Source organism: Pseudoalteromonas sp. GutCa3, assembly GCF_002836155.1.
Classification (GTDB): domain Bacteria; phylum Pseudomonadota; class Gammaproteobacteria; order Enterobacterales; family Alteromonadaceae; genus Pseudoalteromonas; species Pseudoalteromonas arctica.
Map to the genome: position 1 here is coordinate 1 of NZ_PJBK01000021.1, position 55,045 is coordinate 55,045.

Consider the following 55,045-nt stretch of genomic DNA (forward strand, 5'->3'; position numbering starts at 1 on the left):
ACTCAAGGGATGCGAATAATACACCCTTTATTTTTTGAGTCAACACTTAGTTTTAAACTTTCTTTTGGAAGATTTAAAACCGAAGTTTTATTTAACTCTCTGAGTAGTTCGTGCCTCGCTATGCGTTGTCCGCTGCGCGTCGCCATATCCTGTCTCAGTGGGGTCGCATTATAGGGAGATTCGAGCGGGGGTCAATGTTTTATTTCAGCTTTTTGACAATTAAATGAATTTAGTATGAAAGCTATACAAATAAAGGGCTGCAGAGCTTTTTTTGCCTATTAAACAACCAACATATGAGCAGTTAAACTACGTGCATAGATAAAACTACAATATTAGGTGCGTTAGGCTAAGCCAACTACATTTTTTAGTTGGCGTTTAATAAAGTATTACGTATGCCGTTAATTAAAAACTATAATTAAAGCCTGCGTAATAGCGTCGTCCTGAATAGCTTGAATTAAGTAATCGTGCATCTGTATCATCACCTAAACGCGTTACCGATTCCGACTTAGTTAAATTAATAACAGCAGCTGTTAAGCTTAGCCCTTCATACAAATTAACCGATGCATTAACATCAACCTGTTCGTATGGATCTTGATATACATTTAACCCACTATTAATGCCTAATACTGTCTCCCCTCGTTTGTTATATGAAGCGCGCACATTAAAAGCGTCACCTTCATAATAAACAGAGGTGTTGTACTGATACTTTGCACTGCCTATTAATGCCGATTGACCAAACTCTTTACCATTTACGGTTACATCTGCTTTGTTAGTTTTGTTATAAGTGTAGTTTGCGTAAAAACCAAAACCATTATCAAACGCATGCTGAATAAATACTTCCGCGCCTTTAGATATTGCATCGGTACCATTACCTACAGTGCTATACGGAGCTATATTGATAATACCGGCATCTACTATATTATTTTTACCGGCAAAGTTTTGCTCTACATCAATTACCAGTGGCACAACAAAGTTATCTACTTTCTTATGAAAAAGTGCCAATCCAACCGCAGAACCCTTTGCATAATAATACTCAATAGATAAGTCAGCCTGCACCGATTCAAATGGCTTCAAGTTTTTATTACCACCACTGCCGCTAAAACCTGGCTGTTCATTAAATGCAGCTCTATCATTTGCCCATTCATCCGATACAAACGTAATACGCTGCTGCGCACCTAAATCGCTGTAATCAGGACGAGACATTACTTTTGCTATTGCCCCACGAATAACTAAATCGTCAGTTGCATCCCACGCTATATTAAAGCTTGGTAGTATTTGAGTGTCTTCGTTTCGTTGAGTGACTAATTGATAGTCTTCTACAAAGCGTGCGTCACCAGTTACTGGCTCGCCTGTTTCGTCATTTGTGTGATCTAATTGGTAGGTATATAAGTCAGTAGATGAAGTAAGTGTTTTTGTTTGCACAACACGCACGCCCAAATTACCTCTTACTTCACTAAACTCAAAATCGCCTTGAATATAAAAAGCAGATATTTTTTCTTCAATGTCGTAAACAAAGTTATCTTCAATACGTGTATAAGGTACATAGCTAGTAGTAACCATATCGCGATATTTATCCCAGTCGATACTTGGCATTTGGTTTATATCAAAACCCCCTACTATATTACTCTCACTAGTAAATACATTTTGAGCTAATGGCATTCCACCATTCCATTGGTGGCTGTCAAAACGCGTAATACCTTGCTCGCTTGCTTCGCCCGCAGCAATATCAAAATTAGGATCTAAAAAGAAGGTATTGCCAGTTTCACGATGAAGCGTGGAGTTACGATATTTGACACCGGTTCTAATTGTTTTTAAAAAGCCCCAATCAACATAAAGATCCACATCAGCTTGGTAATAATCTTCTTCTAACTCACTGCGTACAAAACTTGAGTTTGAAGAGCCCGCATCACGACCGCCTCCAATTCCACTTTGCAAGTTAGCTAGTGTATTAGGGTCAATATTAAGTGATACATTATTTTGGTTGAGTGACCAGCCTGCCATTTGAGCAGCATTTTGAATAGCAGTGGCGTTTTCGCCCGCGTTTGAACTTTTATATGCAGCTTCCCAGCTTTCTTCCGGCCCCCCTTCTGATTTTGTATTACCCACGACAAAACGCGCTTTAAAATTATCGCCTTCATAAGTTAAATTAAAATCAAAGGTATCAGAGGTGGATTCTTCACGTACATAACTGCCGCGCATCCACGGAAACTGCATATCACTTTCAATACCGCTTGCCATCGCATCGTATTGCATACCAGTAATAATAGTTCTCGACTCATCAAGATTTACATCAGTTAAAAAATCAGAATTTAAAGACCACTCAGGTATATCAATCACAGATTCAGTTCTGTCTTGGCCGAGTGTAAAGCCAAAGTAATTAAATCCTAGCTCTAAACGATTTGTTGGCCGCCATTGCGTACTAAATTGAATTCCTTCGCGCTCACGTTTTTCGTTAAGAACTGAACCTCGCACAACTTGTGGAAACCAAACACCATCGTAACTATTACCACCTGCATCATTAATAGTATCCCACCCATTATTGTTATCAACTGCGTTACCTTTTATATCTATAGGTTGTCCACCGCCAGTGTAGCGCCATACATTTGCATCAGTTCCGCCCGAAAGTGTCCTGTTTGTTCGTTCCTGATGGGTATAGCCAACTAATACACCAAAGTTTTCGTTGTCGTTTTTCCATGAATATAAACCCGTAAACTGCGGTTCGTACTCTTTTGTAACATCAGCGTAAGTACTCTCTACATTAAATACACCAGAGTTTGCATCCATACTCAAAGGCTTTCGGCTGTGCATTAATACAGTACCACCAACCCCTCCTTCATCTAAGCGTGCCTCTGGCGATTTATAAACCTCTACACTTTCAATCATCGAAGACGGTAACAAAGCATAATCAAACGAACGCGAAGGCTCCCCTGGAGAAGACGCAATAAAATTACCATTAAGCTGTGTAAAAGTTAGCGCCGACGACAAACCACGAATACTGACTGATGAACCTTCTCCACCGTCACGCTCAATTACCACACCAGGTACACGCTGAAGAGAGTCCGCAACGTTTTTATCAGGGAACTTCCCAATGTCTTCCGCTGTAATTGCATCAACCACAGAGCCAGACATACGTTTTACATCTAAGTTTTCGGCCATACTTGAACGGATACCACGTACTTCTATTACTTCCATATCTTTTGTGTGCTGCGAGTTTTTGTTTTCTTGCGCTGCAAAAGCATACGTAGAACCCAAAGCAGAAAAAATTGATACATAAAGTGACGACTTACAAAACGTTGGGAAAGGGTATATGCTTGCTAATATCATGTGAGAGGCTGTTCCATTTAAATCTGCTCATAAAACCTAAAGCGAGAAGTTAGTCCTTTTACGTAAATTATTCACGTAATGGCAAAAATTGTTCCCAATTCTACACAGCCAAACTTAACCGTTTGTTAACCAAGAATATTAAATTAAATAAACGTCTCTTTTAACTGTATTTATACCTATTAAATGAAAGTTAAAACCCAGCCCACACATCAAATCCGCTCTCAATTAACAAACTAAGAGCGGCTTTGTGGTATTTAATAGCTTAATGAAATAATTACAGTGCAAAAATCATCATAAAGTGTATACAAAAAAACGAAGGGGATAATTAGATGTGGTAGTCAGCAGTTTATACTTTAAAAAGCAAAACTGCCGGATGATATTTGAAAGAAGTAACAATTGCTAAATAGCGCTTGGTTAATCAAGCGTAGCAATAACCTCTGAAAGCTCGAGTAATGTCGGCTTTCCACCATAATAATTGGTATCTATATGATAGCTATTACCCACCCAGAAAGGTGCTTTAGTTGAGTTATGTCCATGTATTGAAAAGTCGACTCCATGACTTTTAACTACCTTATTTTGTTTAACTACTTCGCGATCCCACAATAAAGATTGCACAATCAACGATTTATCATCAGGATAATTTTCCCAATCCCACGATTGTGCAAATGTATGAGACAACCCAACTTTATAACCGCGATATTCAAGTACTATTGAAAGCGGTTTAGTTAGTAACTCATCGCACATAACATTGAGCTTTTCACTCGATACCGACTTGTGCCAATTGCCACCATTGTCAGTCCATAATTTAAAAGCCGCTTCATCATTACTTAATAATGATTCCAACATTAAATGCTCATGATTACCTAATATCATACATGCCCTAATGGCTTGTAAGTATGTAAATAAGTCATATGTTTTATCCCCGCGATCAACAAAGTCGCCTAGGCAAAACAAAGTATCTCTTTCAGGGTTAAAATTTACGTTATTAAGTGCGCTTTTTAAGGCAGGTAAATCACCATCAAGATCGCCAATTACAAATACTCGGCACTCATCATTAATAAATATTGCTTGTTTTGAAGATACAGCCTGAATAGCGTTAATACCTATATGCAAAATAGACTCCTATAGAATGCAATCTAAAACTTAGATTAATACTTGAGTTTATAAAGCCTTAAGATAACACAATATAATTGATAATTAATGAAGGTAATAAAATTTGATTGAAACTAAAAATGTATGACAGCGGACTTTAACTACAAGCTAAATAAGTAATGTAGATAGTTTTTAGCCAATAGTAAAAAGCGGCTTAGCAAAATACCTGAACAAGTTATAAGTTCGTTAGCAGCACAAACTTATCAGCCAGCTCATCTAAACTTTCACGCTTATTAGGATCGGGCTTTATACAGTCAATTGGACATACACTTACACAAGTAGGTTTATCATAATGCCCTACACACTCAGTACATTTACTAGCATCTATTTGGTATATCTTCGCGCCCATATAAATAGCCTCATTAGGGCACTCTGGGTCACACATATCGCAGTTAATGCATTTTTTATTTATGAGTAGAGCCACTTTTTAGCCTTTCTAATTAAAGTCCTATAAAACAAAAAATGAAAAAATAGAACATTTACTGCTTTATTTTAAATTATATGATTAACAGCGTTAAATTATGCATTTTATTGACTTTTTCTTTGTTGATCTTTATCAATAAAAACTTCTGGCTTCTCTAATGAAATTTTAAAGCGTCGCTGTTAATATTGCCTATATCCTAAACAATAAAGTAGTTCTGATGGCAGCTAATTATTCTCTCGATGATTTACGTTACTTTTGCACCATAGTAAAATTAGGTAGCTTTAAAAAAGCATCAATAAGCCTTGATATGTCACTATCAACTTTAAGCCGTAGAATACGTTTATTAGAGCAAGCTCTGCAATTAACGTTACTAAATCGAGATGCCCATCGAGTTACACTTACGCATACTGGCGAATTATATTACGATCGCTATCGTAAACTGTTTGATGAAGTAGAGTGTATAGAGCAAGCACTTTGTGATGAGAAAGACCAACCTAAAGGGAAAATTAGGATCTGCGCACCCATTTACATGGGTAAACATTTTTTAAGTGCTATTTTTTGTAATTTTTTACTGCAGTATCCAGATATTCAACTAGATTTACGCTTTTCAAATAACCTTATTGATATTGAAAAAGAAGGGATTGATATAGCGTTTAGAGTAAGAAATCCTGCCATTGATAATTGGGTTATTAGGGAGCTTAAGCTTACTCACAATATATTATGTACTCATTTAGACTATGATTATCAATCCATCACTCATCCTGAGCAATTAGAAGAGCAACCAAAAGTTACGTGCGTTGGGTTGGTACCGTGGCAATTAAAAAATCAGCAAACGAGTGAAGAGTACAGTTTTAATCCAAACAAACATGTTCGATTAGAAGTTGATGAAATTCAAATGATGAAACAAGCCGTTGAATCTGGTGTGGGTATTAGCTATATCCCTGATTATATAGCATTACCACTTATTGAAGCCGGAAAGCTTAAACGCATTCTTTCTGACTGGCAAAGTAAAGGGCAGCCATTTTCTATGCTTTATCGCGACAGAAAACAAATCCCTTATCGAGTGCGATTACTTATAGAGTATACACTGCAACACTTTACTAATGTGTAGCAGTGTAGGCTTTTCACAGCAAAGTAATTAAGCTAATTCATCTTTTAAAAACTAAGCCTTAGTACGATTACACCTAAAAATGCCGTTGTTAATCCTATAACTTCTTGGCGTGTAAAAGACTCTTTTAGAATGATGCGTGAGTACAGCAAAATAATTAAAATATTCATACCTGAAATCGCTGAAACTAGCCCTGTATTACCAATAGCAAAAGCCGATATTATAGCAACCATGCCAGCCACATTAGTTAAACCAATAAGTAACCCGCACGAAAATGTTTTACCGGCAGACCAATACGCTTGAGAAGAGCCTTGCTCTGCTAGCATTTTTTTACGCTTTACTAACCAACTAACGGCAAAAAGAAAGCTACCAAAACCAAACATAGACGTTAAAGTTGCAAACGTATCCGCCTCAAGAAGCGTTGATTGCTTCCCCATTAAATCATTAAATGCAAAGGACAGTGCCGCGAGTAATCCCCATTGCGCACCTTGTAAATTACTTAATGAGATATCGCTGGAATAGCGAATAATATAAAGACCGCCAAAAATAATAAAAAAGCCGATTAATTGAATAACAGTTAAGGTTTCTTGCCATAATAAAAAGGCAAATAAAAGCACAAATAAAGGCGTTAACCCCGACAGAATACTAATTAAAGACGCTTTCCCAACCGAAAACCCTTTGTGCAAAAACCCATTAGCCGCAAAAGATCCAAAACCTAAAGCGAGCCCAACCGTAATGTCAGCCCAGCCGTACCATGTGTGTTCAAATATTACAGTACCTAGCGCGCTAATTATGAACCCTACAAAAAAAACACCGAATAATAATAGATTACGATTAATCTTTTTTTGTGACGTCCATTGGTACATTATTCCTCGCGCACCAAAAAAAACAGTGGCAAGTAATGCAAAAATTATCCACATATAAATGAGACCCTTTATAATTTACTTTGATAAACCCGAATAAGAAGTGGTTATTTAACATTGTTGAATGCAATGACTATTACATAAAGGTTCAGCTGTAAAACACGTAGCCACTACAAAAGCGTTACCCGATACCTAGCTTCTACTCTATAAAATAAGTAGCTTAAGCTTCAAAAAATAAAATACTAGCCACACAATTACACATTAATAAACAACATCAGTATATTCAATCTATAAATATTATAAATAGGCATAAGTGGTACTATAGATCCCATAAATAGCACTTAACTATTTAGTCGCTTAGCTTCAATCACATAGTGAGCAACTAACACACAGAAATAACAACAATTTAGTGAAAAAAAACGAATTTATAAAAACATAAAAAACAGTTTTAAACTGTCATTTTATCGCCAATATATTTTTAACCTAAAACTCAATTGACTTTATTTTTAAACTCAATATGATTGATTTAAACAAAGAGGATAATATGTTTACTTTAATCACATACCTGCTAAAAACAAATACCACCTTCGGAATTTAAGCCGAGTGTAACCCTTACACTCGGCAGTTACACTGTACCTTTATATATTTAAATTCGATTTAGTTTTTGTGGGGATTAGTCCGTGCTTTCTTTTCTGTTCGAGCGTAAAAAACCTTTCCTGTCTAAAAATGACTTCACAGACGCAGCGGTACTATTACAACCGCTGAAGCTTGCGTATTTACTACAAGAAGTCGAGTATTCACAGCGGCCTTGGTCAAAATTCAATCCGCATGTACAAATTAATAGCACGGTGGTTATTAAAAATATAACCACCGGTTTTAAGCGCCGTATAACTTTAGTGCCTCCAAACCAACGAAGGCACTTTATTAATGACGTATCATTTCACTCTCCTCTTGGGGTCGCTCTTTTAGGGCATAAAATAAATCATATTATTGAATATAAAGAAGCTGGGGAATCCCACCTTTGGGAAATAATAGCCATTAATATTAAGGAGGAAATATAGAGTAAATTATTTCAATTTTTATTTATTAATTTTATATATTTAATTGGAGTTATTTGTAATGAGTAAAGAAAAACCTAAAAAACATGCAAGCAAAACATTAAAACAAAAACGTAAAGAGCGAAGAGATAAGCTAAAGCAACTTGAAAAATAATTAATATTATTTAAATAAAGTCGTAAACTCGGGGTTTTATAACCCCGAGTTTTTTGAAAAAACTATATTCAGCTGTAGCTAAACAGCTTGTTTAAATGGATTACGAGTATCTTGATGCTCATCAAGATTACGCATTAAAATAGCGTGCGCTAAGTTAATTGCTTCATTTAGCAGTATTTTTACAATGTGACCGGAGCCTTTAGCATCGCTAATACTTTCGCCCTTTTTGTTTTCCATATATTCAAGCTTAAAAGTAAAGTTACCTTGTGGTGTCATAAGCTCTAAAGAGTGGCCTGTACAAAATTTATTTTTAACGTCTATTTCAACTAATCCATTTTCGCAGCGCCCAAGTACTTCACCCACAAATTGCTGTTTAGTTGATACAGAATGACCGTACTCATAGTTTTGATAATCTTGATGAGCGTGGCGTTTTAAAAAGCCTTCGGTATAACCACGATGCGCTAAATTCTCAAGCGTTTTAAATAAGTTAGTATCAAATGGTTTACACGCAGCTGCGTCGTCTATTGCTTTGCGATAAACTTGTGCTGTGCGCGCTACATAATAAAATGACTTAGTACGCCCTTCTATTTTTAAACTATGTACCCCCATTTTTGTTAACTGCTCTACGTATTGCACTGCGCGTAAATCTTTTGAGTTCATAATATACGTGCCGTGTTCATCCTCAAACGCAGGCATATACTCACCAGGGCGACCTTGTTCCTCTAGCATAAATACATCGTTACTTGGCGCGCCTTCACCCAGAGTAGGAATCACCTGTTTGGGGTCAATTTTATGCACCATTTCGCCAGTTTCGTTCTCAACACCAGGCTTTACATCGTAATCCCAGCGACATGCATTAGTACATGTGCCTTGATTTGGATCGCGCTTGTTTATATAACCAGAGAGTAAACAACGCCCCGAATACGCCATACACAGTGCGCCATGTACAAACACTTCAAGTTGGGTGTCTGGGCAGAGTGTGCGTATTTCAGTTATTTCTTCGAGCGACAGCTCCCGCGATAAAATAACGCGTTCAATTCCCTGCTTTGCCCAAAATTGTACACTCGCGTAATTTACCGCATTTGCTTGTACCGATAAGTGAATTGGCATGGCAGGCCACTTTTCACGAACAAGCATAATCAAACCAGGGTCTGACATAATCAGCGCATCGGGCTGCATCGCAATAACAGGTTCTATATCACGTAAATACGATTTAACTTTGGCATTATGCGGCGCAATATTAGACACCACATAAAACTTTTTATTTTGCGCATGGGCTTCACTAATGCCGACTTGCAGAGTGTCTAGGTCAAACTCATTATTACGCACACGCAAACTATAACGAGGCTGCCCCGCATAAACCGCATCTGCGCCATAAGCAAACGCGTAGCGCATGTTTTTTAAACTGCCTGCGGGGCATAACAGTTCAGGTATAAAAGAAGTTAAAGAAGAAACAGTTGGCATGTGCGCTCCATACATCGAACCGAGTATAAGTCGGTTGCATGATTAATTAATTTACAAGCGCGGCATTATAAGAGGCTTTTTATTAACTATTTTGATCAAAGTCAATATTGTCCATTTTTTCAAGATAGAAAAAAGGATAGGTTGCCTACTGAACTAATCGTTAGACCTTCTTAAAAATACCTGCCGGTCTTTTCTAGTAATGGTTGATTTCAACTAATTTATTAGCCATACTTGCGCTTATTACCAACTGTAGACAACAGTATTCGGTAACTATAGGAGAGTTAAAATGTTAATTTCAAAACATAACCCTGAAGAAGAGAAGTGGACTTAAATCCCACATAGCGATTAAAAATAAGAGGCTTAGCCTCTTATTTTGCCTTAAACGGAGCAACTGTAGCTGATGGTCAGGCCTTTTTATATATTTTCATTTGCCCTAGCTTCCTTAATTCTACTAACATATATATTCACAATACCCGCTCCGATTATAGCTTCTATAATCGCCTCAATAGTTGCTATATTAGGCTTCACGCTTCAAAAACATATCTCAAGAGAGAAGAACTCTTTGGATTTTGAGGCATCTTATAAGCACAATAAAAAAATAGTCAAAGCTTTCCGTGCCACCAAGGAGCTGAGAACAGCAAAAAAGCTACCTATAAGCAAATACATTCAACTTTCAGACAATCTAGACTTATTACTAAACGAGTGGGAAAGTGTAGCAAATGGTATTTTAGCCAAAACTTTTGATGAAAAACTCTTATACCGAGCATACGGTTCAACCATCATAAACATGTATGACTCATTTCAACCTTACATAATATATTCGCAACAAGAAAATCCAAAATACTTTATTATGTTTACTAGATTGGCCATAAAATGGAAAGTTAGGAGGTTAAAAGAAAAGGCAATTCAATCAAACTTATTGCACTCAAGTTTAAAAGAACTACACACTGCAGCTACAAACTTGAACCTGACATTAAATAAAAACTATCCTTACAACCCCTGTAAGAAACAAGCCATAAAAGAGCTACAAAAAAGAGAACAAGAACTAATTAAAACAATTAAGACTTTGAATTAAAGTTCTAAATGCCCGCTTTAGGATTCTTAATTGGTGTCTTACAAAGCTTTATTTAAAACCGGCATATACCTACATCACAAAACGGCAACCAAACTGGTTTTTAATAAAATTAGGATTTTTCACTTAAAACGCGTATAATCCGCGCCCGTTAATATTCACACTTTTACTTAAAATTATTGGAGCATAAAGATGGCTTTAGAACGTACTTTTTCAATCGTAAAACCTGATGCAGTTGCTAAAAACCACATTGGCGCTATCTACAACCGTTTCGAATCTGCTGGCCTTAAAATCGTTGCAGCTAAAATGGTTCACCTTTCACAAGAGAAAGCTGAAGGTTTCTACGCTGAACATAGCGAACGTCCTTTCTTCGGTGCTTTAGTATCTTTCATGACATCTGGTCCAGTAATGGTTACAGTTCTTGAAGGCGAAAACGCTGTTCTTAAAAACCGTGAAATCATGGGTGCTACTAACCCTGCTGAAGCACTAGCTGGTACTTTACGTGCAGACTACGCTGATAGCATCGACGAAAATGCTGTTCACGGTTCTGACGCTGTTGAATCTGCTGCTCGCGAAATCGCGTACTTCTTCGCTGACGAAGAGCTTTGTTCACGTACTCGTTAATTCGAATTCGTTAACATATTGAAAAGGGCTTTCGGGCCCTTTTTTAGTCATTACGTAAAGTATTAATCAGAAACTCATGATGTTTTACTTAATGAATAAAGTGAGTGAATTGTGTACAATTCGTCCTCGTAAATTTTATCTCCACCGTCACCGATTGAGGTTGTTTCATGACCGAGCAAAAAAAGATTAACTTATTAGATTTAAACCGAGAAGCAATGCGCGAGCTATTTGCATCGTTCGGTGAAAAGCCGTTTCGTAGTGACCAGGTGATGAAATGGATTTATCATTTTGGCGTAGATAACTTCGACGATATGAGCAACGTAAACAAAAAGCTTAAAGAAAAACTTAAAGCTGAGTGCGAAATTGTAGCGCCAGAAATTACCGTTCGCCAACAAGCAAGCGACGGTACTATTAAGTACGCACTTATTCTGGAAGGCGGCCAAGAAGTAGAAGCCGTTTGGATCCCTGAAAAAGAGCGCGCTACGTTATGTGTATCATCACAAGTGGGTTGTGCTCTTGAGTGTACTTTTTGTTCTACTGCTCAACAAGGCTTTAACCGTAACTTAAAAGTATCTGAAATTATTGGTCAAGTTTGGCGTGTAGCTAAAGATATAGGCCTTGATGGCCATAGCGAAAAGCGCCCAGTAACTAACGTTGTAATGATGGGTATGGGCGAGCCTTTACTTAATCTTAAAAACGTAGTGCCAGCAATGGAACTAATGATGGATGATTGGGGCTTTGGTTTATCTAAGCGCCGCGTAACATTAAGTACTTCAGGCGTTGTACCTGCACTTGATTTACTAAAAGAGAAAATTGACGTAGCACTGGCTATTTCACTTCACGCACCCGATAACGCGCTGCGTGACATTTTAGTGCCAGTTAATAAAAAGTACCCTATTGAAGAGTTTTTAGCCTCATGTCGTCGTTATATCGATGGCTCAAAAGCAAATAAAGATGTAACGGTTGAATACGTTATGCTTAACGGTATTAACGACAGCACCGATCAGGCGCATGCATTAGTGCAAACGTTAAAAGGCACACCTTGTAAGGTAAACCTTATTCCGTTTAACCCATTCCCGGGTAATGAATACACGCGCTCAAGCAATAGCCGTATTGACCGTTTTTCAAAAGTATTACAAGCAGCAGGCGTTACCTGTATTGTTCGTCGTACTCGCGGTGACGATATTGACGCTGCTTGCGGACAGTTAGTAGGTGACGTAGTTGACCGTACTAAACGTTTAGCTAAAAAGAAAATGCGTGACGATAACGCAATTAGCGTTAATATCCACCAAGCATAATCTGTAGCCACCCTATGTGAATTAGTCATGTAGGGTGGTTAAGTTGTTTATTTTTAAATAAATGATGCAAGACTAAAGGTTTTAGGTAAGATAGGCGCCATGGACTAAAAATAAAGAGATAAGGTAATGCGATCTATACTTGCTATAACACTATCAACACTTGCCTTAAGTGGCTGTGTTAGCGAAAGTAGTTATAACGGCAGTAATAAGCCCGTCGTCGAAAATAAAATTAATAATACTGGCGCAGCACGAACACGAATTGCTTTAGCCTTACAGTATTTAAAAACGGGTAATAACTCTCAAGCCAAATACAATTTAGAACGTGCAGCTGCATTCGCTCCTGACCTACCTGAAGTACATTACTCTCTTGCTTATTACTATCAACAAGTAGGCGAAAACCCGCTAGCTGATAAAGCCTACCAAAAAGCACTCGAAATAAAGCCTGACGACCCTAATACCCTTAATAACTACGGTGTGTTTTTATGTGGCATTGATGAATACGATCGTGCAACTGATCAATTTTTAAAAGCCATTGAAGTACCAAGCTATATTCGCGTTGCCGAAAGTTACGAAAATTTAGCCTTGTGTGCTATTGAATTTGATGATTTTGAAAATGCAGAAAGTTACTTTCAACAGGCACTTAATCACAGCTCTCAGCGTACATCTACGTTAATTAGTTTAGCAGCGCTGTATTACGCAAAAAGTGACTTATACAAAGCCAGTGAACTTTTAAAACGCTACGAAAGCACAGGTCGAGTATCTTCTCGCGCATTAATGCTTAGCTACCTTGTAAAAAACAGAATGGGCAGAATAGAAGAGGCTGAAAAAATTTCCAGCACTATTTTACAAACTTACTCTAGCAGTAACGAAGCCTATGCATTAAAAGAGAAAAGAACACGTTTTAATGAGTTTGAAATACTGCGAGAAAAATACCGTAAAGCGCAGTTAAAAGAACTAAAAAATGACGAAAGCGGCGCGCACGTTAGTTCAAAACCAAAAATAAAAGTAATCAGAAAGAAACGTTCACCACAAGACGGTTCAACAAGCTTGGTAACAAACGACGAGCAAAAAACAGATAAAAAGATCGCAATAGCAAATAACCAAGATGTAAATCCAGTTATAGTAAGAGAAAAGCAAGCTAAGGCGGTACAAAACACGGTCAGTAAGCAAGCCGATGAAACAGCCGTAATAGCAAAACAAATAACAACTCAAAAAGAAGAAGTTCCTAAAGTCGTAGCGCCAAGCAACCCTACCGATACATCGGCTGTTATGCTTGCACTTACTACTGAGCACGACTCTGCAGATTCCGTAGTAGCTGCACCTAAAAAAGCTAAGCCCGTTTACGAACCTCAAAAAGAAGCTATAGCAGCAAAGCAACCAACTAAAGCTGATGACGAAGTTACAATAATTTCGTTTGGCGCACCTAAAACAGGCCAGTTTAATTCGCAGCAAACTAGTAACTATAGTAATTCAGTTCCTGCAGTTACCGCTCAAAAAAATAGTAGTGACGTGGTATTCTACGAAGCGACTAAAAATACAACTGTATTTGAAAATAGCAGCTATCAAAATGATGCAGATATTGAATTTAAAAGTTACGAAGCAGTACAAAAAACAGAGCTCCCAATGCTTAACCCTAAAGTATCGCCTTTACGCGTGCCATTTCACGTAATTGCTGTTGGCGAAAACCTATTTAGCATTTCGGTGCGATACAATGTTAAACTACAAAAGCTCCTGCAATGGAATGGTCTAAAAGAGTCGGATCGGGTAATGAATGGAAGTAAAATATACCTAAACGATCCAAATATTTATTACGAAATTAAAGCTGGTGATTCCCTTTACGATATAGCTACCCAGCGGCATGTATTAATTGATGAATTAATGCGATGGAATAAATTAAGTCCTGATATAGCACTAAAACCAGGGCACAAACTTTTACTAGTGGATCCAGACTCATACACATTATGAATGAAGAAAATACGCAAACACAGAGCGAACAGCCAACTGTAGGCCAGATATTAAAAAATCACAGAGAACAAGCGAACGTTAGCATAGCGACTATTGCTGCACCGTTAAAGCTGTCTGAACTTCAAATTAAACGCCTTGAAAATGATGAATTTACATTACTCGGCCCTATTACTTTTGTTAAAGGCTATATAAAAAACTATTGCCGTGAATTAAAAGTAGATAGCGCACCTATTTTAGCAATGATGCCAGCCCCACCAGAGCCGGCTAAACCCGCTAATATGCAGAGTTTTTCACGCCGTACAGAAAAAGAAGCAAACGACAGTCGTTTAATGTTTTTTAGCTATTTAATTTTAGCGATTGTTATTGGCTCATCTGCTTTATGGTTTTGGCAAAACGCGACACCTATTGAAGAGCAAACGAGTAACATAAACGTTGCCAACTCAAAAATGAGCGAGCGCCAAGCCGCTCAACCCAGTATTTCAGAGCAACAGCAACAAGCCGAAATTGACGATGAATCATTATTAGAATCACAAAGCACGTCTAGTGAAACATCAACAAGCCCAGAAATAGTTAAAGAAACGGCTCCTATTGCTTCTAACAGCGCAAGTCAAGAAGATGCTAGCAGTACAATTGTCATGAACTTTAATGGCGAAAGTTGGGTTGAAATTTACGACGGCGAAGGCGAAAAAATAGCATTCGGCGTTAAAAAAGCAGGCTACATTATGACCGTAAGCGGTACGCCTCCTTTTTCAGTTGTGCTTGGTAAGCATGACGCTGTAGACATTACTTTAAACGGTGAACCTGTAGATGTTTCTGCATTTCCTCAAAACCGTTTAGCCAAATTTACATTACCACTAGCAGAGTAGTCGCTATGTTTTCAGAATCTCCAATTAAACGCAGAAAATCCACCCGAATCAATGTAGGTAACGTCCCTATTGGTGATGGTGCCCCTATTGCAGTGCAATCAATGACCAACACCGACACCATGGATGTTGATGCAACTGTTGCACAAATACAGGCAATACAAGATGCAGGTGCCGACATAGTCCGTGTATCAGTACCAACAATGGATGCAGCCGAAGCGTTTAAAAGTATAAAAGAGCAAGTAACGATTCCGCTAGTTGCAGATATTCATTTTGATTATCGTATTGCCTTAAAAGTAGCAAAATACGGTGTAGATTGCCTGCGTATAAACCCGGGTAATATAGGTAGTGAAGAGCGTATTAGAGCCGTAGTAGACTCAGCACGCGAGCACAACATTCCTATTCGTATTGGTGTAAATGGCGGTTCACTAGAGCGCGACTTACAAGAAAAATACGGCGAACCAACACCAGAAGCCTTATTAGAATCAGCAATGCGCCATGTAGATATATTGCGCCGCCTTGATTTTGACCAATTTAAAATATCAGTAAAAGCGTCTGACGTATTTTTAGCTGTAGGTGCATATCGCTTACTCGCTAAAGAAATAGACCAACCACTGCATTTAGGTATTACCGAAGCGGGCGGCATGCGCTCAGGCTCTGTTAAATCTGCAGTAGGTTTAGGTATGCTTCTTGCCGAAGGTATTGGCGATACCCTGCGTGTATCACTTGCTGCCGACCCGGTACAAGAAATTAAAGTAGGCTTTGATATCTTAAATTCATTGCGCATTCGTTCGCGTGGAATTAACTTTATTGCCTGCCCTAGCTGCTCACGCCAAGAGTTTGATGTAGTAAGCACCATGAACCAACTTGAAGAGCGCTTAGAGGATATTATCGAACCTATGTCAGTTTCGGTAATTGGTTGCGTTGTAAATGGACCAGGTGAAGCGCTTGTGAGTGATATAGGGCTTGCCGGTGCAAATCGTCGTTCTGGTTTGTATATAAATGGCGAACGCCAAAAAGCGCGCATTGATAACAACAACATTGTTGACCAGCTTGAAGGTTATGTACGCGACTTTATAGAGAAAAAGCAGAACCAAACACCGATTGACATAAAAATAGTCGAATAAATACCGTTTAAGGTGGCAAACCCCGTGGTTTGCCGTTTACCTTTATAGCTAGTGGATACCCAAACGACCCCAAGATACAGAATTCAGCGTTTCACAGGCTCTTAATATCAAGGCGTTACTTTGCAAGAATGGCAATCCCTTTTAAAAAGTAACAACGATGAGAGTAAGTGTCTGTGAACCGCCCAACGGGTTGGTTTAAAAGCGATTTATACTGCGTTATTGATTTTAACAATAGAACCACTATTACTTTCAATCAATGCCTTGCCTAAATCGCTTTTAATTCCAACTGAAACTCGCATCATGGGGTCATTTGGGTATATAATGACGGGTCAATTTTTAGCATTCTTGTTGTGTAAGCATTTTTCATTACACAAAAAAACAGCATTTAGGATTTATCAGTGGCAAAACAAATTCAGGCAGTTCGCGGTATGAACGATTGTCTGCCGGGCGATACACAAGTTTGGCAGAAAGTAGAAAACATTTTACGCGAGACAGTAGCATCGTTCGGTTATCAAGAAATTCGTTTTCCTATTGTAGAATCAACCGACTTATTTAAACGCTCTATTGGTGAAGTTACCGATATAGTAGAAAAAGAAATGTACACCTTTGCCGATCGCAATGGCGACTTATTAACACTTCGCCCAGAAGGCACCGCAGTATGCGTACGTGCTGGCAACCAAAATGGCTTACTATATAATCAAGAACAACGCCTTTGGTACATGGGTCCAATGTTTCGTCACGAGCGTCCGCAAAAAGGTCGTTACCGTCAGTTTCACCAATTTGGTTTAGAAACATTTGGTATTGCTACAGCAGATATAGACGCAGAAGTTATTTTATTAACAGCGCAACTATGGGAAGCTTTTGGTATTACTGAGCACGTTCGTTTGGAGCTAAATTCTTTAGGGTCTAACGAAGCGCGTGCAGATTACCGTGATGCGTTAGTAGCCTACCTTGAGCAACACATTGATGTGCTTGATGAAGACTCAAAACGTCGTATGTATTCAAACCCATTACGCGTACTTGATAGCAAAAACCCAGACGTACAAGCAATTTTAACTGATGCGCCTAAATTGTCTGAAAATTTAGATGCTGAATCAAAAGAACATTTTGCAAATTTATGTGAACGTTTAGACGCTGCTGGCGTCTCATATACGGTTAATGAAAAGTTAGTACGTGGTTTAGACTACTACAACCGCACTGTATTTGAATGGGTAACCGACAGTTTAGGTGCACAAGGCACTGTATGTGCTGGCGGACGTTACGATGGCTTAGTTGAACAACTTGGCGGCAAAGCAACGCCAGCAGTTGGTTTTGCAATGGGTCTAGAGCGCTTAGTATTATTACTACAAGCACTTGAGTGTGTAGGTGACATTCGTCGTAATGCTGATGTATATTTAGCAGCAATGGGCGACAAAGCAAGCATTCAAGCTCCTGCAATTGCAGCGCAACTACGTAAAGACGTACCGGGTTTACGCGTTATGGTACATGCGGGCGGCGGCAACTTTAAAAAACAATTAAAACGTGCTGATAAAAGCGATGCACTTGTTGCAGTGATTATTGGTGAAGATGAATTAGAAAAAGGCGTTGTGACCATCAAGTATTTACGCGAGCGTAAAGAACAAGTCACATTAGAATTAGAACAAGCTAAAGCGCTATTAGCTGAGCTTATTAACGGCTAAGCGAACATTAGAGGTAAGAATGGATATTTATTCAACAGAAGAACAACAAGCAGAAGCCATTAAACGCTTTTTCCGTGAAAACGGCATTTCACTTGCGCTAGGTATACTTGTTGGCCTAGGTGGCTTATATGGCTGGAAAGCATATAACCAAAACCAAATTACTACCGCTGAAAAAGCATCAGATTCATATACAGCGCTTGTTGAAAGCGACGATGTATTATCTTCAGCTGATGCGTTTATTAGCGAAAATAAAGACACAAACTACGCAACACTTGCTGCATTCGTTGCTGCAAAAGACGCAGTAGAAGCGAAAAAACTAGACGTAGCAAGCGAAAAGCTAAGCTGGGTTGTGTCTAATACGCCAAATACAGAATTAAAAGCAATTGCGATTACACGTTTAGCACGTGTTCAAATTGCGCAAACTAAATATGACGATGCATTAACAACATTAAATGCACCATTACCTGAAGCGTTCAATGCAAACGTGGCCGAGCTTAAAGGCGACATTTACACTGAGCAAGGTAATAAAGATCAAGCACGTACTGCATACCAAGCAGCAATAGATGCGGGTGGATTAACAAGTAACCCACTATTACAAATTAAGTTAGATGACCTAGCAGTAACTAGCCCAGCGGCATAAGGTTTTAGGCATGAAAAAATTTACAACAGCAGCCCTTGCCCTATGTATGGCAACATTGATGGGTTGTTCATCAAGTGATGATGAAGATGAACTAGTACTTCCTGAAATTGTAAACCAATTTGAAACTGACGTTGTTTGGCAAGAATCTGTAGGTGATGGCGTAGAGCATTATTTTTCTCGTTTAACACCCGCAGTTTACAAAGATACTGTGTATGTTGCTAGCCGCGAAGGCCAAGTAGAAGCGCTTTCGCTTGATAATGGCGATACAAAATGGGAAACCGATGTACGCCAAGATTTATCGTTTTGGCCTTGGGCTGACAACGGTAATGCAAAATTATCAGGTGGTATTTTGCAAGCCTATGGTAAAATTTATATTGGTTCTGAACACGGCTTTATTATTGCTCTTGATCGCGAAACTGGTGAAGAAGTTTGGCGTAAAAACGTACCAGGCGAATCTCTGTCTAAACCAACAGCAGGCGATGGCTTAATATTTGTAAATTTAGGCTCTGGTAAATTGTTAGCACTTCACCCAGATACAGGCGAAGAGCGTTGGAGCTTTGAACAAGAAGTTCCACCACTAACATTACGCGGACAAAGCTCGCCAACCGTTGCTAACGGTGGTGTATTAGTAGGCCTTGAAACAGGCAAGCTAAGCGTATTAATTTCAGACAGTGGTTACTCAGCATGGAGCGCAGAAATTGCGGTTGCTAAAGGCGCATCAGAATTTGAACGCCTAGTTGACGTAGACACTCAACCACTTATTAGCGGTCCATACGCTTACGCTATAGCTTACAACGGCAACTTAGCCGCTGTAGATATTCGCTCTGGCAATGTTGTATGGAAACGCGAGTACAGCAGCTACCGCGAAATTGCGATGGATGCACAAACAATTTATTTAGTAGATAGCGATGGTGTTATTTACGCATTAGATAAAAATTCAGGTATTGAACGTTGGAGCCAACCCGCTCTACGCGGTTGGTACCTAACAGGCCCTGCAGTTGCAGGTAGCCACTTAGCTTTAGGCGACCAAGAAGGTAACCTACATTGGCTAAATAAAGAAACTGGCGAGCTAGTATCTCGTGAAGACTTTGACAGCTCGGGCTTTTTTGTTGAGCCAGTTGTTGCCGACGATAAGCTAATTTTATACACCCGTGATGGTGAAGTTAGTATGGTAAAAATACCAAACTAAGTTACTAATAGTCATATGGTTTTTTTAAGGCTTCGCACTGCGAAGCCTTTTGTTGTTTTTTAAAGAGGTAGTTTATGCTTCCCGTGATCGCTCTAGTTGGGCGACCCAATGTGGGCAAATCCACATTATTTAACCGTTTAACACGTACTCGTGATGCACTCGTAGCCGATTTTCCAGGTTTAACACGAGATAGAAAATATGGCCAAGCTAGTTACGATGGCTATGAATTTATCGTGGTAGACACGGGCGGTATTGATGGCTCAGAAGAAGGCATCGAAATCGAAATGGCAGATCAATCTCTGCTAGCTATTGAAGAAGCTGACATTGTTCTGTTTTTAGTAGATGCTCGTGTAGGTATGACCGTAGCTGACCAAGCAATTGCTAATCACTTGCGTAAACAAGATAAAAAGTGTTTTGTTGTTGCCAATAAAACCGATGGTATTGATGCAGATTCAAACTGTGCTGAATTTTACCAATTATCATTAGGTGAAATTCATCACATTGCTGCATCGCATGGCCGTGGTATTACGTTATTACTTGAGCAAACACTTCAGCCGCTTATTGCTGAATTAGCTGCACAAGACGAAGACGTAACAGGCGATGACGAAGAGCTTATTAATCTTTACGAAGAAGATGAAGACAGCGATACCGATCATCAGGCATTTGCAGACAAACCTGTAAAGCTTGCGATTATTGGTCGTCCTAACGTTGGTAAGTCAACGCTTACAAACCGTATACTGGGTGAAGATCGCGTAATTGTATACGACATGCCAGGTACAACACGTGACTCTATCTACATTCCGATGACTCGAAATGAAAAAGAGTATGTGTTAATTGACACCGCAGGTGTTCGTAAGCGTAAAAAAGTAAGCGACGTAGTTGAAAAGTTCTCTGTCATTAAAACGCTTCAAGCAATCGAAGATTGTAACGTTGTGTTATTGATTGTTGATGCTCGCGATGGTATTTCTGATCAAGATTTAAGCTTATTAGGCTTTGCTCTTAACTCAGGTCGTTCATTGGTAATTGCAGTGAACAAATGGGATGGCTTAGATGATTACGTTAAAGATCGTATTAAATCAGAGCTCGATCGCCGTTTAGGCTTTATAGACTTTGCGCGCTTACACTTTATATCTGCACTGCATGGTACAGGTGTTGGTCATTTATTCGAGTCTGTTGACGAAGCTTACGAGTCCGCTACTAAGCGTATAAGTACTGCAATGCTGCGTCGAATTATGGACATGGCTCAAGCCGATCACCAGCCGCCACTTGTTCGTGGTCGTCGTGTTAAGCTAAAATATGCGCATGCCGGTGGTTATAACCCACCACGTATTGTTATTCACGGTAACCAAGTTAAAGATTTACCAGATAGCTATAAACGCTACCTGATGAACTACTACCGTAAAGCGCTTAAAATTATGGGCACACCTATCAAAATCGAATTTAGAGAAGGTGAAAACCCATTTGCTGGTCGTGTTAATAAAGTAACACTGTCGCAAAAGCGTAAAATACGTGCATTTGCTAAAGAAAACCGTAATAAATAAACTTTTCAAGAGTTAGTTTATTACAATAAAAACGGCGTACTTTTTAGTACGCCGTTTTTGTTTTAATATGTTATTAAGAGTTACAAACCAAGTAAAGCTAAGCGCACTAAGTTCTCCACCGTGGCTTCATGTGCATTTTTATTTTTATTAGTTGGCGTAAACCTAGAAGTAGGTGATTTAATAGTTATAAAGCCATGATTGGTTGCCATTTCATGAGCTAATAGCTTTCGCTCTTTAGGTGTTAAATGGTTTTCGTGTATTTTTGCCAGCTCGCCGCTATCAAGCCATATTCCTGCACAGCCTGGGCATTCATCTATTTCGACGGCCTTTACTGGCGAAAAATACCTGCGCATCATTACAATTTTTTTGCACTTTGGGCAATTAATTCGTAGCGATACATCGTATTCACTCTCGCTATGTTCACTCAAATGCTTTAGCAACACCTGACCATGCTTTAGCTCTGGCGAGCTAAATTTAAAAATTTGGCTGTTATCAAAAAATACGCCGCCTTGCACTGAAGTGTAAACAGTAATACCGCCAATTAATAACGGCTCAAGAGAGGCATTTGTACGTGGGCAAAACATTCTAAAAATCCTTTTTATTTTAATACCTAGCTTACACTACTTTACTCAAGCGCTTTATGAATAAGCCCAACAAGCGGCGTTGGTAATGTAATATTACCTGTAAGTACAAACTCATGGGCTTCATCTGACATTTTTTGCCATGTGCGGCGAATAATACCAATCCATTTTTCTTCATTGTAATCTGGTTTTGCACTGGCAAACCCAAGCATGTAGTGTTCAATAAACACCAAACTTGCTACATCTTCAACTAATTGGCTATCTGGATTGCGCTTAATATCTTTTTTAGCAACAGCGTTATAAACACGGTTTTGGTCAGTATCGTTAAACCCAGCTTGTTTCATTAATTCAACGGCTAGTGACGCATGAAAAATATAAAGTGCGCTACGCCATTGATGATAACCCTGCTTGTTCATTTCAAAGTCGCTACGTGGCGATTTCCAACGCTGAATATGCTGTGCACGCACTGCAATTTGCATGAGTGCATCGGCATCAGGTTTAAAGCGAGTTAGCATTTCGCTCATACGCTGTGAGTATAAATACTCTTTAGGAAAACTTTCTCCATTGTGCTGCTCAGTATTAGGGTCTTGGTTATTAGCTTCATCAATCAGCGTTATTACTTTATTAAACATGACGGTCATTTATTGTAATTAGTTTTAATCATTCTAAACGCTGATAAAACAATAAACTAGTGGCCCACTCACTTCAGCGGTGAAATTTGTTCAATCAAAAAGTAAAACCAATAGATACAGGTATAAAATTAAGCGCATTAATAAAGTTAACTTGTTATTATCTTAGAAACAAAAATGACACATGTGCGTAAACTAATAAAAATTAACGCGCTAAAAATGAGAATAATATGTTTAAAAAAACAATTTTAGCTATTTGCTTAGCTATAGCATCACTGCCGAGCGCAGCCGATAGCAATGCAGATTTAAAAACCATTATTGATAACCACTGGCAAAACGCCAAAGCTGAAAAAATATTTTTTCGTACCGACCCAGACGGCTGGAAGCCAAACGGTACATTGCCAAATTGGAGCGAGCAAGCCATTGCAAAGCGCCAAGCTTATAACAACAGCGTGCTAAAAAGCTTAGCCAGCATTGACCCAAAAACGCTCAACAACGAGCAGCTAATGAACTACCGCTTATTTAAATACGAGCGAGAAACAGAGCAGCAAAGCTACCTTTTTCAAGATAAGTATTTTCAGGTTAATTTTTTAAGTGGCTGGCATACTTATTTTGCCGAAGCCCCCGCTAACATGGCATTTTTAACACCCGACGATTACAACGCATTTTTAATCAGCCTTGCCGACTACCCTCGCTTTAATCAGCAAAATATTGATTTAATGAAAGAAGGTGTAAAAACAGGCTTTACTCATTACTGCAAAACATTTGAAAATTACAGCCAGAGCATTAACGCTCATATTGTTAAGCAACCTGAAAACAGTGCCCTTTACGAGCCCTTTACACGTATACCAAACACGTTTACAACAGAGCAAAAAGCCACATACCAAAACAAAGCTAAGGCCTTAATCAGCTCAAAAGTAGTTCCTGCTTATCAACATTTTTACGACTTTTTTGAAAACGATTACATGCCTAACTGTAGAGCGCAGCCGGGTATTGCAAGCGTTAAAGGCGGGCTTGATTACTACAAATACACAGTTAATTACTACACCACAACCAATGCCACACCAAAGCAAATACACGAACTAGGCCTTAAAGAAGTCGCGCGTATTAAAGCGCAAATGCAAAGTATTATTGATGAAGTAGGTTTTGATGGCACATACAGCGATTTTTTAGAATTTTTAGCGACCGATGAGCAATTTTACGCAACAGACGCGCAAGACTTGCTTGAAAAAACCGCTTTTATTACGCAAAAAATGTATGGCAAGTTACCCACCTACTTTGGCCATTTACCGCGTAACACCTTTACTATAAAAGGCTCAGCGAGTCGCGGCGCGTTTTATATGCCACCTGCTGATAACCGCTCTCCTGGCACTTACTTTTTAGCCTCAACACCTAAACTACAGCCTTTATATAATTTAGAAGCACTTAGCCTTCACGAGGCAATACCAGGGCATCATTTACAAAACGCGATTGCGATGGAATTAGACGTACCCCAGTTTAGACGCACACTTAGCCACTCAGCATTTGGCGAAGGTTGGGCACTTTACACTGAACGTTTAGGTAAAGAAGCCGGCTTTTATCAAAACCCCTACAGCGACTTTGGCCGTTTAGGTTACGAAATGTGGCGTGCAGTTAGACTTGTTGTTGATACCGGTATTCATGCCTTTGGCTGGAGCCGCCAAAAGGCTATTGACTACTTGGCAGATCACACTGCTTTGCCACAAAGTGCGGTGGAGGATCAAATAGATCGTTATATATCATGGCCAGGCCAAGCGCTCTCTTACAAAATGGGCGAAATAAAAATACGCCAACTGCGTGCAAAAGCCGAAAAAGAACTCGGGGCTAAGTTTGATATACGCAGCTTTCACGACACCGTAATCGGCCAAGGATCACTCCCTATGGAAGTGCTAGAAGACGTAATAAACGATTGGATAGCAAAACAAAAATCGGCTATTTAACATTCAAGGAGGCGGTATTATTTGCCGCCTCTTTCTAAATGGACTTTTTAATGAAACACCTACTTATTTTTATATCACTCATTTTATTTAGCAGCCAAGCAAATGCTTTTTGTTTAGACGCATCAAACTACATAGAGGGCGTAAAATATGGCGTTTGTGGGGAGCAAACAGATTCAATTTCCCTTACGCCTTATTTTATTATATGGATGCTTTTAAATGTGTTATTTGGGCAGACCCTTAATAAACCAAATGTACACGTAGGTTTTAAATATTTACTTTTTCTCTGTGCATTCCCACTCAGCCCGTTAGTTCTTTTAATGAATTTAGCTGGAATGATGGTATCTCGGCTTTATAAAAAACACTTAAATACGACAGAAAAGAAAACCCAACCTAACCCTGATTATGCAAAATCCGTCATTAAAAAAACTAGAGTGAATCAGCTAATAATTGGCGAGTACACTTTTGACGGTATACAGCAGTCTTTAATTAAAGAGGATGCCCACTACACATTAGAGCCCAAATGCATACAAGTACTTAGCTATTTAATAGAGCAACAACCAAGAATTGTTAGCCTTGAAGAGTTACATAATAACGTATGGGAAAATCAAATTGTAACCGACACTGCAGTAAGGCGAGTTATTAGCAAACTGCGTGTGGCCCTTGGCGATAACGACACAAAAAACCCCAAATATATAAAATCTATAATGAAGCGCGGATACCAACTAATTGCTGAAGTAAAAACACAAGCAACTGATTAGTAAGTATTTATAAAAGTTATAACTATACTTATGTCATGGTTATAACTTTGTAATAACTAACTATCAGCTTTATTATCGTTATTTTTTACCTGACGTTTTAATTTATTACTGCGGTGTACATCACCCATTTCAAATTAAACAATTAAGGAAAAAAATATGAAACACTTATTACCTCTATTACTAGTATTAATCATAACAGTAATTACATTAAGCCTTATCAACAGCAACGAGTGTATAGAAATAGGAAACGCAGCAACTGTCAATATATCATTTGGCACATGTGATTTAGCTAACTCTCAATCAAACATATCACCACTTTTAGCTTTCTTTTGGTTAGCCATGAGCATTTGCTTTGCAATAACATTACCTAAATCAACTATTGCTAATAAGTACAAAATTGCCTTATTTATACTTGGTTTACCACTAACTGTTTTTGTTTATTTAATTGCCTATATATCTAAAAATATACGCCAAGCAACTCAATCTTTTAAGTAAGCCTATATGAGCAAGTAGTACTTGCTCATCCTTTCTTAATTAAATACAAGCGAAAATTAATCCTCACCCGCTTTTGCTTCGTACCACTTTAGAGTTTTAAAACCTGAGCAAACCTATGAGCAAACGTATTTTATATTGGCTACAAAACGATTTACGAATAGACGACAACCCTATTTTAAGCGAACTTGCTACTGGGCAATGTGCGCTCGATATTGTATTTGTAATAAACCCACACTGGTTTAAAAATAATAACTACCAACAAAAGCCATATGGTGTGCATAAACAACAGTTTTTAATGCAAAGCTTGTATGAGCTGCAACAAGAGCTTATTGAGCGCGGGCAAACACTGCACGTACTTGAGGGCGAACCTGTTAGTGTTTTAAAGCAGCGCATAGCTAAGCAACACATTGACGAAGTGGTGTGCAGTGAACTCGTTGGAACCTATGAGCAGCGCCAACTCGCGCGACTAAAAGCACATTGCCCACATGTCATATTTAAAACAACTCAACAAGACACCTTATTTCAACAAAGCGACCTCCCTTTTGATTTAGACGAGCTGCCTAAAAGCTTTACCCCATTTAGAAAAATGGTAGAGGCGATAAACATACCTATAACAACCTCAACTCTGCCTAAAGGTTTACTCCCTCAGCCTATAACATTATGTGCTGCAAACCCAATTGAGCTTAATGAGCATACTAATTATAACAACGCAGTAATGAATGGCGGGCTTAAAAGTGCGCAAACACATTTAAAGCAATACTTTTCAGACTTGCTACCAAGTACTTATAAAATAACTCGAAACGAGCTTGATGGCTTTAATAACACCACAAAATTTAGTACCTGGCTTGCTTTTGGCTGTGTAAGTGCGCGGCAAGTTTATAAAGCCGTTGAGGCGTACGAACATAATCAAATAACAAACGAGTCAACCTACTGGATTAAGTTTGAATTACTATGGCGAGAATATTTTAAATGGCATGCACTTAAGGCAGGTAAAAGCCTGTTTAGCTTTAAAGGCCAAAAGCAAACAAAACCCCTTACTACATTTATGCCAAACCGCTTTGCTGCCTGGTGTAATGGCTCAACACCCTACCCATTAGTCAATGCCATTATGAACGAGCTTAATGCGACCGGTTATATATCAAATAGAGCAAGGCAAATTGCCGCAAGCTGCTTAGTTAACGAACTTGGTCTTGATTGGCGCTATGGCGCGGCTTATTTTGAACAACAACTTATTGATTACGATGTAGCCGCTAATTGGGGTAATTGGCAATATATAGCAGGTGTAGGCGTAGATCCGCGTGGTGGTAGGCACTTCAATATTGAAAAACAAACGTTACAGTTTGACCCGCACGCTTTTTACACTAATAAATGGCAAGGCAATGAAAACACCAGCAAACAGCTGGATACTTTAAACGAAGTTGATTGGCCGATTTAAGCCGCCAATCAACTTTTACCAAGTAACGTTTAAAACAGCTCAGCAATACCTATATTAATAGCGTAACCACCCAATGTTAAAAACAAAAACAAGCACAGCGCCAGTAACAGCGGTTTAATACCCGCTTGGCGAATTGCCCCAACATGTGTGCGTAAACCCAAAGCCACCATCGCAATGGTTAGTAATATATTATCAAACCAAACAACTGCGCTTGTAGCCACTTGAGGAATAATAGAGAGTGAATGTACACCACTTGCCACAATAAATAACACTGCAAACCAAGGGATGCTAATACCTGATTTATTACCCTCATTACTTATAGTATTACCTGCCTTTGCTCTTTTTTTACTTTGACAAAACGACAAAGCGACTAAAAATGGCGCAAGCATCATCACACGTAGCATTTTTTCTATAACGGCGGTATCAGCAGCATTGGCGCTTACGGCTGTACCCGCTGCAACAACTTGCGCTACCTCGTGAATAGTTGAACCAACAAAAATACCATATGCGTGCTCACTCAGCCCCATATACTCAAACATGATTGGGTAGGCAAACATACTCAACGTACCAAATACCACCACCGTTGCTACCGCTACCGATACTTTATGTGCCTGCGCTTTTATTACAGGTTCGGTTGCCATTACAGCTGCTGCGCCACAAATAGAGCTACCTGCACCAATTAATATTACTGTTTGCTCATCAAGTTTAAATACACGTTTACCAAGCTGCATTGCTAATATAAACGTACCGCTGAGCATAACAATGTCGGTTAGTAAGCCACTCCAGCCAACGCCTGCTACCTGTGTAAAGGTAATTCTAAAACCAAATAAAATAATACCCGCTTTGAGTAAAATACTTTTAGCGTAATCAACACCCACATCGGTATGAGTCGCAATACGCGAAAACACACTGTTACCTACAATAATGCCTAGCACAATACCAATAGTTAAGGAGCTAAACTGGGCACTTTGCATTACCGGCAACTTACTCATGGCAACAGCAACACCCGCTAAAACAATAACCAATAGCATTCCTAGCCACCAACGCGAGTTGGTATACTGCTTAGTATTAATACTAAAAAGCTGTGGCATATCTTTAATTGCACTAAGCATAGTCATCCCTTAATAAAGTCATCGTGATTAGTTGACTTCATTTTAAGAAAGCGCAAAATATAACTCCAATACATTAAAATCATGATTCGATAACTTAAGGTTATGTGATTTGAGAGGCACAATGAACTTGCATGCACTTCGGGTGTTTTATACGGTTGCTAAATTAGGCAGTTTTTCAGCAGCAGCTGAGGCGCTTTTTATAAGCCAACCAGCTGTGTCTAAAGCTTTAAAAGAGCTTGAGTATCAGCTAAATATACAACTTATAGAGCGTGCATCTAAAGGCAAAAAACTTACCTTAAGCGAGGGCGGCCAAGCCTTGTATGATCATGCTCGTAGTATTTTTGCTATTGAAAAGGCAGCCATTGAAGATATTAAATCACGTACAGGGCTTAAGCGCGGCACACTCGTTATAGGCACCAGTACAACCATTGCCAGCTATTGGCTACCGCCCTATTTAGCCAATTTTTGCGCGCAGTACCCCCATATAAAAGTAGAAGTACAAGTTGCCAATACCGCGCAAATTGAGCACGCCCTACTAGAATGCACTATCGATTTAGCACTGGTTGAAGGCACACCAACCGAGCCACATATTATAAGTAAGCACTGGCAAAACGATTTAATGAGTATCGTTATACCCAGTAACTTTAAGCCCACGAAAGACTTAAAACCATGGTTAAACAAACAGTTTTGGCTACTGCGCGAACCAGGCTCGGGCACTTTAGAGGTCTCGGTTAAATTACTACAGCAACATGGCATTACAGCAAAAAACAGTATGCAACTCGGGAGTAACGAAGCAATAGCAAGGGCCGTCACTCAAGGCATGGGCGTTGCTTTATTACCCAATGTAGTCACTGAGGATTTAGTACAGCTAGGTAAATTAACACGGCTAGAACAGCCAAATAACGTCGAGTTATCAAGACCATTATACCAATTACACTATAAAGACAGACCCTCTTCACATGCCGCACAAGCATTCGAAAAAAGCCTATTTAGTGAATAATGTTTGATCTGAGCTGTAAGTCGAGTAAGAAAACGGTTGTGTAACATTAATCACTTGTTGTGGTGTTACCTTAATTTATTATATATAAGCCAACTAGTTAAACCCATTGAAAGTACTAATAAATGAAGAACCAATGTTGCACGATTAAATTCACTAAAAAGACTAAGTAAAAAAACTGGAAGTATACTTAAGATTAAAACTACAGGTAATTTAAATAAATTTAACTTTTGGAGTAATAAGCTAATAGGTAATCCGTAAATGAACATTAAAGGATAGAAATAAAATAAACTTCCCATCCCTATTGATACACCAAAACCAACACCTGAAATTAATGAACTAAGAGAAGTATAATTTTCTATACCCGCATAAAAATAACAAAAACCAAGGACTGGTAATACAATTAAAGGACTAATAATCGCAGCAATCAAATTTTTACGTAGATCCTTAGACATATTAAGAAACACCATAACGAGCTTGTAGATTAATTAGTTTGTTATTTGTTTTAATTGATATGCAAACCATAGCTGAATTCCTATTTTGGCTCAGCCAAAGGGGGAAATTTTTGGCTTCACACATTAAAGTATCAGGAGACTACTCATAGCAGCCCAACAGCTAACTTATAAACCTATTTGCTAAATCGTTAACCCCAAATACGAACAAGCTCTATTTACAAACCCTGAGTTAAATCTTGCGCTAACGTACCCGTTGGCTTTTCAATTACGCGAACTAACTCTTTGCCATTTTGTTTAACAATAAACGTAGGTGTGTATTGTAAGTCGTGAGCCTGTGCAATGCCTGCATCGTCTTGCTTGTTGTAACCTACGGCCACATATTCAATGCTTGCAAGTTGTACTTTCGATGCATCAAGTAACTTAATGAGCTTTGGCACTTCGCGCTCACTGTCGTGGCACCACGTTCCAAATAATACAATTAGCTCTTTGCCTTCTAGCTTTTGCATTAGGGCAATGTCTTGTGCTGTTGGCGTAAACGCTTTGTATTGTTCGTTAAACTTGTCGTAGTCGCTTAGCAGTACATCAGTGGAAATTCCGCCCGAAAAAGGTGCATCAGCAGCGCAGCTTACAAGCGGCATGCTTAAAGCGCACAGTAAAATTAATTGTTTAAACATAAGGTTGCTCTTAATTTAGGTATTAATTTAGGTATTAAACGACTATACCCAATATTGAGTGTGGAGTGAACAACTCAAGACCGTTACTTTTTATCCATAAAAAAGTTAACTTGCGATAAGTTAGTTAAATATTCTCGCCTTACGTCTTTATTCTCAGCTAGCTTATCTAAGTCACCAATTAAGGTAACTAACTTATTATGAGAATGGCTGCTTGTTTTTTTAAACTCATCTTGTTTTTCGTCGCTCTCAACACGCTCTTTTTTATTCATGTTGTAGCTGTTTTCGTTTTCTTCAAGCCAAATATCGTCAATTAAGCGAATGTCGCTTTTACTAACTGTTTGCTCTTGCATCGCCATTTGCAGCTCGTATTGATTAGTTTGCGGATTAAACTCAAACATTTTTGTATCAACATCAACCTCGTGAGACTGATCAAGCCCCACAAGCTCTTTATTTTTAACGGCGGTGTTTACGTTATAACTCTCTTCTTTGTCGTAATAATCAGGGCGACTGTATTGATAATCAAAGTGGCTGCTTACATTTTTACTTTGCGTTACACCGCTAAGCTCCCCTAATTGGGCTTGTTCAGTCGCTTGGCTTAGCTCAATTGTACTTTTAGGTTGATAGTCGCCGTTATCAAGCGCATAAGAAAATGTTGCATCAAAATCAGCGAGCTTAGAAATACCCGCTCCTAATGTATTTGGCGCTTTATTACCAAGCCCTTGGTAACGGGCATCGTTTGTAATCATGTTATCAACCAAATCGGCAACCATGGCGCGCCCGTCATTAAAGTGCTGATCTGCAAGTGACTCCAAATTGCTATAACGCTCAGCAGCCGCCGACATACTCGTAAAAGCACCTTTAAACAATGCAAAACCTTGCTGCATTGCCTCATCGCCTTTGCGCCCAAATGCCGACTCTTTATCGTCCTGGGTGCTGTTTACTCGGCTATCTTCTAGGCTTTGATCTAGCGACGCTAAATATTGCTGCATTTGCTGCGTGTCTTTAGCGCCAATGGTTGACATATCGAGTGCAAAATCAATGTCGTTTTGCCCACCTACTGCTTTAAACACAAGTGCTTGCTGGTTTGATGCTTCATCAATGGAGTAACTTAAATCAAGCGTATTCTCTGCAGTATCAAGCGCATCATTTTGCGTTGTTGAAAACGACACATTAAAACCGGCTAACTGTTCACTATTAAAGCCCGCTAAAAAATCTAAGCTCATGTCTGTTTGATTTGGGACTATAAGAGGATTAAATGAATTTTCACTCACTTTAAAAAATTCATCGGCCATTTCACCAACACCCGCCATAACCTGCGTTAAAGCGCCATGTTCAGCCTCTGATAAATTGCCATTAACTTCGTAACTTATGCCAAAGCCATCTATCGCTTCACCTGTTTCTTCGTCATAACCTTGCGATGAGTTAAAGGTAATGTTTATAACATCACCTTCTTTAGTTTTTACCGAGAGCTCAAACAGGTAGTTATCGTCATCCTCGTATTTTGCGCGATTAAGGCTTTCCATATAAGGATTAAGCGAGCGCTCTACACGTTGCTGGCTTGAGGCTAAAAACGTTTTTTGCTCATGCCCAAGCTGACCTAAACTCGATAAAATATCGCTGGTATTAGCATAAGCACCCTGAATATTTTTAACTGATGTATTTAATCGCTCAATTAATTGGGTGCTGTTTTCGTTTTTTAATAACCCCTCATGCTGAGAGCTTATTACGGTGCGCAGGGCGAGTTCTTCATCGGAGAGTTTATAGTTAAGCGTGCTCGGCGTGCTTGAAATTGTAAATAACGAGGTAAGTTGCTGCTGTAACACGTCCCCTGCTTTTTGATTACTGGCTAGTGCTTCATCAATAGTTTCGTTATTTAGCTGGCTTAATAACTCATCGGATATTTTGGGGGCGTTAGTTTGTAAATCATTAATAGCTTGAAGGTCGCCACTACTGTGCAGTGAAGGTGTCGCAGATGTTTGGTTGGCGTTATTAACTGATTGGGCAATCATAGTGCTTAGATTAGCCTGACTGCCAAATATATTATTAACCATGATTATCCTTAATCGCTAAACCCTATTAAGTAATGTATCGGGCGCTTAGTTAAAAGCTTTAGCTTAAGGAGGTTTTTTTACCTATTATTTATACAAATAATCGGCCTTACTCTTAAGGGCTATTTTATTTGCTTACTACCTTCACCTGTTTCTTTTATTCTTTGTACTAAAAAATCGACCGCCGCTTTTACCTTTGGTACCAAATAACGTTGTTTTTGATACAACAAATAAACAGCCATATTAGAATTTTGAGTTATTGCCACCTCATGCTCAAACTTAAGCTCTTGTAACTCACCCAGCTCAAGATATGAAGCCAGTGCCCATCGAGTTGACATTAAAATACCTTCCCCGTTACATGCTTTTTTAGCAAGCCACGACCCGTTATTTGAAATAGCGACAGCAGGCCCAGAAACGTCATGCCATTGCTCATCTACTTTACATAACCACGGCGTTGGCCCTGAAGGCGTTTTAAAATAAAGCCCATTATGGTGCTTTAATTCCATGGCGTTACTTGGCACTCCGTGTTTTTGTAAATAGCAGGGGGACGCCACAGGTATAAAGCCATTATCCATAAGTTTTATTGCTATCACGCGCTCATTGGGTGCATAACCACCACGAATAGCAATATCAACATCGTCACGCCCGAGTGTCGACAGCTCATCGCTTAAGCTTACATCGAGTATTATTTCAGGGTATAACGCGCTCAATTCATCAAGCAGCGGCATGAGCATTTTGTCGCCAAAACCTACCATGCAACTTATAGATAAACGCCCCTTTGGGGTTGTTTGGTAACTTCGAACCGTTTCGTGGCTTTGCTCAAGCTGGTTCACTATTTTTTGCACATCGCTGTAGTAAATTTGCCCAACTTCGGTCAATTTAACTATGCGGGTAGAACGCTTTAAAAGCGTCGCCCCTAGGCTTTTTTCTAAATCAGCAACTCGCCGTGACAACGACGAAGGCGGCACATCAAAAGCTTTTGCGGCTTTGGTAAAACTGCCCGTTTCAACCACCTTAATAAAATACCGTATGGCTTTTAGTTGATCCAAGTTGCCTCTCCATTAAATAAAATGCTTTATTGTCTTAAAGACAAAAGTGATTCGCATTTTCCCCTATATATAAGCAAATTAAAACAAGTAATAATGTACTCAACCTAAAGACAGGGACTTAAATTGCATTTTTGGCAATGAGTATCTTCACGTTAATGATGGAAAGCTGACTTATGATTACTTTGCACGGTTTTGCTGCTAGCAACTATTACAACCTAGTTAAACATGTACTTTTACACAAACAACTGCCATTTAAAGAACACCTTGTTTACGGCGGAAGTGAAGAGTTATTAGCAATCAGCCCTGCAGGCAAAGTGCCTGCAATCACAACAGCTAACGGCCTTAATATTTCTGAGTCGAGTGTTATTTGCGACTTTATAGAAGAGTCGTACCCACAAACCCCGCTATATCCTGAAGATGCAGGTGAGCGCGCAGTTGTACGTCAAATTATGAAAATGGCAGAGCTTTATTTTGAACTGCCAAGCAGACGGTTTATCCCTTATGTATTTTCTGGCGCTGAAGTACCTGAAACAACTAAAGCCGAAGTACGCCAAGTATTAACGCGTGGCGTAACCGCTTTGAGTAGCGTGTGTAAGTTTTCACCTTGGATTGCAGGCGAGCAATTTACAATGGCAGACATTTACGTTTATTACGTAAACACCATTGTTAGCGCCTTTGGCTCAAGCCAGCTTGATTGGGATGTACTTGCACAAGTACCCGGTATGAAAGAGTGGAACGAATCAATGAGCCAATTAGCCATTGCCCAAAGCATAGAGGCCGATCGCCAATCAAATATGGCTGAATTTATGCAAAAAGTGAAAGCGCAAATTCAAGCAGCAAACGCAAAATAACGCGTAGCTATAAAAGTAATCTATTCTAAATTTTAATTACTAATACAGTATCGCCAATACAATAACGTGATTGGCTTAACAAATTTAATTCTTTGCACGGGACACCTATGACAGATAAAAATATACAACTTACTTCAACTATCAGCGAAGACAATAAACTAACACTTGCCTTAAAAAACATCGAGATGCCAAAGCCGAATGCCGATGAAGTAGTTATTCGCATTGAAGCTGCACCATTAAACCCATCAGACTTAGGCGTTTTATTCAGCGCAGCTGATATGTCTACTGCAAAACAATCGGGTACTGATGAAGACCCAGTAATTACTGCCGATGTTCCAGCTCAATTTATGCCATCACTTAAAACCCGTGTTGGAAAAGCAACCCCTGTAGGTAATGAAGGCGCAGGCACCGTAGTGGCAGCAGGCTCATCACCAGCCGCACAAGCATTAATAGGTAAAACCGTTGCAGTAATTGGCGGCGGTACGTATCGTCAATTTATATGTGCCAATGTACAAAGTTGCCTAGAGCTAAAAGAAGGGACTACTGCTAAAGAAGGTGCATCATCTTTTGTTAACCCACTTACCGCACTTGCAATGGTAGAAACCATGCGCGCTGAAGGCCATAAAGCCATTATTCATGCTGCTGCAGCTTCTAACCTTGGCCAAATGCTAAACCGTATTTGTATTGCCGATGGCGTTGATTTAATTAATATTGTTCGCAAACCAGAACAAGAAAAATTACTGCGCGATATGGGTGCAAAATATATTGTTAACTCAAGCAGCGACACTTTTCTTGCTGACCTAACAGCTGCAATAATCGAAACCGGTGCAACTATAGCGTTCGACCCTATTGGTGGCGGCCAACTAACAAGTGACATTCTTAACTGTATGGAAGTTGCAGCTGCGCGCGATATGAAAGAGCACACAATTTACGGCTCTGATACATTTAAACAAGTGTACATTTATGGCGCACTAGACCGCGGCCCTATTACATTAAACCGTAACTTTGGCTTTGCTTGGGCTGTAAACGGGTTCTTGTTATTTAATGCCTTAGGTAAATTAGGCACAGATACAGTAATGAAAATGCGCAAACGCGTTGCTGATGAAATCACCACTACATTTGCGAGCAACTACACGCACGAAGTGTCATTAGCTGAGGTATTACATTTACAATCAATCGCGGCTTATTCTAAACAAGCAACAGGCGAAAAGTACTTAATTAAACCTCAAGCTTAATTAAATATTCTTCGTTAAAAATATAAAAGCAGATGCTAATTAGGTATCTGCTTTTTATTTGGTCGTTGTAAAAGCTAGCTCGGAGTATTTACTTTAGCAAATCAATTACATTCGTGGATTTCTATGACTTTTTAGTAAATAGCACTTATTAAATTGGCTAATCGCTAATGTTCATTCTTATTCTCTGTTTTGTAGACATCCCTAATAAATTAAAGACTTCTGCTGTTAATAATCAGTAGGTTTTCATTTATCGGTGTTGCTATTTTTTTTGGTGATGACTTTAATCCAAACGTTAAACTACATTCAAATTTGAGTTCTATCTCTTGTTCTAGAGCTGACCAGGTAATAAGTAATACCGAAGTATCATCAACTAAGTCTCTATCAGCCAAACATACATCAGGTTCATTGATGAAGCTTTGCTGCTGCGCCTCATCTAACTCCATCCAAAAGCCATCTGTTGCTAAAGCAAAAATATTATCAATTGAAAAGTCTAATTCAAACGTTTCAGGTTCAAATTTACGCCTTAAGTTTAAACTCTTAGTTAATATATGGCGTTCAGGAACTGAGCTTATCGAACTTTCAAAATCGTTACCCAATGGGTTCGCCCCAGTATGAACAGGTGATAACCATTGAATACTTTTATTGTTGAATAAACCTAACCGACAATCACCTGCACAGAAGCCATAAATTTTATTGGAGCTACCATTACGGTACAGTGATAAAAAGCTGGCAATACCTATTTTCAATTCTTTTTTAGTTGCGCTGAAAGCCTGTTGGATAATTTGATTACGCTTCTCTGCGTCTTCAAAATAATCCTCTAATTGAGGTTTATCTTGTGCTATTTTTTCTGAAAAAAGCTTAACACTGTTTATAAGTAAGCCTTGGAGGCAAGCATAGAAATGTTCGCTAAACCTTTTAGCTAGGTTTGTTGTAGCGATTGATGAGGTAGATATATCAATTACAAATACCCAAGTACCGAAGTCAGTATTTATTATCGAAAAATAATCTTTGTTTTCTGCTCGTTCGAATCCTTGTTGAGTCCGGTGTATCAGTTTTAGTGAAGAAGGGTCAGCCATACACAATACAGCCTTCCATACGCTCAAAGATCAACTGCTCTCTGTCTAAACTATTCCTAGCAGTTCCCTGAACTGCATACTCAAAATTACCATCTTCCATTAAACTATTAAGCTGTTCGCTAATATAATTTTTCAAGTCTTCTGAGGCTGATAAAATATCATTAACTATTGATGCTCTACCATCGAAAATATTAAGTAAATCTTCAATATCATGACTTGAAAGAGCATCACCCTTCCCTCTTCCTAAATAGGCTTCGAGCTTTGTGGCTACAAAATATTCTGGCGTTATTAATTTAATGGTTAATGCATCATTCAGCACGTAGTCTTCGGCGGTTGCTACTGCGTCTTTATACCATATGTTAGTAAAACCAAGCGCTTTCTCATCAACTGGCATAAAATCAACTTTAAGGTTATCAAGTATCATGCGGCACATAACATCCTCGCCCATGTCAATAGAAAACCCTTTCACTTTAAGTTGTTCCTGCAAATCAGTCCAAGCTGCATACCCCATGATATCAACAATCAAATCAACATCGTCGGTATACCTTATTTGCTCTTTAGTAAACTCATCAGTGACCAATAGCCCTGTGGTGCAACCCCCAACAAATACCATTGATCTTATTAAGTCATCTCCAAGTGCAGTAGCAACTTTTATTAACATCTCTTTTTGAAGGTTGATTGTATTCATTTGGCTACCTTAAATATGCTATTGAGCATTTCTAGTGCTAAATTTCGTTCTCGTGGATGGCCTATTCTTATCGCATCAACTAACGCTAGCATCGCGTACAACTGGGCATCTTGCTGTACTGCTAAAAATACTTTAGGGTGTAATGGCTCAATTAACATGCCTTTAGTATTACCCCTTGGATTTGACCATACAGGCTGAAGCTCTCCAGACGTCATTAACTTACCTCTGAGAACAGGGGCAGCTATCGACGTAGCGATCCCTCTGCCAATCACCCCCTCTTTTGCAGGAAAAACGTATCGAATACCATAGGCAATAAACTCTAACAAAGCCTTAGTATTTGTTTTAGGTACTTGAAGTTTGCGATCTACTTTTGCAAGTCCTACGGAATACATCCGATTAAGGCTAAGACTAATCTGAGATTTACTTATCCCAGTTAAACCTTCTAAGTTTCTTAAGGAAAATCGGCTTTCAATTTGATCCATTTCGGTAAAAGTAGGTTTTAACCCCTTTTCATCCCAATCCTCCCAAGTACCATCCACTTGAATAATGTCCGAATCACCATCTTTCCCATCAAGCCCCACATGCAGCGAAATCAATTTTAGTAATAATAAAACATCTTGACTTTTCATCTACCCTCCAAGTAACGCGTCCCGGGTCCTAGGACTCGGGACAAGTATCTCTTTAGGTATTTAAATAGTCAACAGTAAAAATTGAATAAGTGTATATTTGCTAATTAAAATTTTCGTGCTCGATTCACTTACCTAATCTATCGCTATCGCCTCATTTTATATAAAGCTCTTTCTGAAGAATAATAAGGCAACAAAGGGGTAAACTTTAACTGGTATCGTAATCATTGATCGTTGGGTTATCGCTCATAGCTGCCGTAAATTAACTTGCGGGCTCAACTAAAGCTATTTGTACTTTTAAAAATAAATCATAAAGCATTTATATTATTTCTGGACGTGTGAGATTATCTTACAGAGGTTTGAACACGTAATTCCAGCCCTAGAACAAAAAGATCCTCTTTGATCAAACCACTCAATAATTGTACTAATTAATGCAATTAGTCATAAATCTGTAACCTTGATCCGCGATAATCTCTATCCGATAAATGAATAGACTCAAGAAGACTAAGTAAGATGAGTACACCCTTAGTGCAACTAACATTTGCACTGCAATCATTTGATGATTCTATGTCTGCGGCGATGAGCCACGCTATGGAATATGAAAAGCTATCGCTAAAAGCCAATGCTGCGCATAACATTACGCTGCAGTGTGTGTTGCCTGATGGCGCAAATGAGAGCGATGTTATTTCACTAAGTGCAACGCAGCCCAGTGCGCGTGGGGCGCAGTATTTTACTGAAAAAACGCTGAGCAATGCAGACCTTGAATCTGGTACTGTAAACCTAACTTTAAGTAACATTACACAAAGCCAGTGTTTTGTAGTGCAAATGATGCTGCACGGAAAAAATACGACCTTAAAAGAAAGCCAGCAACTCGATGTGTACATTAAAGCATTTGAGCAAGGCTATATCCCTGAGCAAATAAAAACTGAACATACCAAGTCACAGGGCGTTCGTAGCTACTTTGCGAGTATGGGTTCTACGTTTTTATCGCTGTTTTAGTGCTGGCTGCACTTAAATTACGCGACGCGTCTTATAAGTTATTAATCTGCAAAACTTACTTTACCCATAGTAACTCCCGCAATACCTTGTGCGGTGTTACTTAGGTGTTGCTGCTCTCCTGCTAGGCATTCGTTTGCTAAAATAGCAAATAACACAGCCTCTTTTGCATCGGGATTTATACCTAAATCGTCGGTATTTTTAAAAGCCTTAATACGTGGGCAAAGCACTGTAAGTTGCGCCATTAGTAAAGGGTTATGAATACCGCCACCACTTGCATACACCACACAATTTTGTACGCGCTCTGCACACTCGTTTAATGCATTTGCTATAACGGTTGCAGTAAAGGTATTTAAGGTGGCCATTACATCTTCATGGCTTAAATGGTGAGTATTTGTAAGCTGCTGCGCGGCGTTTAAATACGCTAAGTTAAATACCTCAGGCCCTGTGGTTTTAGGCATTGGGAGTTCAAAAAATGCGTTATTACATAATGCATTTAGTAATGGTGTATTTACCTTGCCTGCTTTTGCTATTTTTGCGCCATCGTCATAATGCATATCTTTAAAATGTTGCTGTACGTAGGCATCCATAATGGTATTACCGGGGCCAATGTCGGAGCTAAACACTCCGTTTGCATCACCATTTTTGGGTAAAAACGTTAAGTTAGCTATGCCGCCCATATTTAGCAAAACCCGACTCTCAACAGCGCTCGAAAAATACAAATAATCGCCATACACAGCAAGCGGTGCGCCCTCGCCCCCTGCGGCTATGTGTTTTTGCCTAAAATCACCAATGGTTGTAATACCCGTAGTAACGGCTATTTGGTCGCTATCGCCAATTTGTAAGGTGCCATTAGTAAAGCTTTTGTGGTTATGCTGCGACTGCGGGCAGTGGTAAATGGTTTGCCCGTGGCTTGCTATTACATCAATACTTGCTGGGTTTACCTGCCAAGTATGTAAGCACTGGTTAACCATATCGCCATGGAGTTTACCTACCCACGGGTGCAGTAAAGTAACAAGCTCTAAATCGCATTCTCGTTTAGCAAATACCTGCTTTATTTTAGTTTTATAATCGTCGTTGTAATCAACAGTAGTAAAATTTAAAACCTCAATGTGTGTATTTAAGCCCGCTCCCGTTACTTTACACAGTGCAACATCAAGCCCGTCCAACGAGGTGCCGCTCATTAAACCAATAATTAAACGGCTTGGTTTTTGGGCGCTGTTATAAAGCGCTTTAATGTGAGGGTGCATGATTACTCGCATGATTCGACCTAAAATAGTGAGGCTATCTTAGATGACTTTAAAACAAAGTTATAGACATAACTCTCACAACAAACACTTGAGTAAATTAAACTGATATAAATCCAGTTTAAAATAACTAATACTTTACAAGTAACTGATTCATAGTATAGTTTTGTAATGCGAGGCGAGAGTTTAACTTTCTGCTGTTAATCTGCGGCGGTCATTGGCATGTTTCATTTATATCCGTTTCTGATGCTCTGCTCCTTGGTGTATCAATGTATAAGAGAAAACAAAGTCGCCTCGCTTTTTTATGGATGAATATTTTATGAGTTACCAATGCTGAATTTTTCTTCTTCACTAATAATCAAGACACCAACATGTTTGAAAGAATGTAAATGTGTTGAAGGTTTAGCTAAGTTTCTTGGGTTTACTTCTTACAGTCAATTAGATGAACTAGTATACCCATCAACTAATCATCTTTATTATAGCTTTAAAATTCCAAAAAAAAACGGTCATAAACGCATAATAAAAGCACCGAGAAAATCTTTAAAAAGTATTCAAAAATTAATCAACGTTGAATTAGGTAACTATTTTTCTCCTAGAAACTCTACTCACGGCTTCATTAAAAATCGCAGTATTGTAAGCAATGCAGCTAAACATGTAGATAAAAAATATGTATTGAATTTAGACCTTAAAAATTTTTTTGATTCAATCCATTTTGGACGAGTAAGAAATCTGTTTTGTTCTTACCCCTTAGTTTTATCGAAGCCTGTTGCGACAGTGTTATCTCATTTATGTTGTTATCAAGGAAAGTTACCCCAAGGCGCACCAACATCTCCTATTATTTCAAATATGATAGCCTATCGGTTAGATAAAGAAATTCAATATTTAGCATCAAATAATAGGTGTACATATACACGTTATGCGGATGACTTAACATTTTCATTTACCCAAAAAAGAAGAAAACTACCCAAACCCATAGTAAAGCTATCGAGTGATCTAGACATCACTATTGGCCATGACCTCAAGGAAATTATATCAAAAAATGGATTTACTATTAATGACTCTAAAACACGCATTTCTTCAAAATGCCAAAGGCAAGAAGTTACGGGGATCACAGTTAATGAAAGAATGAATGTTCCCAGAAGTTTTATTAAACAAACTCGATCAATGCTTTATGCTTGGAAAACTTTTGGGTTAGAGAATGCCGAATTCCACTATTTAGACAAATATCATAAGAAAACCTTATTTGAAAAGCACAAAAGAAAAATAGATAAAAAAGAGGGGGTATTTTTTCAGAAAATAGTCAAAGGGCGTATTAATTTTATAAAAATGGTACGCGGCTCAGAAGACATTATTTATAGAAAAATTGCTTATGACTATTCTGTATTAACTGGTAAACCTAATTCAGACTTAATTAAAACCCCCTTAGATAAAGTGTGTGATTCCATATTCATCATTGAAAATATGCTTGATGCTGCGCAAGGGACAGCTTTTTTATTAAAAGATATAGGGATGATAACAAACGAACATGTCGTGGAAGGTATTGATGAAGACAACCCTGAGCTTCTGGAGTTTTTTAGGCATTTTGAGCAAACAAATAAGAAAAATGTTACTTTTAAAAAATCTTGTAAATCTAGAGATTTGGCAATATTAAAACCAACAAAAGATTTTAATGGTATCAAAAGGCTCGACGTTGGTGATGATAGCTCACTAGATATTGGTTCAGAAGTTACAGTGTTAGGCTTTCCTCAATACTCACCAGATGAAACCCCCTATATAAATATTGGAAAAATTATACAGTCGAAAATATTATATGACCAAAAAATATGGCTTTTGGATATTCCTATAATTCATGGGAATAGTGGCGGACCAGTATTAGATAAAGATCAAAAAGTTATTGGCATAGCATCCAGAGGATCTGCAAAACACGACCAATCAACTAAGCTACATGGCTTTATACCCATATCAACTTTGTTGAAGTATTTTAAAGAAAAATCTTAATAATTACCTATAGAGCAATTTCAATACCTCTTTTATATAAAAATCATTTGTGGACGGAATCCAATGATCACCCTCAGAGAGTTTAAAGCCCAAGACGCGCCTTTTATTATTAGCACCTTAAATGATGAACAGGTAACGCGTTATTTATCGTCAAAAATTCCGTTTCCGTATACGCAAGCCGATGCTGATTGGTGGATAAACCAAGGCTCAAAAAACGGCGTAATTGATGCAACGGTTAAAGCCATTGAGGTAAATGGGCAATTTGCGGGTTGTATTGGTGTAACTCCCGGCGAATTTGAATACAGCCACAGTGGCGAAATTGGTTATTGGCTAAATAAAGCCTATTGGGGGCAAGGGATCATTACTCGCGCTATTGAACTTATATGCGAAGAAGCGTTTGCAAACTCACACTTAAACAGAATTTTTGGCGCTGTGTTTGCTGGTAATACCGGCTCTATGAAAGCACTTATTAAAAGTGGCTTTGAGCAAGAGGCTGTGCTTAAACAGGCCATTTATAAAAACGGGATGTTTTACAACAATCATATATTTAATAAGCTCAAAGCAGAGTAATTATTCTAATTAAATTTACGCAAAGGTTGAATTATCAACCACCCGCCCAAAACTCCTTTATTAAGGTACGCATTGTACATATCCATACTGCTTAGCCGCGCATTATTGTTTAGCTGAACACGATTTTTAAAGCGTAAACATTCGGTAAGTAGTTTATTTATATTAATAGGAGATCTTTTATGTCTACGACTAGTCGCCAACTTACTCTTGAATCACGCCCTAATGGCGCTCCAACAGATGAAAACTTTAAATTAAAAACGGTAGAGCTTCCTGCATTAAAAGACGGCGAAGTTTTACTACGCACTATTTACCTATCATTAGACCCGTACATGCGTGGTCGTATGAGCGATGCTAAGTCGTACGCTGATCCAGTTAATATTGGCGATGTAATGGTTGGCGCAACTGTGTGCCAAGTAGAAGAGTCTAAAAACGATAAGTTTAGGATCGGTGAATGGGTACTTGCCTACACAGGTTGGCAAGACTACGCCATTACCGACGGCGAAGGCTTAATGCAATTAGGTAAAGAGCCTGCAAACCCTTCATACGCATTAGGTATTATGGGTATGCCTGGCTTTACTGCTTACATGGGTTTACTTGATATTGGCCAGCCTAAAGAAGGCGAAACCGTAGTTGTTGCAGCAGCAACAGGCCCTGTAGGCGCAACGGTTGGTCAAATAGCTAAAATTAAAGGCTGTAAAGTAGTCGGTGTTGCTGGTGGTAGCGAAAAATGTGCACACGCCGTTGAAAAACTAGGGTTTGATGCCTGTATTGACCACAAAGCTGATGACTTTGCAGAGCAGTTAGAAAAAGCCTGTGATAAAGGCATTGATGTTTACTACGAAAATGTGGGCGGTAAAGTATTCGACGCCGTATTACCATTACTAAATACAGCAGCGCGCGTACCATTGTGTGGTTTAGTATCGCAATATAACGCTACTAGCTTGCCAGAAGGCCCAGACCGTTTAGGTATGCTAATGGGTCAATTGCTTACTAAGCGTATTAAAATGCAAGGCTTTATCATTTTTGATGATTACGGCGACCGTTACGACGAGTTTGCACAAGACATGCAAAAATGGCTACAAGACGGAAAAATTCAATACCGTGAGCACATGGTAGAAGGCATCGAAAATACAGTAGACGCGTTCAACGATATGATATGCGGTAAAAACTTTGGTAAAACTGTGGTTAAAATTAATAACCCACTTTAATTTTATACGGCTTGTAAGGCAAAGCCCTTACAAGCCACAAAAGGACTGACATGATTAAACTACACCATTTAAATAAATCCCGCTCTAAACGTATAATTTGGCTTTTAGAAGAGCTAGATGTTGACTACGAAATTGTGGCTTATCAGCGTAATAAAGACACATTCCTAGCACCTGACGAACTAAAGCATATTCATCAACTTGGCAAGTCACCGGTAATTGAAGATGGCGGTTTAATTATTGCTGAATCAGGCGCTATTACCGACTACCTTATTTCTAAATACGGCAACGGTAAATTTGCTCCAAAAGTAGATACCGCTGAATATGTTGACTACCAGCAGTGGCTGCACTTTGCAGAAAGCTCAGCAATTTTACCGCTTTTACTTAAAATGTTTGTACTAAAAGACGGCGCTAAAACGCAGTTTTTAGAAGGCTATGCCGACGCTGAAACAGCCAAAGTAATTAGCTACTTTAACGACCGCCTAGAAGGTAAACGTTATTTAGTGGGCGATACCCTAACGGGCGCTGACTTTATGATGTCGTTTATTGTTGAAATAGTTAAAAACTCAGGTCAATTAGCGCACTTTAAAAACCTCGTTAAATACGACGAGCAATTACAAAGCCATGAGAAGTTTCATACAGCTAATGAGCTAGAAGCAAAGTACGACTAACTACTTTTATATAATATTTTTATATAACATTAAGGGGCATTTAGCCCCTTTTTTAATGCCTGAAAAACACTCCTCATTAAAGTTACGCTTGTAAACTAAATTAACAAACAATCCCTTATTGCTAATAAAACTTTAATTAATAAGGCATAATGCTGCTATTGTTTTAGAATAATCACTAATAATACAAGCTGCTCTTGCGCGTATTGACTCACACTTGGGATCAACCATGACCATAAACATGCGTTTAACGACCGGCTTTGGCGTAATTTTATCAATGATGCTTATTTTAACCATTATTGGCATTTCGCGCGTTAGCCTCATTAATAATAACATTACCCACATGACCGACGTAAATTCGGTAAAGCAACGTTACGCAATTAACTTTAGAGGCAGCGTACACGACAGAGCAATAGCCGTGCGCGATGTAGTGCTAATTACCGATCAAAGCAGTTTAAGCACCGTGTTAAAGAACATAAAAGAGCTAAACGCATTTTACCAAACGTCAAGCCGCTCTATGGCCGAGCTAATGGGTGATATGAATAGTGAAGAGCGCGCTTTAATTAATAAAATAAATCAAATAGAGCAGCGCACTCAGCCTTTCATTCAAGGTGTTATAAACGCTAAAAATGCAGGAAACCTAAACGAAGCTGAGCGCATTTTATTAACCGATGCACGCCCTGCGTTTACCCAGTGGCTAAATGTTATAAACCAATTTATAAACCTACAAGAGCAAGCAAATCAAACCACCACTATTGATACTCTCGATATTGCCAGCTCGTTTAAAATTTGGATGATTTCGCTCACCGCACTTGCCTTTTTAATAGGTGCAAGCGTTGCGTATGTTATTAGCCAACTGATCAGAAATTCAGTAGGTGGCGAACCACAAGAAGCCGCTGAAGTAATTGCCCTTATTGCACAAGGCGACTTAAGAGGCGATGTACAGTCGTGTTGCCCAAATAGCATGATGGCTTCTGTAGGGGTTATGCAATCTAAATTAAAAACCATTGTAGATAGCATTATTAACTCATCTGAAGAGCTTTCTACGCACTCTGCAAGCGTAGCATCTGGCTCGCAGCAAGCACTTAGTGCCGCTGACGCACAAGTAACTTATACAAACTCGGCAGTAAGTAGCCTAGAAGAAATGAGCCGCAGTATTCATGCTGTAGCCGACTCAGTTAGGCAAACAGAAGATAACTCAAAAATAACCGCACAATTATCGCAGCAAGGTAGTATTGCTGTGCAAAAAGTAGCGGCCGAAATTGAGCAAATTTCTGTAACCGTAAAAGCCACTGTTACCCAAGTAAATGTTTTGCAAGAGCATGTAAAACACATTGGCGATATTTTAAGTGTGATCCGCAGCATTTCTGATCAAACAAACTTGCTTGCACTAAATGCGGCAATAGAAGCTGCAAGAGCAGGCGAAACCGGCCGAGGTTTTGCTGTTGTAGCTGACGAGGTAAGGCAACTTGCCCAGCGTACTGGTGATGCAACAGGCGACATTGAAAAAATGATTTTGCAAGTACAAGAAAACACGCAAGCGTCGGTAACAGCTATGGAAACTACAGTACCACAAGTAGAAAATGGCCTAACGCTTACCCATGAGGCAAACGAGTTACTGCATCAAATACAGCAACAAGCTAACGACTCATTAAGTAACGTGCTTGAAATTGTTGAATCAACATCAAACCAAGTAGCCACCGTGGCGCAAATTAGTACCGGCGTGGAAGAAATTGCCAGTATGTCTAAAGAAACCAGCATGTCGCTTAACAGTAACGCACAAGAAGCTGTTGCATTAGCTGACCTTTCAAACACGCTTAAAAAGTATATTAGCTACTTTAAAGTTTAATTTTTTATAGTAAGCAATAAACAAAGGGGCTTTTAAGCCCCTTTGTTGTTTATGTACTTTAATAATAGCGGACTATATACCCGCTAAATCGCGCTCGGTAATACACTCGTCTGAGGCCATTTCAAACTCGCGGCAAACTAATGGGCGGTTTTCGTAAATGGAGCACATAAGCGTGTTGCGGTCGAGTGCTTGGCACCAACCGTCGTCAGCGCGTTTCATTACTTCGCTGCCCCATTTATCGTATTCAATGTAGTTAAAAGGCACGCCGGTGTCGGTTACTATGCGCACTTCTAATTGGCAACAACAGGCTTGGCAGTTAGCACACGTAACGGGCTCTGGGGTAGTAGAAATATTTTCAACGGGGATAACAATATGAGGCATAGTGGCTTACTTTTTTGAATAAGCCACTAGGATACAGTAACTAATTTAACGCGCTAGTAGTTTTGCTTTAATATCGCTGTAACGCATTTGCTCACACAGTGCAAAACCACTCAGCTGGCGCACTTTATTACGCGCAAATAACGGCACACTCATCCCTGCTAAAAAGCGGCATTGGGTTTCAATACCCACATTATGATTACCTTTGCCTGCCATATGCGCTAAAAACTCATCTACCTTTTGATAAATAAGTTGCTCGTCAATATATGCAGGCTCTATAGAGTATTCAAGCTTAACCGCATGGCCTCTACACACACTACAATGCCCACACTGCTCAGGTGCATTTTGATCGTCAAAATAGCGTGCTAAGTTATAGCTTAAGCAACTTTGTAGCTCAAAAAAGCGCACAAGTGCAGCAATACGTTTAATTTCGGCTTGTTCTTTGTCGGTAAAGTAGTCGTGAAGTTGCTGGGCAAGTTCTGGGTTATTTATAACTTCGCTATGCACTTTGTATACTTGGGTAATACGTTTGGTTTCGAGCGTTATTAGGTTTTTTTCGGCTAGGTAATCAAGAGCAGCCACTACGCGTTTGCGATCAACCTGCGCGGCTTGCGTAAGGGAGTCAAAATTTAGCGTGCCCCATATTTTTTTAAAATCGGTATGGCTAAATATTTGCGTTAAAAACGCTTGGCGTTGCTCATCAAAATGACCAAGCAGCTCGTTTTTATCAACCAAAAATTTGTATTTAAAATCGGCGTAGTAAGCATATTGCGGCGTTATAGCGCCTTGCATTTCAAGCTGTACAAGTAAGGTTTTAAGTGCCAGTTGCCTAATATTACTCTCGCTCGATAAGCTGTATTCTTGCATTTCCCATTGCTGGTGGCTTTGGCGAATATCGTTAATTACGTATTCAATACCGCTAAGCTCAGGGGTGTCGCCATATACAAAGTTTTCTACCGTATTTAGGCCGTCTAGGTTAGCAAGCGTGTAACAGTTTGATGGATTGCCATCGCGCCCTGCTCGGCCAATTTCTTGGCTGTAGTTTTCAATCGATTTTGGTAAGTCGTAATGTATAACAAAGCGAATATCAGATTTATCAACGCCCATACCAAAGGCTATAGTTGCCACAACAACGTTAATTTTACCGCCCATAAAGTCATCTTGAATTTGCCAGCGTAGCGTATCTTCAAGCCCTGCATGATAAGCAACTGCATGCACACCTTGCGCACTTAGCGCATTAGCAACTTGCTCAGCGCTTTGCTGTAGCGTTACATACACAATACCTGGGCCACTTTGCGCACGCACTATGTTGGTAAGCTCTGTGTTTTTATCGGCGGTTTTAACGCTCAACACACTTAAATCTAAATTAGCGCGGTAAAAGCCCGTTTGCACAATGCACTCAGGCGCAATAGCAAAGCGCTCTGCCATATCGCGTTTTACTTTTTTAGTCGCCGTTGCAGTAAGTAACAACACTAAAGGAATATTAAGCTCTTCGCGGTAACGCGGCAATTTAAGGTAGTCGGGTCTAAAGTTATGACCCCATTCTGATATACAGTGCGCTTCGTCTACCACTAACATCGAAAGTGCCACTTGGCTTATAAACTCTCTAAAACGCTCGTTTTTAAAGCGCTCAACCGACACCATTAGTACTTTAATTTTACCATTTCGCACATCATTCATTACGGTGCTGCTTTGCATTTGATCTTGGCTCGAATCAAGGCTTGCCGCGTAAATACCTTTGCTATTTAAAAAGCTAATTTGATCTTTCATCAATGCAAGTAAAGGCGAAACCACTAAGGTTAAATTTGGTAAATGCAACGCAGTTAATTGATAGCACAACGATTTACCCGAGCCGGTCGGAAATATAGCCAACGACGATTGACCATTTAAAAGCTGCTCTATAGTTTGTTGTTGCCCTGTTCTAAATTGGCTAAAACCAAAGTGCTGCTCAAGTGATTGAATTAGTGGCGTGGTCATAAATGTCCTTTTGATGGCTAAACAATAGTCATGCTTATAAAAATTCAGTGTAGATGAAATATTTGCAACTCAGTATACAACAAATAACATTATTTATTGCTGACATCGGTTTTATTTAGGCGCAAACTAGGCACCCATAAAATGAGTAGTAACTACTTGTTGCCAAAATAATTTATTGATACCCAAGTCACCTTAAAAAACTAATAAAAAATGCAGATCACTTGGGTATATTATTTTTAAGGGCAACGTTATGAGTATTACAATACCTAAAATCGTCGTTATTGGCGGTGGTGCTGGCGGATTAGAACTTGCAACCCAACTGGGGCATAAGCTAGGGAAAAAAAAACAAGCAGATATACTGTTAATAGACAAAAACCGTACCCACATATGGAAGCCGTTACTGCACGAAGTAGCGACAGGCTCTATTGACCCTGATTTAGATGGCGTTGTGTATTCAGCACATGCCGCAAAGCATCATTATCGTTTTCAACTTGGTACTTTTTGCAATATAGACCAAAGCAATAAAACAATTACTCTCTCCCCACTTAACGATGAGTTAGGTCACACTATTTTACCTGGTCGTACAGTACGTTACGATCACCTTGTTATTGCCATTGGTAGCGTAAGTAACGACTTTAATACCCCTGGTATAAAAGAGCACTGCTACTTTTTAGATTCAAGCCAACAAGCAGAGCGCTTTCAGCACTCATTACTAGATAGCTTTACGCGCCTTCACCAAGACGACAACCAACAACAATCACTTAATATTGCCATTGTTGGCGGCGGTGCTACGGGTGTTGAACTCTCAGCTGAGCTTTACCATGTGTCTGAGCTATTAAAGCTTTATGGCTTAACAAATATGTCGTCTAAGCGTTTACACATTCATTTAATTGAAGCTGGCCCGCGTATTTTACCTGCATTACCTGAGCGTATTGCCGTAAGTGCCAAACGTGAGCTATTAAAGCTTGGCGTAAACGTGCGCGAACAAACGCAAGTGAAAGAAGGCACTGCGCAAGGCTTTATCACCAAAGATGAAGAACACATTGATGCCGATATAATGGTGTGGGCGGCAGGCGTAAAAGCACCTGATTTTATTAAAGATTTAGGTGTTTTTGAGCTTACTCGCAGCAACCAAATTCAAGTAAACGAGTTTTTACAAAGCACCGTTGACGAAAGCATTTTTGTATTAGGCGATTGCTGCGCATTTACCCAAGCCGACGGCAAACAAGTACCACCTCGCGCACAATCGGCGCACCAAATGGCGTTGTGCGTCGAAAAAAATCTCATAGCAACATTAAAGCAGCAACCACTACGCGGCTTTAAATACAGCGACCATGGCTCGTTGGTTAATTTATCAAGCTACAGTACTGTGGGTAACTTAATGGGTAACCTCACCAGCAATACCTTTTTTATTGAAGGTAAAATTGCTCGCTTTATGTATATATCTTTATACCGTATGCACCAACGCGCCATACATGGCAGCGCAAAAACCTTTGCATTATGGATAAGCGAAAAAGTGTTGCGTGTAGTGCGCCCTAAAATGAAGTTGCACTAATAAATTAAGTACGCTCACAAAACCACAAAAAAGCTTTAAGAGTTAATAAGTATTATCTCTTAAAGCTTTTTTGCACTTTGCGTACCTAAAGTAGTACGATGTGAGAATATTTTAATAACATCAAAGGATTGGCGGTTATGAAAAAGCTACTTCTCGGACTTATAATTATAGCGGCTTTGGCAGTATATCTATTTAAAACCCAGCCTAACACAGCCGATGTAGAGCAGCCCAACGTGGCTGCACCAAATGCCACTGAGCCTAACTTAGTTAATAAAAAGCAGCCTGCAGAAGGCACCCCGCTTCGAATAGTCACAGATCTAAAAAAAGATATTCGCCTTTGCAAAGATCAATCACAGCAACAACATATAAAAATAAATAATTTAAACCAATCGCTTGTTTCATTTTTTGTGAGTGAGCTTAAAAAAGGGACGTCGGTCCCTACGATTTTAAAGTATGCAAACCTATCAGAAATCAATAAGCGTCAATACATTGCCTTTTTAAGAGATGCCATAGTTACTGAGCAAAAACAGCAGCTTAATATTACTAGCTCTTTAAACGAATTAGCTAATTGGCAAGGCATTGAGGCAATTAAAGGCTTCACCAATGATAAAGTAAAAGAAATGATTCAACAGCTTGGAGATAATAAGCATAGCCCTCCAGGACTTACTCTGAGTGTACCCCTTGATGAAAATGTACAAAAAGAAACCCTTTATGCTTTATTAAACAACACAGATACATTTACCACTTATTCTAAAACGTTTATTAAACTTGAAGGCAGTGAGGTTATTTCCCCGGCTACATTGTTTGTGCTTAATGCAAATAAATTTACGCCAAAAGAGTTTGAGCAGGCAATTTCATCTAACCAATTCACAGTAAATGAAGTGGCTACTGCGATTAAAAACAACATTCCTAATGAGTATATTTTTGCGCTTATGAAGCAGGTGCCGGCACTGGATGCTATGCCGCTGTACGAAGAAAATTCTGTTTTATATAACATGGCTGATATTGCCGTAAGCCAGTTTAATTTACCGCTTGTAAAAGCACTGCAGCAACTAGGCGTAACACCAACCAATCAGCCAGGCTTATTTACGGGTTTAGACGTTGCAATAGTAAGCCTGCCTAAAAGCGGTAACTTAACGCTAGCCCCTTTAGATGCAAAGCATACTCAAATGTTAAACTACCTTACAGAGCAGGGCTATAAAGCTCATAGCCGCAATGCTAGTGACTACCTAAATAGCAAAGGCGTTTCTTTTGTAAGTGATTTTATTTACCAGCAAGGCGCCTATATTAATGGCCAGGAAAACCCTGAGCAATATGCTTACTTTAACCCTATTGGTAAAATAGATAACGCCACATTGCCCCAAGTGAGTGAGCCCGATAATTCTGATGTTGCACGTTTTTTAGTAGATTTGAAGCAACAAAAGAAAGATCTAGATAATAAAAGACAAAACTGTGAACTATTACAGCAGCAGTTAAGCGCTACTGAACAATTACACTCTACTATGCGAGCATATAATACGGTGCTAGAGGTAAAAAAAGAGCAAGGTAATAACTTCGAATATGTTTTACAAGAACAAGACCCCGTATTAGTTAATTACTGGTGGAGTATACTAAGTAATCAGCTTTCAAACGATAGAAGTCATAACGCGTTCAGCGAATATTTGTCTAAAAAAGATTACCAAAAAGCTTATGAGTACAGCCTTAGTACACCATTAACTCAAACAGAAACCGATACACTTTTTTCATTCCTACTATTAGAGCCTCATGACTTTATAGCGATCTGGCAAAGCCGAGTTGAACCTAAGCCACCGAGTGATTTAGCAAGATTAAGTCGTTTTCCTCTTAGTCAATGGCAAAAGCTTAAACAAGCTGGTTTTGATTTTTCGATTACCGATACGTATGGGCGCGACGTTTATGTACAAGCTGCATCGTCTTCTGTCGAGGTAGTACAATTTCTAATTAACAATAAAATACCCGCTGATTCAGAAAAATTAGGCGTAGATATACTCGACTTAGCGCTTGAGCAAAGCTATACCAAAGGGGAGTTAAGCCCAATGATTCCTTTAGCCTTACAGCTTGTTGAAAAAATTGAACCGAATCACCTTTCTCGCGCAGCACGATTAAAAACGTTTTATCCTGAGGTTTACGAGCAATTAATTAAGTTAAACCCCGCATTAAAACCCGCAGAGGGCACGCAGCTAAATCACTATACTTTTAATAACCTATAACCCGCACTTTTAATACGCCAACAAATTAGTTGGCGTATTTGTTACTAACCAAAATATTGTCTTTAATATTTAACATTGTCTGTGTAGAGTATTTAAAACAACTAAGGAAATTGGGTTATGACGGGTAAAACGCTAATTTTTAACTTTGACGGCACAGGAAACGAGCCCCGTGATGCAGAGCAATTTAGCTCAGAGCATTTTAAAGAAGACTCTAATATTACCAACATTCTAAAATTGCATTTACTGCTTGGCGGTAAATTAGAAGACTCCCCCATTACTCCTTTTGCTAACCAACTCAGCTTTTATTATCAAGGTATTGGCACTAAAGGCAGCCGCCTTAAACGCATTTTAAACCAAACCCTTGCACCTCGTGGTGACGACGTAGCCAGTATTTTAAATCAAGCATTAAGCGACTTTAAAGCTCACTACCTAATAGGCGATACCATACTGCTAACGGGTTTTAGCCGAGGCGGTGCACTTGCTAGGCGTTTTGCCAAAATTCTAGAGCCTTTAATTGCTGATAATGTTTACGTATGTGTGTTTGATACCGTCGCCTCTATTGGCTTATCAAAAGTAAGTAAAGCCACACGTGGCGCAGAGCACGTTATTTTTGAAAACCACACCATTGCCAACAACATTACTCACGCGCTGCACTGCGTAGCCCTTGATGAAAAACGCCGCGCCTTTGAACCCACACTCATGAACCATCAAAGCAATATTACCGAGCTATGGTTTGCAGGTGCGCATTCAGACATTGGCGGCGGTTACTACCGCGATGGCCTAGCCGATATTTGCTTGCGCTACGCACTTGAGTGGTTAATAGAACAACCGCTTAATATATCGTTACTCACTAGCCACGATATAGATTACGAAACCCTGCTCCCCGATAGCAACTTAGTAGCACAAGATGACGTAACCGTAACGCCCGATCCGCTCGCATTAAGTCATCAACAAAATTACTTTTGGTTTAACCCATTTTTTAAATTAGTAGATAGGCAGTGTTATGTATTAATTGATGACGAAGCCAGCAACCTTGAGCCTTTAGTGCACTTCAGCGTAGCCGAACGCATTAATAAGCTAACCAGTTACCGCCCAGAATCGCTTAAAAAACTGCATTACAAAATTAGCTATAACGACAACACCACACTTAGCTTTATTGGTTTAAGCCAACATATAGAACTGGCTAATCAAAACATGAATGTGCTGAGCATTAACCAAAGCCAAGATGTAATGGTATTTGCCTCAGAGCAATATAACGCAACCGGCCTTATGCTAGAGCAAGGCGCTACGTACCGCTTTACCCCATACCCAAATCAATACTGGTTTGACGATGGCATAAAGTGCACGCCATTAGGCTGGAACCGCGATAACGTACAACTTGGCGTAAAAGAAATCCCCATGGCTGTGCTTGAACCATTTAGACGATTTCCTCGTGCACAATGGTTTTCACTTATTGGTGCTATAAATAAAAACGACGACCACCTTTTTGAAATAGCCAACGGCGCCGATATTAAAATGGATAAATCTGGCGAGTTTTGCCCATTTGCAAACGACTTAAGCCGCTTTTACGGCGCTAATGCCGGAAAAATAAAAGTGAAAGTAACGCGGTTGGAATAAGAGGAAACCGAGGCTTTTAAATGGTAGGCTGGAATTTACATCGCGCTTTGGCTTTATAAAAACACCATGCGAGGTATAAAACCTCACCTACAACAATTCAAACACCACAATCAACAAAACCGTAGGTGCGATTTTACATCGCACTTAGCTCTTTAGTAACGGCTCATAACTCCCAATCAACGCTACAAAGCCCGCCTAAACTCCTGTAGGCGCAAAGCTTGCTCGCGCGAAAAGCGAAGCTTTTAAATTGTAGGTGCGATTTTACATCGCGCTTTGGCTTTATAAAAACACCCGCGAGGTATAAAACCTCACCTACAACAATTAAACCACTGCACTGAACAAACCCGTAGGTGCGATTTTACATCGCGCTTTGGCATTATAAAAAACACAATGCGAGGTATAAAACCTCACCTACAATAATTCAAACACCACAATCAACACTACAAAGCCCGCCTAAACACCTGTAGATACCATCTCTCATTTTAAGCTTCAAGGCCGTATTTAACTTTCTTGGAGCTTAAACGCTTCTTGGTTTTTTATTACGC

The 55,045-nt window shown here is 39.2% G+C and carries 46 protein-coding genes; 28 read left to right on the forward strand and 18 right to left on the reverse strand.

All coding sequences use genetic code 11. The features are described from left to right. Positions 1–402 precede the first annotated feature (402 nt). The 3 genes from CXF64_RS03210 to CXF64_RS03220 all read right to left on the reverse strand — a co-directional run bounded on the left by CXF64_RS03210 (position 403) and on the right by CXF64_RS03220 (position 4,900). Positions 403–3,324, reverse strand: a complete 2,922-nt coding sequence (locus tag CXF64_RS03210; RefSeq protein ID WP_101216254.1) for a TonB-dependent receptor — start codon at positions 3,322–3,324, stop codon at positions 403–405. A gap of 414 nt (positions 3,325–3,738) precedes the next feature. Next, positions 3,739–4,437 (reverse strand): metallophosphoesterase, encoded by a 699-nt coding sequence (locus CXF64_RS03215; protein ID WP_101216255.1) that lies wholly within the window; start codon positions 4,435–4,437, stop codon positions 3,739–3,741. 214 nt (positions 4,438–4,651) lie between these two features. After that, entirely contained in the window at positions 4,652–4,900 is a 249-nt protein-coding gene (locus CXF64_RS03220; protein ID WP_101216256.1) for a YfhL family 4Fe-4S dicluster ferredoxin, read from the reverse strand. A gap of 217 nt (positions 4,901–5,117) precedes the next feature. Here CXF64_RS03220 and CXF64_RS03225 point away from each other — a divergent pair, with 217 nt between their 5' ends. Next, complete coding sequence (locus CXF64_RS03225) at positions 5,118–6,011, forward strand: LysR family transcriptional regulator (protein WP_101216257.1); 894 nt, start codon at positions 5,118–5,120, stop codon at positions 6,009–6,011. 44 nt (positions 6,012–6,055) lie between these two features. Here the strand turns inward: CXF64_RS03225 and CXF64_RS03230 are convergent, their stop codons facing one another. Further along, positions 6,056–6,928, reverse strand: coding sequence for a DMT family transporter (locus CXF64_RS03230; RefSeq protein ID WP_010554966.1), 873 nt, complete (start codon positions 6,926–6,928; stop codon positions 6,056–6,058). Positions 6,929–7,551: 623 nt separating this feature from the next. On the opposite strand from CXF64_RS03230, the gene CXF64_RS03235 reads away from it, so the two are divergent. Then, positions 7,552–7,932: a GreA/GreB family elongation factor gene (locus CXF64_RS03235; protein WP_101216258.1), complete on the forward strand. Its 381-nt coding sequence runs from the start codon at positions 7,552–7,554 to the stop codon at positions 7,930–7,932. 229 nt (positions 7,933–8,161) lie between these two features. On the opposite strand, the gene trhP is transcribed toward CXF64_RS03235, so the two are convergent. After that, complete coding sequence (trhP, locus tag CXF64_RS03240) at positions 8,162–9,547, reverse strand: prephenate-dependent tRNA uridine(34) hydroxylase TrhP (RefSeq protein WP_101216259.1); 1,386 nt, start codon at positions 9,545–9,547, stop codon at positions 8,162–8,164. Positions 9,548–9,947: 400 nt separating this feature from the next. On the opposite strand from trhP, the gene CXF64_RS03245 reads away from it, so the two are divergent. From CXF64_RS03245 to der, 10 genes are all read left to right on the forward strand, one after another. After that, positions 9,948–10,622: a DUF4760 domain-containing protein gene (locus CXF64_RS03245; RefSeq protein ID WP_101216260.1), complete on the forward strand. Its 675-nt coding sequence runs from the start codon at positions 9,948–9,950 to the stop codon at positions 10,620–10,622. A gap of 189 nt (positions 10,623–10,811) precedes the next feature. Beyond that, entirely contained in the window at positions 10,812–11,243 is a 432-nt protein-coding gene (ndk, locus tag CXF64_RS03250; protein ID WP_007377442.1) for a nucleoside-diphosphate kinase, read from the forward strand. A gap of 167 nt (positions 11,244–11,410) precedes the next feature. After that, a complete protein-coding gene (locus CXF64_RS03255; RefSeq protein WP_007583420.1) occupies positions 11,411–12,541 on the forward strand; it encodes a bifunctional tRNA (adenosine(37)-C2)-methyltransferase TrmG/ribosomal RNA large subunit methyltransferase RlmN in 1,131 nt (376 codons plus the stop codon). A 126-nt stretch (positions 12,542–12,667) separates the two neighbouring features. Further along, positions 12,668–14,506, forward strand: coding sequence for a type IV pilus biogenesis/stability protein PilW (gene pilW / locus CXF64_RS03260; protein ID WP_101216261.1), 1,839 nt, complete (start codon positions 12,668–12,670; stop codon positions 14,504–14,506). Next, on the forward strand, positions 14,503–15,372 hold the full coding sequence (locus CXF64_RS03265) for a RodZ domain-containing protein (RefSeq protein WP_101216262.1): 870 nt from the start codon (positions 14,503–14,505) through the stop codon (positions 15,370–15,372). Before pilW ends, CXF64_RS03265 begins: the two co-directional genes overlap by 4 nt. Positions 15,373–15,377: 5 nt before the next feature. After that, positions 15,378–16,496, forward strand: coding sequence for a flavodoxin-dependent (E)-4-hydroxy-3-methylbut-2-enyl-diphosphate synthase (gene ispG / locus CXF64_RS03270; RefSeq protein WP_010554970.1), 1,119 nt, complete (start codon positions 15,378–15,380; stop codon positions 16,494–16,496). A 398-nt stretch (positions 16,497–16,894) separates the two neighbouring features. Beyond that, positions 16,895–18,175 carry a histidine--tRNA ligase gene (gene hisS / locus CXF64_RS03280; RefSeq protein WP_024604284.1) on the forward strand — a complete coding sequence of 427 codons (1,281 nt, stop codon included), beginning with the start codon at positions 16,895–16,897 and terminating at the stop codon, positions 18,173–18,175. 19 nt (positions 18,176–18,194) lie between these two features. Then, positions 18,195–18,815 (forward strand): YfgM family protein, encoded by a 621-nt coding sequence (locus CXF64_RS03285; protein ID WP_007583431.1) that lies wholly within the window; start codon positions 18,195–18,197, stop codon positions 18,813–18,815. 10 nt (positions 18,816–18,825) lie between these two features. Next, on the forward strand, positions 18,826–20,004 hold the full coding sequence (gene bamB, locus CXF64_RS03290) for an outer membrane protein assembly factor BamB (protein WP_007583433.1): 1,179 nt from the start codon (positions 18,826–18,828) through the stop codon (positions 20,002–20,004). Positions 20,005–20,078: 74 nt separating this feature from the next. After that, a complete protein-coding gene (gene der / locus CXF64_RS03295; protein ID WP_024592997.1) occupies positions 20,079–21,545 on the forward strand; it encodes a ribosome biogenesis GTPase Der in 1,467 nt (488 codons plus the stop codon). Positions 21,546–21,625: 80 nt separating this feature from the next. Here der and CXF64_RS03300 read toward each other — a convergent pair whose 3' ends face one another. Both CXF64_RS03300 and CXF64_RS03305 read right to left on the reverse strand, forming a co-directional pair. Next, the gene (locus CXF64_RS03300) at positions 21,626–22,129 is read right to left on the reverse strand and encodes a TFIIB-type zinc ribbon-containing protein (RefSeq protein ID WP_101216263.1); all 504 of its coding nucleotides are present in this window, start codon (positions 22,127–22,129) and stop codon (positions 21,626–21,628) included. Positions 22,130–22,170: 41 nt separating this feature from the next. After that, on the reverse strand, positions 22,171–22,758 hold the full coding sequence (locus CXF64_RS03305; RefSeq protein WP_024591176.1) for a DUF4202 domain-containing protein: 588 nt from the start codon (positions 22,756–22,758) through the stop codon (positions 22,171–22,173). Positions 22,759–22,985: 227 nt separating this feature from the next. Here CXF64_RS03305 and CXF64_RS03310 point away from each other — a divergent pair, with 227 nt between their 5' ends. The 4 genes from CXF64_RS03310 to CXF64_RS03325 all read left to right on the forward strand — a co-directional run bounded on the left by CXF64_RS03310 (position 22,986) and on the right by CXF64_RS03325 (position 27,401). After that, entirely contained in the window at positions 22,986–24,713 is a 1,728-nt protein-coding gene (locus tag CXF64_RS03310; protein ID WP_101216264.1) for a DUF885 domain-containing protein, read from the forward strand. Positions 24,714–24,763: 50 nt separating this feature from the next. After that, positions 24,764–25,471, forward strand: a complete 708-nt coding sequence (locus CXF64_RS03315; RefSeq protein WP_101216282.1) for a winged helix-turn-helix domain-containing protein — start codon at positions 24,764–24,766, stop codon at positions 25,469–25,471. A gap of 156 nt (positions 25,472–25,627) precedes the next feature. Next, complete coding sequence (locus CXF64_RS03320) at positions 25,628–25,966, forward strand: transcriptional regulator (protein ID WP_101216265.1); 339 nt, start codon at positions 25,628–25,630, stop codon at positions 25,964–25,966. 115 nt (positions 25,967–26,081) lie between these two features. Further along, positions 26,082–27,401, forward strand: a complete 1,320-nt coding sequence (locus CXF64_RS03325) for a DASH family cryptochrome (protein WP_101216266.1) — start codon at positions 26,082–26,084, stop codon at positions 27,399–27,401. 29 nt (positions 27,402–27,430) lie between these two features. Here CXF64_RS03325 and CXF64_RS03330 read toward each other — a convergent pair whose 3' ends face one another. Continuing rightward, positions 27,431–28,513 (reverse strand): YeiH family protein, encoded by a 1,083-nt coding sequence (locus CXF64_RS03330; RefSeq protein ID WP_101216267.1) that lies wholly within the window; start codon positions 28,511–28,513, stop codon positions 27,431–27,433. A gap of 121 nt (positions 28,514–28,634) precedes the next feature. Here CXF64_RS03330 and CXF64_RS03335 point away from each other — a divergent pair, with 121 nt between their 5' ends. After that, on the forward strand, positions 28,635–29,513 hold the full coding sequence (locus tag CXF64_RS03335; RefSeq protein ID WP_101216268.1) for a LysR family transcriptional regulator: 879 nt from the start codon (positions 28,635–28,637) through the stop codon (positions 29,511–29,513). Between the two features lie 65 nt (positions 29,514–29,578). Here the strand turns inward: CXF64_RS03335 and CXF64_RS03340 are convergent, their stop codons facing one another. From CXF64_RS03340 to CXF64_RS03355, 4 genes are all read right to left on the reverse strand, one after another. After that, the gene (locus CXF64_RS03340; protein ID WP_101216269.1) at positions 29,579–29,965 is read right to left on the reverse strand and encodes a hypothetical protein; all 387 of its coding nucleotides are present in this window, start codon (positions 29,963–29,965) and stop codon (positions 29,579–29,581) included. A 215-nt stretch (positions 29,966–30,180) separates the two neighbouring features. Next, a complete protein-coding gene (locus CXF64_RS03345) occupies positions 30,181–30,639 on the reverse strand; it encodes a TlpA family protein disulfide reductase (protein WP_101216270.1) in 459 nt (152 codons plus the stop codon). Between the two features lie 83 nt (positions 30,640–30,722). Further along, complete coding sequence (locus CXF64_RS03350) at positions 30,723–32,690, reverse strand: hypothetical protein (RefSeq protein WP_101216271.1); 1,968 nt, start codon at positions 32,688–32,690, stop codon at positions 30,723–30,725. A 119-nt stretch (positions 32,691–32,809) separates the two neighbouring features. Beyond that, positions 32,810–33,736, reverse strand: coding sequence for a LysR family transcriptional regulator (locus tag CXF64_RS03355; RefSeq protein ID WP_101216272.1), 927 nt, complete (start codon positions 33,734–33,736; stop codon positions 32,810–32,812). Between the two features lie 173 nt (positions 33,737–33,909). Here CXF64_RS03355 and CXF64_RS03360 point away from each other — a divergent pair, with 173 nt between their 5' ends. Together CXF64_RS03360 and CXF64_RS03365 are read left to right on the forward strand one after the other, a co-directional pair. After that, positions 33,910–34,587 (forward strand): glutathione S-transferase family protein, encoded by a 678-nt coding sequence (locus CXF64_RS03360; protein WP_101216273.1) that lies wholly within the window; start codon positions 33,910–33,912, stop codon positions 34,585–34,587. 107 nt (positions 34,588–34,694) lie between these two features. Next, complete coding sequence (locus tag CXF64_RS03365) at positions 34,695–35,822, forward strand: zinc-binding dehydrogenase (RefSeq protein WP_101216274.1); 1,128 nt, start codon at positions 34,695–34,697, stop codon at positions 35,820–35,822. Between the two features lie 209 nt (positions 35,823–36,031). Here the strand turns inward: CXF64_RS03365 and CXF64_RS03370 are convergent, their stop codons facing one another. From CXF64_RS03370 to CXF64_RS03380, 3 genes are read right to left on the reverse strand one after another with little or no spacing between them, the layout of a single operon-like run. Next, complete coding sequence (locus tag CXF64_RS03370; RefSeq protein ID WP_024591166.1) at positions 36,032–36,898, reverse strand: hypothetical protein; 867 nt, start codon at positions 36,896–36,898, stop codon at positions 36,032–36,034. Continuing rightward, on the reverse strand, positions 36,891–37,586 hold the full coding sequence (locus tag CXF64_RS03375; RefSeq protein WP_101216275.1) for a hypothetical protein: 696 nt from the start codon (positions 37,584–37,586) through the stop codon (positions 36,891–36,893). The genes CXF64_RS03370 and CXF64_RS03375 overlap by 8 nt, the downstream gene beginning before the upstream one ends. Continuing rightward, positions 37,583–38,215 (reverse strand): hypothetical protein, encoded by a 633-nt coding sequence (locus CXF64_RS03380; RefSeq protein WP_024591164.1) that lies wholly within the window; start codon positions 38,213–38,215, stop codon positions 37,583–37,585. Before CXF64_RS03380 ends, CXF64_RS03375 begins: the two co-directional genes overlap by 4 nt. A 510-nt stretch (positions 38,216–38,725) precedes the next feature. Between CXF64_RS03380 and CXF64_RS03385 the strand changes: the two genes are divergently transcribed. Then, complete coding sequence (locus tag CXF64_RS03385; RefSeq protein WP_010554987.1) at positions 38,726–39,211, forward strand: hypothetical protein; 486 nt, start codon at positions 38,726–38,728, stop codon at positions 39,209–39,211. Positions 39,212–39,252: 41 nt separating this feature from the next. On the opposite strand, the gene CXF64_RS03390 is transcribed toward CXF64_RS03385, so the two are convergent. After that, the gene (locus CXF64_RS03390) at positions 39,253–40,458 is read right to left on the reverse strand and encodes an anhydro-N-acetylmuramic acid kinase (RefSeq protein WP_101216283.1); all 1,206 of its coding nucleotides are present in this window, start codon (positions 40,456–40,458) and stop codon (positions 39,253–39,255) included. A gap of 327 nt (positions 40,459–40,785) precedes the next feature. Here CXF64_RS03390 and CXF64_RS03395 point away from each other — a divergent pair, with 327 nt between their 5' ends. The 5 genes from CXF64_RS03395 to CXF64_RS03415 all read left to right on the forward strand — a co-directional run bounded on the left by CXF64_RS03395 (position 40,786) and on the right by CXF64_RS03415 (position 46,745). Beyond that, positions 40,786–42,453 carry a reverse transcriptase domain-containing protein gene (locus CXF64_RS03395; protein ID WP_101216276.1) on the forward strand — a complete coding sequence of 556 codons (1,668 nt, stop codon included), beginning with the start codon at positions 40,786–40,788 and terminating at the stop codon, positions 42,451–42,453. Between the two features lie 63 nt (positions 42,454–42,516). Next, positions 42,517–43,023, forward strand: coding sequence for a GNAT family N-acetyltransferase (locus CXF64_RS03400; RefSeq protein ID WP_101216277.1), 507 nt, complete (start codon positions 42,517–42,519; stop codon positions 43,021–43,023). 179 nt (positions 43,024–43,202) lie between these two features. Continuing rightward, entirely contained in the window at positions 43,203–44,231 is a 1,029-nt protein-coding gene (locus tag CXF64_RS03405; protein WP_101216278.1) for an NADP-dependent oxidoreductase, read from the forward strand. A 50-nt stretch (positions 44,232–44,281) separates the two neighbouring features. After that, entirely contained in the window at positions 44,282–44,899 is a 618-nt protein-coding gene (locus CXF64_RS03410; RefSeq protein WP_002962787.1) for a glutathione S-transferase family protein, read from the forward strand. Between the two features lie 226 nt (positions 44,900–45,125). Continuing rightward, entirely contained in the window at positions 45,126–46,745 is a 1,620-nt protein-coding gene (locus CXF64_RS03415) for a methyl-accepting chemotaxis protein (protein WP_101216279.1), read from the forward strand. A gap of 72 nt (positions 46,746–46,817) precedes the next feature. On the opposite strand, the gene CXF64_RS03420 is transcribed toward CXF64_RS03415, so the two are convergent. Both CXF64_RS03420 and CXF64_RS03425 read right to left on the reverse strand, forming a co-directional pair. Next, the gene (locus CXF64_RS03420; RefSeq protein ID WP_002962790.1) at positions 46,818–47,126 is read right to left on the reverse strand and encodes a YkgJ family cysteine cluster protein; all 309 of its coding nucleotides are present in this window, start codon (positions 47,124–47,126) and stop codon (positions 46,818–46,820) included. 45 nt (positions 47,127–47,171) lie between these two features. Continuing rightward, entirely contained in the window at positions 47,172–49,100 is a 1,929-nt protein-coding gene (locus CXF64_RS03425) for a RecQ family ATP-dependent DNA helicase (protein WP_101216280.1), read from the reverse strand. A 250-nt stretch (positions 49,101–49,350) separates the two neighbouring features. Here CXF64_RS03425 and CXF64_RS03430 point away from each other — a divergent pair, with 250 nt between their 5' ends. The 3 genes from CXF64_RS03430 to CXF64_RS03440 all read left to right on the forward strand — a co-directional run bounded on the left by CXF64_RS03430 (position 49,351) and on the right by CXF64_RS03440 (position 54,500). After that, on the forward strand, positions 49,351–50,655 hold the full coding sequence (locus CXF64_RS03430; protein WP_007583476.1) for an NAD(P)/FAD-dependent oxidoreductase: 1,305 nt from the start codon (positions 49,351–49,353) through the stop codon (positions 50,653–50,655). 137 nt (positions 50,656–50,792) lie between these two features. Next, a complete protein-coding gene (locus CXF64_RS03435; protein WP_101216281.1) occupies positions 50,793–52,883 on the forward strand; it encodes a cupric reductase in 2,091 nt (696 codons plus the stop codon). Between the two features lie 117 nt (positions 52,884–53,000). After that, entirely contained in the window at positions 53,001–54,500 is a 1,500-nt protein-coding gene (locus tag CXF64_RS03440; protein WP_039488781.1) for a phospholipase effector Tle1 domain-containing protein, read from the forward strand. The last annotated feature ends 545 nt before the right edge of the window (positions 54,501–55,045 follow it).

Bases quoted from the DNA above. Each gene is read 5' to 3' on its own strand.
- CXF64_RS03210 (WP_101216254.1), bottom strand. From the start codon at position 3,324: ATGATATTAGCAAGCATATACCCTTTCCCAACGTTTTGTAAGTCGTCA.
- CXF64_RS03225 (WP_101216257.1), top strand. From the start codon at position 5,118: ATGGCAGCTAATTATTCTCTCGATGATTTACGTTACTTTTGCACCATA.
- CXF64_RS03230 (WP_010554966.1), bottom strand. From the start codon at position 6,928: ATGTGGATAATTTTTGCATTACTTGCCACTGTTTTTTTTGGTGCGCGA.
- trhP (WP_101216259.1), bottom strand. From the start codon at position 9,547: ATGCCAACTGTTTCTTCTTTAACTTCTTTTATACCTGAACTGTTATGC.
- CXF64_RS03245 (WP_101216260.1), top strand. From the start codon at position 9,948: ATGGTCAGGCCTTTTTATATATTTTCATTTGCCCTAGCTTCCTTAATT.
- ndk (WP_007377442.1), top strand. From the start codon at position 10,812: ATGGCTTTAGAACGTACTTTTTCAATCGTAAAACCTGATGCAGTTGCT.
- CXF64_RS03255 (WP_007583420.1), top strand. From the start codon at position 11,411: ATGACCGAGCAAAAAAAGATTAACTTATTAGATTTAAACCGAGAAGCA.
- pilW (WP_101216261.1), top strand. From the start codon at position 12,668: ATGCGATCTATACTTGCTATAACACTATCAACACTTGCCTTAAGTGGC.
- CXF64_RS03265 (WP_101216262.1), top strand. From the start codon at position 14,503: ATGAATGAAGAAAATACGCAAACACAGAGCGAACAGCCAACTGTAGGC.
- ispG (WP_010554970.1), top strand. From the start codon at position 15,378: ATGTTTTCAGAATCTCCAATTAAACGCAGAAAATCCACCCGAATCAAT.
- CXF64_RS03285 (WP_007583431.1), top strand. From the start codon at position 18,195: ATGGATATTTATTCAACAGAAGAACAACAAGCAGAAGCCATTAAACGC.
- bamB (WP_007583433.1), top strand. From the start codon at position 18,826: ATGAAAAAATTTACAACAGCAGCCCTTGCCCTATGTATGGCAACATTG.
- der (WP_024592997.1), top strand. From the start codon at position 20,079: ATGCTTCCCGTGATCGCTCTAGTTGGGCGACCCAATGTGGGCAAATCC.
- CXF64_RS03300 (WP_101216263.1), bottom strand. From the start codon at position 22,129: ATGTTTTGCCCACGTACAAATGCCTCTCTTGAGCCGTTATTAATTGGC.
- CXF64_RS03305 (WP_024591176.1), bottom strand. From the start codon at position 22,758: ATGTTTAATAAAGTAATAACGCTGATTGATGAAGCTAATAACCAAGAC.
- CXF64_RS03310 (WP_101216264.1), top strand. From the start codon at position 22,986: ATGTTTAAAAAAACAATTTTAGCTATTTGCTTAGCTATAGCATCACTG.
- CXF64_RS03315 (WP_101216282.1), top strand. From the start codon at position 24,764: ATGAAACACCTACTTATTTTTATATCACTCATTTTATTTAGCAGCCAA.
- CXF64_RS03320 (WP_101216265.1), top strand. From the start codon at position 25,628: ATGAAACACTTATTACCTCTATTACTAGTATTAATCATAACAGTAATT.
- CXF64_RS03325 (WP_101216266.1), top strand. From the start codon at position 26,082: ATGAGCAAACGTATTTTATATTGGCTACAAAACGATTTACGAATAGAC.
- CXF64_RS03330 (WP_101216267.1), bottom strand. From the start codon at position 28,513: ATGCTTAGTGCAATTAAAGATATGCCACAGCTTTTTAGTATTAATACT.
- CXF64_RS03335 (WP_101216268.1), top strand. From the start codon at position 28,635: ATGAACTTGCATGCACTTCGGGTGTTTTATACGGTTGCTAAATTAGGC.
- CXF64_RS03340 (WP_101216269.1), bottom strand. From the start codon at position 29,965: ATGTCTAAGGATCTACGTAAAAATTTGATTGCTGCGATTATTAGTCCT.
- CXF64_RS03345 (WP_101216270.1), bottom strand. From the start codon at position 30,639: ATGTTTAAACAATTAATTTTACTGTGCGCTTTAAGCATGCCGCTTGTA.
- CXF64_RS03350 (WP_101216271.1), bottom strand. From the start codon at position 32,690: ATGGTTAATAATATATTTGGCAGTCAGGCTAATCTAAGCACTATGATT.
- CXF64_RS03360 (WP_101216273.1), top strand. From the start codon at position 33,910: ATGATTACTTTGCACGGTTTTGCTGCTAGCAACTATTACAACCTAGTT.
- CXF64_RS03365 (WP_101216274.1), top strand. From the start codon at position 34,695: ATGACAGATAAAAATATACAACTTACTTCAACTATCAGCGAAGACAAT.
- CXF64_RS03370 (WP_024591166.1), bottom strand. From the start codon at position 36,898: ATGGCTGACCCTTCTTCACTAAAACTGATACACCGGACTCAACAAGGA.
- CXF64_RS03375 (WP_101216275.1), bottom strand. From the start codon at position 37,586: ATGAATACAATCAACCTTCAAAAAGAGATGTTAATAAAAGTTGCTACT.
- CXF64_RS03380 (WP_024591164.1), bottom strand. From the start codon at position 38,215: ATGAAAAGTCAAGATGTTTTATTATTACTAAAATTGATTTCGCTGCAT.
- CXF64_RS03385 (WP_010554987.1), top strand. From the start codon at position 38,726: ATGAGTACACCCTTAGTGCAACTAACATTTGCACTGCAATCATTTGAT.
- CXF64_RS03390 (WP_101216283.1), bottom strand. From the start codon at position 40,458: ATGCACCCTCACATTAAAGCGCTTTATAACAGCGCCCAAAAACCAAGC.
- CXF64_RS03395 (WP_101216276.1), top strand. From the start codon at position 40,786: ATGCTGAATTTTTCTTCTTCACTAATAATCAAGACACCAACATGTTTG.
- CXF64_RS03400 (WP_101216277.1), top strand. From the start codon at position 42,517: ATGATCACCCTCAGAGAGTTTAAAGCCCAAGACGCGCCTTTTATTATT.
- CXF64_RS03405 (WP_101216278.1), top strand. From the start codon at position 43,203: ATGTCTACGACTAGTCGCCAACTTACTCTTGAATCACGCCCTAATGGC.
- CXF64_RS03410 (WP_002962787.1), top strand. From the start codon at position 44,282: ATGATTAAACTACACCATTTAAATAAATCCCGCTCTAAACGTATAATT.
- CXF64_RS03415 (WP_101216279.1), top strand. From the start codon at position 45,126: ATGACCATAAACATGCGTTTAACGACCGGCTTTGGCGTAATTTTATCA.
- CXF64_RS03420 (WP_002962790.1), bottom strand. From the start codon at position 47,126: ATGCCTCATATTGTTATCCCCGTTGAAAATATTTCTACTACCCCAGAG.
- CXF64_RS03425 (WP_101216280.1), bottom strand. From the start codon at position 49,100: ATGACCACGCCACTAATTCAATCACTTGAGCAGCACTTTGGTTTTAGC.
- CXF64_RS03430 (WP_007583476.1), top strand. From the start codon at position 49,351: ATGAGTATTACAATACCTAAAATCGTCGTTATTGGCGGTGGTGCTGGC.
- CXF64_RS03435 (WP_101216281.1), top strand. From the start codon at position 50,793: ATGAAAAAGCTACTTCTCGGACTTATAATTATAGCGGCTTTGGCAGTA.
- CXF64_RS03440 (WP_039488781.1), top strand. From the start codon at position 53,001: ATGACGGGTAAAACGCTAATTTTTAACTTTGACGGCACAGGAAACGAG.